Source organism: Variovorax sp. GW821-FHT09D07 (genome assembly GCF_059416345.1).
Map to the genome: position 1 here is coordinate 1 of NZ_JBWKOY010000018.1, position 43,831 is coordinate 43,831.

The 43,831-nt window shown below is 70.2% G+C and carries 40 protein-coding genes and 1 pseudogene; 24 read left to right on the forward strand and 17 right to left on the reverse strand.

The genetic code is table 11. The features are described 5' to 3' along the window. Positions 1-97: 97 nt before the first annotated feature. From AC07OX_RS31320 to AC07OX_RS31335, 4 genes are all read right to left on the reverse strand, one after another. The gene (locus AC07OX_RS31320; protein WP_369632401.1) at positions 98-679 is read right to left on the reverse strand and encodes a glutathione S-transferase family protein; all 582 of its coding nucleotides are present in this window, start codon (positions 677-679) and stop codon (positions 98-100) included. Positions 680-713: 34 nt separating this feature from the next. Beyond that, entirely contained in the window at positions 714-1,352 is a 639-nt protein-coding gene (locus AC07OX_RS31325) for a CDP-alcohol phosphatidyltransferase family protein (protein ID WP_062475593.1), read from the reverse strand. An 88-nt stretch (positions 1,353-1,440) separates the two neighbouring features. Further along, complete coding sequence (locus tag AC07OX_RS31330; RefSeq protein WP_495261808.1) at positions 1,441-2,187, reverse strand: glutamine amidotransferase; 747 nt, start codon at positions 2,185-2,187, stop codon at positions 1,441-1,443. A 34-nt stretch (positions 2,188-2,221) separates the two neighbouring features. Continuing rightward, positions 2,222-3,124 carry a LysR family transcriptional regulator gene (locus tag AC07OX_RS31335; RefSeq protein WP_495261807.1) on the reverse strand — a complete coding sequence of 301 codons (903 nt, stop codon included), beginning with the start codon at positions 3,122-3,124 and terminating at the stop codon, positions 2,222-2,224. A 143-nt stretch (positions 3,125-3,267) separates the two neighbouring features. On the opposite strand from AC07OX_RS31335, the gene AC07OX_RS31340 reads away from it, so the two are divergent. The 4 genes from AC07OX_RS31340 to AC07OX_RS31355 all read left to right on the forward strand — a co-directional run bounded on the left by AC07OX_RS31340 (position 3,268) and on the right by AC07OX_RS31355 (position 8,083). Next, a complete protein-coding gene (locus AC07OX_RS31340) occupies positions 3,268-4,422 on the forward strand; it encodes a CaiB/BaiF CoA transferase family protein (protein ID WP_447743487.1) in 1,155 nt (384 codons plus the stop codon). Between the two features lie 52 nt (positions 4,423-4,474). Then, positions 4,475-5,443 (forward strand): Bug family tripartite tricarboxylate transporter substrate binding protein, encoded by a 969-nt coding sequence (locus tag AC07OX_RS31345; protein ID WP_307693966.1) that lies wholly within the window; start codon positions 4,475-4,477, stop codon positions 5,441-5,443. Between the two features lie 8 nt (positions 5,444-5,451). Beyond that, the gene (locus AC07OX_RS31350) at positions 5,452-7,260 is read left to right on the forward strand and encodes an acyclic terpene utilization AtuA family protein (RefSeq protein ID WP_495261806.1); all 1,809 of its coding nucleotides are present in this window, start codon (positions 5,452-5,454) and stop codon (positions 7,258-7,260) included. A gap of 199 nt (positions 7,261-7,459) precedes the next feature. Next, positions 7,460-8,083, forward strand: coding sequence for a hypothetical protein (locus tag AC07OX_RS31355; RefSeq protein ID WP_495261805.1), 624 nt, complete (start codon positions 7,460-7,462; stop codon positions 8,081-8,083). Between the two features lie 16 nt (positions 8,084-8,099). Here AC07OX_RS31355 and AC07OX_RS31360 read toward each other — a convergent pair whose 3' ends face one another. Together AC07OX_RS31360 and AC07OX_RS31365 are read right to left on the reverse strand one after the other, a co-directional pair. Beyond that, positions 8,100-8,645, reverse strand: a complete 546-nt coding sequence (locus AC07OX_RS31360; RefSeq protein ID WP_495261804.1) for an SRPBCC family protein — start codon at positions 8,643-8,645, stop codon at positions 8,100-8,102. A 40-nt stretch (positions 8,646-8,685) separates the two neighbouring features. Beyond that, positions 8,686-9,045, reverse strand: coding sequence for an ArsR/SmtB family transcription factor (locus AC07OX_RS31365; protein ID WP_159272202.1), 360 nt, complete (start codon positions 9,043-9,045; stop codon positions 8,686-8,688). Between the two features lie 176 nt (positions 9,046-9,221). Here AC07OX_RS31365 and bla point away from each other — a divergent pair, with 176 nt between their 5' ends. The 5 genes from bla (at position 9,222) to AC07OX_RS31390 (ending at position 15,157) form a co-directional block, all read left to right on the forward strand. After that, entirely contained in the window at positions 9,222-10,109 is an 888-nt protein-coding gene (gene bla / locus AC07OX_RS31370; RefSeq protein ID WP_495261803.1) for a class A beta-lactamase, read from the forward strand. Positions 10,110-10,156: 47 nt separating this feature from the next. After that, positions 10,157-11,152 carry a LysR family transcriptional regulator gene (locus AC07OX_RS31375; protein ID WP_495261802.1) on the forward strand — a complete coding sequence of 332 codons (996 nt, stop codon included), beginning with the start codon at positions 10,157-10,159 and terminating at the stop codon, positions 11,150-11,152. 141 nt (positions 11,153-11,293) lie between these two features. Further along, positions 11,294-12,865: an AMP-binding protein gene (locus tag AC07OX_RS31380; RefSeq protein ID WP_495261801.1), complete on the forward strand. Its 1,572-nt coding sequence runs from the start codon at positions 11,294-11,296 to the stop codon at positions 12,863-12,865. Positions 12,866-12,885: 20 nt separating this feature from the next. Further along, positions 12,886-14,124: an acyl-CoA dehydrogenase family protein gene (locus AC07OX_RS31385; protein ID WP_495261800.1), complete on the forward strand. Its 1,239-nt coding sequence runs from the start codon at positions 12,886-12,888 to the stop codon at positions 14,122-14,124. Positions 14,125-14,158: 34 nt separating this feature from the next. Next, complete coding sequence (locus tag AC07OX_RS31390; RefSeq protein ID WP_307693958.1) at positions 14,159-15,157, forward strand: tripartite tricarboxylate transporter substrate binding protein; 999 nt, start codon at positions 14,159-14,161, stop codon at positions 15,155-15,157. Positions 15,158-15,167: 10 nt separating this feature from the next. On the opposite strand, the gene trhA is transcribed toward AC07OX_RS31390, so the two are convergent. Continuing rightward, positions 15,168-15,791: a PAQR family membrane homeostasis protein TrhA gene (gene trhA, locus AC07OX_RS31395; RefSeq protein ID WP_354347693.1), complete on the reverse strand. Its 624-nt coding sequence runs from the start codon at positions 15,789-15,791 to the stop codon at positions 15,168-15,170. Positions 15,792-15,984: 193 nt separating this feature from the next. Here trhA and AC07OX_RS31400 point away from each other — a divergent pair, with 193 nt between their 5' ends. After that, on the forward strand, positions 15,985-16,980 hold the full coding sequence (locus AC07OX_RS31400; protein WP_492678398.1) for a sialic acid TRAP transporter substrate-binding protein SiaP: 996 nt from the start codon (positions 15,985-15,987) through the stop codon (positions 16,978-16,980). Here the strand turns inward: AC07OX_RS31400 and AC07OX_RS31405 are convergent. Then, positions 16,977-17,996: an AraC family transcriptional regulator gene (locus tag AC07OX_RS31405; RefSeq protein ID WP_062475623.1), complete on the reverse strand. Its 1,020-nt coding sequence runs from the start codon at positions 17,994-17,996 to the stop codon at positions 16,977-16,979. The two genes, AC07OX_RS31400 and AC07OX_RS31405, sit on opposite strands and share 4 nt — an antisense overlap. A gap of 140 nt (positions 17,997-18,136) precedes the next feature. On the opposite strand from AC07OX_RS31405, the gene AC07OX_RS31410 reads away from it, so the two are divergent. After that, the gene (locus AC07OX_RS31410) at positions 18,137-18,928 is read left to right on the forward strand and encodes a crotonase/enoyl-CoA hydratase family protein (protein WP_255221122.1); all 792 of its coding nucleotides are present in this window, start codon (positions 18,137-18,139) and stop codon (positions 18,926-18,928) included. A gap of 9 nt (positions 18,929-18,937) precedes the next feature. Here the strand turns inward: AC07OX_RS31410 and AC07OX_RS31415 are convergent, their stop codons facing one another. Both AC07OX_RS31415 and AC07OX_RS31420 read right to left on the reverse strand, forming a co-directional pair. Beyond that, complete coding sequence (locus AC07OX_RS31415; protein WP_495261799.1) at positions 18,938-20,356, reverse strand: GTPase/DUF3482 domain-containing protein; 1,419 nt, start codon at positions 20,354-20,356, stop codon at positions 18,938-18,940. After that, positions 20,353-21,738, reverse strand: coding sequence for a DUF2868 domain-containing protein (locus tag AC07OX_RS31420; RefSeq protein WP_495261798.1), 1,386 nt, complete (start codon positions 21,736-21,738; stop codon positions 20,353-20,355). Before AC07OX_RS31420 ends, AC07OX_RS31415 begins: the two co-directional genes overlap by 4 nt. Before the next feature lie 450 nt (positions 21,739-22,188). Here AC07OX_RS31420 and tssE point away from each other — a divergent pair, with 450 nt between their 5' ends. Further along, on the forward strand, positions 22,189-22,779 hold the full coding sequence (gene tssE, locus AC07OX_RS31425; RefSeq protein ID WP_495261797.1) for a type VI secretion system baseplate subunit TssE: 591 nt from the start codon (positions 22,189-22,191) through the stop codon (positions 22,777-22,779). A 58-nt stretch (positions 22,780-22,837) separates the two neighbouring features. Next, positions 22,838-24,717: pseudogene (tssF, locus tag AC07OX_RS31430) on the forward strand (type VI secretion system baseplate subunit TssF). Here the strand turns inward: tssF and AC07OX_RS31435 are convergent. Beyond that, positions 24,714-25,307, reverse strand: a complete 594-nt coding sequence (locus AC07OX_RS31435; protein WP_495261796.1) for a TetR/AcrR family transcriptional regulator — start codon at positions 25,305-25,307, stop codon at positions 24,714-24,716. The pseudogene tssF and the gene AC07OX_RS31435 sit on opposite strands and share 4 nt — an antisense overlap. A gap of 85 nt (positions 25,308-25,392) precedes the next feature. On the opposite strand from AC07OX_RS31435, the gene AC07OX_RS31440 reads away from it, so the two are divergent. Beyond that, the gene (locus AC07OX_RS31440) at positions 25,393-25,821 is read left to right on the forward strand and encodes a VOC family protein (protein ID WP_495261795.1); all 429 of its coding nucleotides are present in this window, start codon (positions 25,393-25,395) and stop codon (positions 25,819-25,821) included. Positions 25,822-25,930: 109 nt separating this feature from the next. Here AC07OX_RS31440 and AC07OX_RS31445 read toward each other — a convergent pair whose 3' ends face one another. Then, the gene (locus AC07OX_RS31445; RefSeq protein WP_495261794.1) at positions 25,931-27,832 is read right to left on the reverse strand and encodes an ABC transporter ATP-binding protein; all 1,902 of its coding nucleotides are present in this window, start codon (positions 27,830-27,832) and stop codon (positions 25,931-25,933) included. 38 nt (positions 27,833-27,870) lie between these two features. Further along, a complete protein-coding gene (locus tag AC07OX_RS31450) occupies positions 27,871-28,827 on the reverse strand; it encodes a LysR family transcriptional regulator (protein WP_495261793.1) in 957 nt (318 codons plus the stop codon). 100 nt (positions 28,828-28,927) lie between these two features. On the opposite strand from AC07OX_RS31450, the gene AC07OX_RS31455 reads away from it, so the two are divergent. Then, positions 28,928-29,755 (forward strand): DODA-type extradiol aromatic ring-opening family dioxygenase, encoded by an 828-nt coding sequence (locus tag AC07OX_RS31455; protein WP_495261792.1) that lies wholly within the window; start codon positions 28,928-28,930, stop codon positions 29,753-29,755. 31 nt (positions 29,756-29,786) lie between these two features. Beyond that, on the forward strand, positions 29,787-30,665 hold the full coding sequence (locus AC07OX_RS31460; RefSeq protein ID WP_495261791.1) for an alpha/beta fold hydrolase: 879 nt from the start codon (positions 29,787-29,789) through the stop codon (positions 30,663-30,665). Positions 30,666-30,681: 16 nt separating this feature from the next. Here the strand turns inward: AC07OX_RS31460 and AC07OX_RS31465 are convergent, their stop codons facing one another. Beyond that, positions 30,682-31,680 (reverse strand): Bug family tripartite tricarboxylate transporter substrate binding protein, encoded by a 999-nt coding sequence (locus tag AC07OX_RS31465; protein ID WP_495261790.1) that lies wholly within the window; start codon positions 31,678-31,680, stop codon positions 30,682-30,684. After that, entirely contained in the window at positions 31,677-32,672 is a 996-nt protein-coding gene (locus AC07OX_RS31470; protein WP_493192584.1) for a Bug family tripartite tricarboxylate transporter substrate binding protein, read from the reverse strand. The genes AC07OX_RS31465 and AC07OX_RS31470 overlap by 4 nt, the downstream gene beginning before the upstream one ends. A gap of 166 nt (positions 32,673-32,838) precedes the next feature. Here AC07OX_RS31470 and AC07OX_RS31475 point away from each other — a divergent pair, with 166 nt between their 5' ends. The 7 genes from AC07OX_RS31475 (at position 32,839) to AC07OX_RS31505 (ending at position 40,958) form a co-directional block, all read left to right on the forward strand. Then, positions 32,839-34,293: an FAD-dependent oxidoreductase gene (locus AC07OX_RS31475; RefSeq protein ID WP_495261789.1), complete on the forward strand. Its 1,455-nt coding sequence runs from the start codon at positions 32,839-32,841 to the stop codon at positions 34,291-34,293. Positions 34,294-34,382: 89 nt separating this feature from the next. Continuing rightward, positions 34,383-35,225 (forward strand): IclR family transcriptional regulator, encoded by an 843-nt coding sequence (locus AC07OX_RS31480; protein ID WP_495261788.1) that lies wholly within the window; start codon positions 34,383-34,385, stop codon positions 35,223-35,225. Positions 35,226-35,278: 53 nt separating this feature from the next. Beyond that, positions 35,279-36,574 carry an aconitase X gene (locus AC07OX_RS31485; RefSeq protein ID WP_495261787.1) on the forward strand — a complete coding sequence of 432 codons (1,296 nt, stop codon included), beginning with the start codon at positions 35,279-35,281 and terminating at the stop codon, positions 36,572-36,574. After that, positions 36,571-37,032, forward strand: coding sequence for an aconitase X swivel domain-containing protein (locus AC07OX_RS31490; RefSeq protein ID WP_495261786.1), 462 nt, complete (start codon positions 36,571-36,573; stop codon positions 37,030-37,032). The genes AC07OX_RS31485 and AC07OX_RS31490 overlap by 4 nt, the downstream gene beginning before the upstream one ends. After that, positions 37,029-38,729, forward strand: a complete 1,701-nt coding sequence (gene ilvD / locus AC07OX_RS31495) for a dihydroxy-acid dehydratase (protein ID WP_495261785.1) — start codon at positions 37,029-37,031, stop codon at positions 38,727-38,729. Before AC07OX_RS31490 ends, ilvD begins: the two co-directional genes overlap by 4 nt. A 114-nt stretch (positions 38,730-38,843) precedes the next feature. Further along, positions 38,844-39,971, forward strand: coding sequence for a porin (locus AC07OX_RS31500; protein ID WP_495261784.1), 1,128 nt, complete (start codon positions 38,844-38,846; stop codon positions 39,969-39,971). 24 nt (positions 39,972-39,995) lie between these two features. After that, positions 39,996-40,958 (forward strand): Bug family tripartite tricarboxylate transporter substrate binding protein, encoded by a 963-nt coding sequence (locus AC07OX_RS31505; RefSeq protein WP_495261783.1) that lies wholly within the window; start codon positions 39,996-39,998, stop codon positions 40,956-40,958. Here the strand turns inward: AC07OX_RS31505 and AC07OX_RS31510 are convergent. Together AC07OX_RS31510 and AC07OX_RS31515 are read right to left on the reverse strand one after the other, a co-directional pair. Next, positions 40,945-41,772, reverse strand: a complete 828-nt coding sequence (locus AC07OX_RS31510) for an aldo/keto reductase (RefSeq protein ID WP_495261782.1) — start codon at positions 41,770-41,772, stop codon at positions 40,945-40,947. The genes AC07OX_RS31505 and AC07OX_RS31510 overlap by 14 nt on opposite strands. A gap of 170 nt (positions 41,773-41,942) precedes the next feature. Then, positions 41,943-43,070 (reverse strand): ABC transporter substrate-binding protein, encoded by a 1,128-nt coding sequence (locus tag AC07OX_RS31515; RefSeq protein WP_354347668.1) that lies wholly within the window; start codon positions 43,068-43,070, stop codon positions 41,943-41,945. Positions 43,071-43,181: 111 nt separating this feature from the next. On the opposite strand from AC07OX_RS31515, the gene imuA reads away from it, so the two are divergent. Then, on the forward strand, positions 43,182-43,831 hold a 650-nt coding region (gene imuA, locus AC07OX_RS31520), incomplete at its 3' end, for a translesion DNA synthesis-associated protein ImuA (protein WP_492753580.1).

Sequence of the window (43,831 nt, forward strand, 5' to 3'; positions counted from 1 at the left end):
CGCTTGCAAGGCTTCAGCCTTGCTGCGCACGGGCGCCTTGCAGCCAGCCCCTTTGCCAGCCAACGCGACGCCAGAAATAGGGTGAACAGGCCCTACCTCAACCGAACTTCATGCCTTTGGGCCGTGCCTGCAGCCGGTGGATGTACGCATCGAGCTTCGGGCGGTTGGTGCGCCCGCCGAAGGCGCGGTGCCAGATGAGCATCGAGCCGATCATCACGTCGGCGGCCGTGAACTGGGCGCCGAACAGGTAGGGACCGTCGCCGAGCTCGCGTTCGACGGCGTCCTTGGCCTGCTCGAAATCGGTCCAGCCGCGCGCGCTGTTGTTGCTCTTGATCTTCAGCAGGCTGTCGCCCATCGAGGGCTCGAGCTGCGCGGTCGAATAGACCATGAGCGACAGGTAGCGCCCGCGCTCGGGCGTGCCCACGGCCGGCGCCAGGCGCTTGCCGGGGTACTTCTCGGCGATGTACATGCAGATGGCCGCGTTCTCGAAGATGCGCGTGCGGCCGTCGACCAGCGCGGGCAGCTTGCCGGCCGGGTTGATCTTCAGGAACTCGGGGCGCTTGTGGGCGCCCTCCCGGATGAGGGTGGGCACGATCTCGTAGTCGACCTCGGCCTCGTCGAGCATCCACTTGGCGACCTGCGCACGGCTGCGCGGGTCGAAATACAGCTTCATCGTCATGCGGGATCTCCTTGGTGAGTGGGGAGAAGAGCGGTCAGAACTTGGGGATGCGCAGGGTCTTGCTGATCATCAGCGTGCCCGAGAGCGCGAACAGCAGCACCAGCGGGTGCAGCTGCCAGGGGCCGAGCGTCCAGGCGCCGCCCCACACGTTGGCGCCGAGGGCGCCCTTCGAGGCCGCGTAGGCCAGCACGCCCACCAGCACCACGCTGGTCGGGATCGGCGTGCCTTCGAAGTACTTCACCTTGTCGGCACCGGCCGAGAGCGCCTCGGCCGTCACGTTGTAGCGTGCGAGCCGGCTCACGCCGCAGCCGACGAAGTAGATGAGCACGGCGCAGTCCCAGCCGCCGTCCAGGCCGGCGGCGAAGCCGAGCGCGGCGGGGAGCACACCGAAGGAGATCACGTCGGCCAGCGAGTCGAGTTCGCGCCCGAGCGCCGACTGGGTCTGGCGCCAGCGTGCGATGCGGCCGTCGAGCACGTCGAAGATGAAGGCGGCCGGGGCGAGCGCCGCGGCCCAGTAGAAGTGGGCGAGTGACTGGCTGCGCATGAAGGCCATCGCGAAGAACACGGCCCCGACGCCGCAGGCCGCGTTGCCGAGCGTGAACACATCGGCCAGGTGAAAGCCGCGGATCATCGAGAAGTGCTTGCGGGCCGGCGGGGACGAAGGCGTGGTCATGAGGCGGGGAAAGCTGCGAAAGGAACCGCACCTTAACCCAAGCGCGGCCCGCTTTTTGTAGTCGCGCGCCGACGCCCCGTCGGCGCGCTCAGACGGCTGGCTGCGCCTTGGCCTCGACGATCCGCGCGAAGCGCCCGAGCAGGCCCGCCGCCGCGTCGGTGGGGCGCACGCCTTCGCGCAGCGCCGCGGCGTCGAGCCCGTCGGCGGCGAGGTCGCGGGCCAGCAGCTCGATGTAGCCGCCCATGGTCGTGGCGTCGAACTCGGGATGGAACTGCAGGCCCCAGGCCTGCGCGCCCACGCGGAAGGCGTGCACGGGCTCGTGCGCGCTGTGGGCCAGCTTCACCGCGCCCTCGGGCAGGCGCAGCGCGCTCTGCCAGTGGATCGCCTGTGCCGGGAACTGCGCGGGCAGGTCGCCCAGCAGCGCGTCGCCGGCGGCGGCCGCGTCGAGCGTGACGGTGACCGTGCCGACCTCGGGCCCTTGCGGGTGGTGGCCGGCCTCGCCGCCGAGCGCGTGCGCGAGCAGCTGGTGGCCGTAGCAGATGCCGAGCACGGGCGTGTCGCGCGCGACCAGTTCGGCGAGCCAGGCGGCGGTGGTTTCGCTCCAGGGTTCGCGGTGCGACACCATCGCGTGCGAGCCGGTGACGACCACGCCCGCGACCTGGCCGGGCGCGGGCAGCGTGTCGCCGCGGCGCGGGTCGACCACCACGAGGGGCAGGGTCTGCGTGCCGAGGCCGTCGGCGATCCAGTGCTCGAAGTCGCCGCGGCCTTCGCGCAGCGCGTCATGGGTGTCACCGACCTTGACGATGACCAGGGGATACGGGGGCGTGCTGTGCATGGCGTCGATCATGCCGCAGCGCAACGTGCGCCGGTCAGCGCCGGGACGATTCCCGACGGTGCAGCAGGTCCATGAAGGCACGGCCCACGGGCGAGGGCGAGCGCCCCGCGCGCGTGACCAGCCCGATGGGCCGCGACATCAGCGGGCGCTGCAGCGGCACGGTGGCCAGCTCGTCGTTCTGCGACAGCTGCAGCGCGAGCCGGGGCAGGGCGGTGAGCCCCAGCCCGGCCGCCACCAGCGCGCCCGCCACGGCCACGCTCGGGTATTCGAGCGCGGGCTGCACCTGCAGGCCGCGCTGCAGGAAGGCGGCGTCGGTGATCGGCCGGATGCTGCTCTGGAAGCTGCTCGCAATGAAGGGGCGCGTCGCGAACACCGACCACGACACCGAGGCCCGCGCGGCCAGCGGGTCGTCGCGCCGGCACAGCAGCACGAAGGGGTCGTCGCGCAGGTGGCGGTACAGCAGGGGCTCGTGCGCGCCGGGGCGCACGCTGAGGCCGAAGTCGGCGCGGCCTTCGTCCACCGCGGCGCGCACCGCATCGGCCGGCCCTTCGATCAACGAGAACTGCACCTGCGGATGCTGCTGGCGGAACTCGGCAATGGCGCCGGGCAGCAGCGCCACGCCGGTCGAGGGCAGCGCCGCGATGGTGAGGTGGCCGCTGCGGCCTTCGAGGAATTGCGACAGCTCGCTGAACGAGCTGTTGAAGTTCTCCAGGATGCGCAGCGCGATCGGCAGCAGCTCGCGCCCCGCCGGCGTGAGCTCGACGTGCCGCGTGTCGCGGTCGAACAGGCGCGTGCCCACCAGGTCTTCGACGATGCGCACCGTGCGACTGAGCGCCGGCTGCGACACATGCAGGGCCTGCGCGGCGGCGCGGAAGTTGGTGGTCTTCGCGACTTCGACGAAGGCCTCGAGCTGCTGGAGCGTGATGTCGACTCGCACGGACGCGGCTTCCCCGGAGTGGCTGTGGATTGATCCATCCAAGTTATCACAGATATAGGAATATTGTTCTTCACAGATCAATGCGCGACGCCGAGACTGGCGCATTCGATACACGGAGACAAGGGGCCCCGCGCCCCCGTGACATGGACACCAAAATTCTGGAAGGCATCCGGGTGCTCGAGCTCGGACAGGTGCTGGCGGGGCCCTTCGCGGGCGCGATCCTGGCGGACCTCGGCGCCGACGTCGTGAAGCTCGAGCGCATCGAGGGCGGCGACGACGCGCGCCACATGGGCCCGGCCTTTCGCCACGGCGACGCGCTCAACTTCCACGTCTTCAACCGCGGCAAGCGCTCGGTCGCCATCGACCTGAAGAGCGAAGAGGGCATGGCCGCCTTCGAGACCCTGGCGGCCGGCGCCGACATCCTCATCCACAACCTGCGCCCGGGCGTCACGCAGTCGATGGGCATCGACGGCCCCTCGCTGTGCGCGCGCCATCCGCGGCTCATCTACTGCGAGATCTCGGCCTTCGGCCACACCGGCCCGCTGCGCATGCAGCCGGGCTACGAGCCGCTGATCCAGGCCTTCAGCGGGCTGTCGAGCATCAACGGCGGACCCGACGATCCGCCGATGCGCACCGGCGCCTCGGTCTGCGACCAGGGCACCGGCATGTGGGCCGTGATCGGCGCGCTGGCGCTGCTGCAGCGGCGCCACCTCACGGGGCGGGGCGGCGTGGTGAGCACCTCGCTGCTGGAGACCGCGCTGGTCTGGACGGGCCAGAAGGCCGACGCCTACGTCAACGAAGGCCGGCTGCCCGAGCGCCACCGCTCGGGCCATCCGGGCTTCGTGCCTTACGAGTCTTTCGACACCGCTGATGCGCCGCTGCTGATCTGCTGCGGCAACGACCGGCTCTTCGCCAAGTTCGCGCACGAACTCGGACGCGACGACTGGACCACCGACGCGCGCTTCGCCGGCAACCGCCAGCGGCTGCAGCACAAGGCGGCGCTGTTCGACGAGATCGGCCCGCTGCTGCGTGCGCGCACCCGCGCCGACTGGATGGCGCGCTTCACCGCCGCCGGCGTGCCCTGCGCGCCGGTGCACACCGTGCCCGAGGCGGTTGCGCATCCGCAGGTCGAGGCGCTGGGCATGCTGCAGCCCGTGCCGGGCGAAGACTTTCGCCTCACGGCGCTGCCGATGTCCATCGACGGCGTGCGGCCCGCGCACCGCGCGGTCGCGCCCCGGCTGGGCGAGCACAACGCGGCCCTCGGCGCGCCGCCGGTGCCGCCGCGCGACGGCGCCTGAGCGGCCGCACCTTTTCCCTTCTTAAAACTACATCCCACCGGAGACATCACCCATGCGCACTTCCATCTTCCGCCTCGGCGCGGTCCTGGCCTTCGCGGTCGCGGCGGCGGCACCTGCCCACGCGCAGGACTACCCCGCCAAGCCCCTCACCGTCGTCGTGCCCTTCGCGGCCGGCAGCGGCACCGACCAGCAGGCGCGCAGCTTCGCGCAGGCCCTGACCACCGAGTACAAGGTGCCGGTGATCGTGGAGAACCGCGCGGGCGCCAGCGGCTTCTTGGCTGCGCAGTACGTCGCCAAGGCCGCGCCCGACGGCTACACGTTGCTGATGACCACCAACACCACGCACGCCGCCAACGAGCACCTGTACAAGAAGCTGCCCTACGACCCGGTGAAAGACTTCACGCCGGTCGGGCTGCTGTCCAAGGGCCACATGCTGCTGCTGGTGGGGGCCGATTCGCCGATCAAGTCGGTGGCCGACCTCGTGGCGGCGGCGAAGAAGTCGCCGGGCAAGCTCAACTTCGGCAGCGGCAGTTCGTCCAGCCGCGTGGCGAGCGAGTTGCTCAAGCAGATGGCGGGCATCGACATGGTGAACGTGCCCTACAAGAGCAACCCGATGGCCATCACCGACCTGCTGGGCGGGCAGGTCGACTTCATGTTCGCCGACGCGCCCACGGCGCTGCCGCACGTCAAGAGCGGCAAGCTGCGCGCGCTGGCCGTGAGCGGCGACAAGCGCCTGGCCGCCGTGCCCGCGCTGCCGACCGTGGCCGAGGCGGGCGTGAAGGGCTACGACATGTCGTACTGGACGGCCGTCTACCTGCCGCCGGGCGCGCCAGCGGCCGTCACGCGCAAGCTCAACGAGATGCTGGTGAAGGTGTCGGCCTCGCCGGCCATCGTCGCCTACCAGGCCATCTCCAGCGGCGAGGCGGCCACCGGCACGCCCGAGGCGCTCGCGAAGTTCCAGGCCGCCGAGTCGCAGAAGTGGGGCCGCGTGATCCGCGCGGCCGGCATCGAACCCGAATGAGCCGCGCGATGAACACGCCCCACACGCAGCAGAAGACCGTGCGCATCGGCGGCGCCTCGGGCTTCTGGGGCGACAGCAGCACGGGCGCGCCGCAGCTCGTGGCGCACGGCGGCATCGACTACCTCGTGTTCGACTACCTCGCCGAACTCACGATGTCGCTGCTGGCCGGCGCGAAGCTGAAGAACCCCGACGCCGGCTACGCCACCGACTTCGTCACCACCGCCATGGCCGCCGTGCTGCCCGACGTGATGCGCCAGGGCATCCGCGTGATCGCCAACGCCGGCGGCGTGAACCCGCGCGCCTGCGCCGCCGCGCTCACGCAACTGGCGGCCGGCATGGGGCTCGCGCCGCGCATCGCCGTGATCACCGGCGACGACGCGCTGCCGCATGCCGAGGCGCTGCGTGCGCAGGGCATCGGCCACATGGGCACGGGCGCGCCGCTGCCCGAACGCCTCGTGAGCGCCAACGCCTACCTGGGCGCCGTGCCGATCGCGCGGGCGCTCGATGCCGGCGCGCAGATCGTCATCACGGGCCGCTGCGTCGACAGCGCCGTCACGCTCGGCGCGCTGATGCACGAATTCGGCTGGGTCGACGACGACTGGGATCGCCTCGCGGGCGGCAGCCTGGCCGGCCACATCATCGAATGCGGCGCGCAGGCCACCGGCGGCCTGCACACCGACTGGGAGCAGGTGCCCGACTGGGCCCACATCGGCTACCCGGTGGTCGAATGCGCGGCCGACGGCAGCTTCGTCGTCGGCAAGCCGCCCGGCACCGGCGGGCTGGTGAGCCGCGCCACCGTGGGCGAACAGCTGCTGTACGAGATCGGCGACCCCGCGGCCTACCTGCTGCCCGACGTGACCTGCGACTTTCGCACCGTGCAGATCGAGGCCGTGGGCGCGAACCGGGTGCGCGTTTCGGGCGCGAGAGGACGTGCGCCCTCGGGTCGCTACAAGGTCACGGCCACCTACGCCGCGGGCTACCGCTGCAACGCCGAGCTGCTGATCGTCGGCTTCGACGCCGCCGCCAAGGCGCGGCGCAGCGGCGAGGCGATGCTGCGCCGCACGGGCGACCTGTTCGCGCAGCGCGGCTGGGCCGACTTCTCGGCCACCCACATCGACGTGCTGGGCGCCGAGCAGTGCTACGGCCCGCACGCCACCGCCCAGCCGCCGCGCCAGGCGGTGCTGCGCGTGGCCGTCACGCACGCGGACAAGGCACCGCTCGAACTCTTCGCGCGCGAGATCTCGGCGGCCGGCACCTCGTGGGCGCCCGGCACCACCGGCCTGGGCGGCGGGCGGCCGTCGGTGGCGCTGTCGATCCGGCAGTTTCCGCTGCTGGTGGACAAGGCGCTGTTCACGCCCGTGGTCGAGATGGCGGGCGAGTCGTGGCCCGTGGCCGTGAGGGCGCAGGCGGCGCAGGTCGCCATGGCCGATGAGGTGGCGCCGCAGGCGGACGCCACCGACCCGGACGCGGACGACGAATGGCTCGAAGTGCCGCTGATCCGCCTGGCCTATGGCCGCAGCGGCGACAAGGGCGACGTCTCGAACATCGGCATCCTCGCGCGCGAGCCGCGCTTCCTGCCCGTGCTGCGCGAGCAGCTCAGCGCGCAGGCCGTGCGCGCCTACATGTCGCACCTGGTCGAAGGCGAGGTGACGCGCTACGAACTGCCCGGCATCGGCGCCTTCAACTTCGTCTGCGAAGCGGCGCTGGGCGGCGGCGGCATGGCCTCGCTGCGCACCGACCCGCTGGGCAAGAGCATGGCGCAGATCCTGTTGTCGATGCCGGTGCGCATCGCGGCCCGCCGGCTGCGCGCGGCCTGAGCCGACGCGCCGCCGGGCCCGCGTTTTCAGCGCGGGCCCACGCCATCGCGCACTGCTTTCGGATTCGTCCGATGGCCTGCCGCGGTGGTTTTTCCTAGAGTGCTTCGTTCCCTGGGCGCTGGCCGTTTTCCGGCCGGCCCGCTCTTCCTTTTCTTCGTCAGATGGCTGCCTTTTTTTGTGAAGGCGCTCGAAGCACGCCATGTCCTTGTCCAGATTCCTCTCCTTCCATCCCCGCCTGCGCGCGGGCCGCTGGGTGCTTGCCGCCTCCACGCTGGTCGCGGGCTGCGGCCCCGTCGCGGTCACGTCGTACGTGCCGCTGCCGCCGATGCCGCCGCCCTCCGAACCGATGAACATGGCCGTGCCTGTCGCGGTGTCGGCCACGACCGCGCGCAAGGGGGCCGTGTACCGGCCCGCGCCCGCGGTGGTGCCCGAGCTGGCGCAGGTCGTGTTCTTCCGCCGCGCCACGTCCACGCCCAGCACGGGCGCGGCGCATGTGTATGTCGACGGCGAGTTCCACGCCGCGCTGATGCCCAACGGCTTCACGCGCCTGTGCGTGGCGCCGGGCGCGCATTCGCTGGAGGCCTACATCGACGGTGCGCCGCTGTACGCGGGCAAGTCGCAACCGAAGACGCAGGCCGTGCTCGAAGGCGGGCAGACGGTGTTCGTGGCCGTGTCGGAAATGGGCGAGGGCGCGCCGGTGCCCCACGGCAGGGTCGCGGCCGAGCGCCTGCTCAAGAGCGCGCGCGAGCAACGGCAGGTGATCAGCCGCGCGGTCCGCGTGCAGCCCTGCCGCGAGCCGTCGCGGCCCGCCCGCCGGGCCTGACGCGGCCCGACGGCCTTCAGCGGATGTGCGTCGCGTAGGCCGCCTCGGCGGCCTCCAGCTGGGTCCAGAAGCCTTGCGGCGCGCGCCCGTGCAGCACCTCGTCGAGCACGCCCAGGTGCGCGTGCCAGCCGCTGGCCACGCTCAGCGTTTCCTTGCGGTCGGGCAGGCGGCGGTGCGTGAGCACCAGGTGCGTGGCGTGCGCGCCCTGCGGCGACAGTTCGAAGCTGACTTCGGACGCGTCCTCGCGCTCGCTGCCCCAGCTGATGACCAGCAGGGTCGGCGGCTCGATGCGCAGCACGCGCGAGTGCTGCACATGGGTCTCGCGGTAGGCCGCGAAGCGCTCGGGCGCGACTTCGCCCGACAGCCCGGTGTGCTGGAAGCGCAGCTCGAACACCGCGCCGGGCGCCTGCGCCATGGTGCCGCCGGCCAGCCAGCTGCGGCGCTTATCGGGGTCGACGAGGTAGGTCCACACGCGGTCGATGGGCGCGGGCAGGGTGCGCTCGATGCGCAGGGTGCCGGGCTCGGTCTGCGTGCCCAGGCTGTGCTTCAAGGTCGTGGTCATGGGTCGGTGCTCCTTGGGTGAATGAGGGGAGAGACGTTGTTCACGCGCGGCTGCGGCCGTCGTCGTGGGCATCGCGCCGCAGCGCATCCGCCAGGGCGTCCAGGCGGTGGTTCCAGAAGACTTCGTACGCGCGCAGCCAGGCATCGGCCGTGGCGAGCGCCGCCGGTTCCAGCCGACACACGTGCGCGCGGCCCTGCACGGTGCGCGACACCAGCCCCGCACGCTCCAGTGTCTTGACATGTTTGGAGGCGCCCGCGAAGGACATGCGAAACGGCGCGCCCAGCTCGCCCACGCTGCATTCGCCCTGCGCGAGCAGCTGCAGCATGGTGCGCCGCGTGCTGTCGGCCAGGGCGTGGAACACGGCGTCGAGCCGTTCGTCTTCGATTTCAAGTTCAACCATGAAGTTGAATATAGATTGGTCCCGAAGAAAATTCAACCAGAAGGTTGAATGAGGTGAATGGCGTTACACCTGATACACCCGGGACGCCGTGCGCGCCCCGGGCGCTGGAAGCGCGGCAGCGGCGCTCCTACGATGCCTTTCATTCCATCCACTCGCGAAAAGAAAGACGCACGCACATGAACCCTCTGATCCAGCGCCGCACCCTGTTGCTCGCCGCCGCCGTGACCCCGCTCGCCGGCGCCTGCAGCGCATGGCCGAAGAAGGGCGCGCAGTCGGACGCCGAAACGCAGCTCGCCGAACTCGAGCGCGCCTGCGGCGGGCGCCTGGGCGTGTCGGGCTTCCACACCGGCAGCGGCGCGCGCCTGCAGCACCGCGCGCATGAGCGCTTTCCGCTGTGCAGCACCTTCAAGCTGGTGCTCGCCGCGGCGGTGCTCGAACGCAGCGCGACCGACGCCAGCCTGCTCGGGCGTCGCGTCAGTGTCGGCAAGGGCGACCTGGTGTCGCACTCGCCGGTCGCCGAGAAACACCTCGCCACCGGCATGACCGTGAACGAGATGTGCGCCGCCACCATGCAGTACAGCGACAACGCCGCCGCCAACCTGCTGCTGAAGGTGCTGGGCGGGCCGGCCGCCGTCACCGCGTTCGCGCGGCGCATCGGAGACACCACCTTCCGCCTCGACCGCACCGAGCCCGAGCTGAACACCTCCATTCCCGGCGATCCGCGCGACACGACCACGCCTGCGGCCATGTCCGACACGGTGCAGCGGCTGGCGCTCGGCGATGCGCTCGGCGCGCCGCAGCGCGAGCAGATGCGCGAATGGCTGCTCGGCAACACCACCAGCACCGAACGCTTCCTGGCCGGCGTGCCCAAAGGCTGGCGTGTGGGCGACAAGACCGGCGCGGGTTCTTACGGCAGTACCAACGACGTCGGCGTGCTGTGGCCGCCGTCGGGCGCGCCGCTGGTGCTGTCGGTCTACCTGACCTTCCCCGACAAGGACGCGAAGGGCCGCAACGACGTGGTTGCCTCGGCCACGCGCATCGCCGTCAAGGCCCTCGCAGGCTGAGTCAGCGGCGGGGCCACAATGGGCGCCCCATCTTTCCCCGTCGCCCCATGGACCTGAGGTCTCTTCGCTATTTCATCGCGGTGCTCGAAGCCGGCAGCCTGTCGCGCGCGGCCGCGTCGCTGTACGTGGCGCAACCCGCGCTGACCGCGCAGATCAAGAAGCTCGAGGCCGAACTCGGCACGCAGCTGTTCGACCGCTCGCACGTGGGCGTCACGCCCACGGCCGCGGGGCTGCAGCTGTACCAGGACGCGCGGCGCCTGCTGTCGGATGCCGCGGCGATGCGCGAGCGGCTGCAGCGCGCGCCCGACGGGCCCGAGGGCTCGGTCACGGTGGCGGTGCCGTTCCTGCTGGCCTCGCTGCTGCTCGGGCCGGTGCTGGCGCGGCTGAAGCAGTCGCACCCGCGCATCCGCGTGTTCGTGATCGACGACCTGAGCCTGATGGTGCGCAAGGCCATGGTCGATCGCCGCGCCGACATCGGCCTGCTGGTCGACACCCCCAGCGTTGAAGGGCTGGACGTGCGTCCCTTCGTGCGCGAAGGCATGTTCCTCTGCGGCTTCGATGCCAAAGGAGAGGTGGCGGCACTGCTCGGAAAAAGCGCGAAGGGTGGGCGCGCGAAGAAGGGCGCACCGGTGCGTCCCACGGTGCCTTTCGCGCGCGCCGCGAACTTGCCACTGGTGCTGCAGTCGCGCCGCTTCAGCATCCGCCAGCGCGTCGAGGCGGCGGCCGAAGCGGTGGGCGTGGAACTCAACGTGGTGCACGAGCACGACTCGGCGCGCGTGCTGCGCTCGCTCTACCTGGCGGGCGCGGGCTTCACGGTCACGCCCGCCTGCGCGCTCGCGGACGGGCCGGGCGATCAGCCGAACTGGTTGATCGCACGCATCGTCGAGCCCGAGCTGGCGCGCACCTACCACCTGGCCACGCCGGCCGGCAAGGCGCCCGATGCGGCCACGCAGCTCGTGAGGCAGGCGCTGGCCGACGAGGCGCGCTCGATGATCGCCTCGGGCCGTTGGGACGCGCAGTTCCTGGGCGACGGCAAGGCGTAGCCATCGCGCACGGCGGTGCCGTGCGCCGGGGTCATCATCTTTTGTGATGGCCGCGCATCAGCAATCGGTATTTGTTGTGCGGCGGCGTTGTTTGCGAAAGTTCTCCCCACGGTGCACAGGCACCGGCCTCAAGGAGACAACTTGCCCTCACTTTCGCCCGAGGTCGCCAACGTCGGCGAACTCGCATCCCGCGCCGCCCGCCTGCATGCGCGGCAGATCGCCGTGACCAGCCCGCAGCGCGCCTGCACCTACGAACAGCTCGACCGGCGCGCCAACCGCCTGGCCAATGCCCTGCGCGGGCTCGGCCTGCAGCGCGGCGACCGCGTGGGCGTGTACCTGCCCAACTGCGTCGAGATCGTCGAGCTGGAGCTGGCCTGCTACAAGGCCGCGCTGGTGAAGGCGCCGATGAACGCGCGGCTCGCACCGGTCGAGGTGGCCGAGGTCATCGAGAACAGCGACGCCGCGCTGATCGTCACCACCGCCGCGCGCGCCGAGACTTTCCTGCCGCTGCTGAAGGGCGCGGCCCCGAAGCTGTTGCTGCTCGACGCGGCCGAAGGCGCGCCCGCTTCCTACGAAGGCCAGCTGGCACGCGCGAGCGACGCCTTCACCTGCGAGCGCGTGCGCGCCGACGAGCTGGCCGTGCTGCACTACACCTCGGGTTCCAGCGGCGTGCTCAAGGCCGCGATGCAGACCTTCGGCAACCGGCTGGCCCAGCTGCGCAAGTTCCTCTCGCGCAGCGAAGGCCTGCGCCCCGGCGACCTGTTGGGGCTGGTGGGGCCGATCACGCACGCCTCGGGCATGCAGATCGTGCCGGCGCTGTGCAGCGGCGCGACCATCCGTCTGTTCACCGGCTTCGAGCCCGCGCGCTTCCTGGACGACATGAAGAAGGAGCGCGTGACCCACACCTTCATGGTGCCCACCATGATCAACATGCTGCTGGCCGAGCTGCAGGGCCGCTACCGGCCGCTGCCCGACCTGCAGCGCCTGGGCTACGGCGCCGCGCCGATGGCGCCCGCGCGGATCATGCAGGCGATGGACGTGTTCGGCCCCGTGCTGTCGCAGGGCTACGGCGCGGGCGAAACCACCTCGGGCGTGTGCGGCCTCTCGGTGGAAGACCACCTGTTCGCGCGTGCCGCCATGCCCGAGCGGCTGGCCTCGTGCGGCCGGCCCTTCCTCGAATCGCTGGTGGAGATCGTCGACGACGAAGGCCGGCCGGTGGCGCCCGGCGAGGTGGGCGAGATCGTGGTGAGCGGCGAGGACATCTTCGCCGGCTACTGGCGTGCGCCCGAGCTCACGGCCGAGGTGCTCAAGCAGGGCCGCTACCACACGGGCGACCTCGCGCGCGCCGACGACGAGGGCTACATCTACATCGTCGATCGCAAGAAGGACATGGTCATCAGCGGCGGCTTCAACGTGTACCCCTCGGAGGTCGAGGCCGTGCTGTACCAGCACGCGGCGGTGGCCGAGGCCTGCGTGTTCAGCGTGCCCGACGACAAGTGGGGCGAGGCGGTGGCCGCGCACATCGTGCTGAAACCGGGCGCCTCGCCCGACACGGCCGGGCTCGACGATTTCTGCGCCGCGCGGCTCGCGGGCTTCAAACGGCCGCGCCGCATCGAGTTCGTCGAGTCGCTGCTGAAGAACGCCAACGGCAAGGTCGCGCGCAAGGCGATCCAGACGCCGTACTGGGCCGGCCACGCGCGGCGCGTCAATTGAACAAGAGCGAAGAGAACGACATGGACACCACGCTGACTCCTTCCGCCGCACCCACCGAGGCTTCGGCCATTCGCGCGCCGCTGTTCGACGGCCCCTTCGAGGGCTCGCCGCGCGCGGCCGAGCTGATCGCCCGCATCGGCGATTTCCTGAACGGCGAACTGGCCGACCTGGTGCGCGAGAAGGGCATCGACCACGAGCACGGCCCCGACAGGGAGACGCTGCGCCACGTCTGGCGCCGCTCGCACGCGATGGGCTTCTACGGCATGACGCTGCCGCCGGCGATGGGCGGCCTGGGCCTGTCGCTGCTCGATCATGTGCTGGTGAAGGAATCGATCTACGCCAGCGGCTCGCCGCTCGCGCCGCATGTGTTCGGAGAACTCAGCGGGCCGCCGCGCGTCGGCGCATTGGCCAAGTTCGCGACGCCGGAGCAGATGGCGCAGTTCATCCGTCCCGTGGCGCAGGCCGAGAAGGCGATCTGCTTCGCGCTCACCGAGGCCGAGGCCGGCTCCGATGCCGGCGCGGTGCAGACGCAGGCGCGGCGCGAGGGCGACGTGTATGTGCTCAATGGGCGCAAGCGCTTCATCTCGGGCTCGCCCTTTGCCGATCTCGCGGTGCTCATGGCGTCGACTTCGGACGATCCGGCGCGCCGCGAGGTGACGGCGTTCTTCGTCGACCTGACGCAGCCGGGCGTCGAGGTGCAGGCGGGCTACAAGACCATGGCGGGCCAGTCGACCACGGGCGACATCGTGCTCACCGATTGCCGCGTGCCGGCCGCGAACCTCATCGGCGAACCCGGCAAGGGGCTGGCGCTGGCGCTGGGGCGCATCACGGTCAACCGGCTGCTGCACTGCCCGGGCATGGTGGGGCTGGCGACCGTGGCGCTGAAGGACGCGCGCGACTACGCACGCACGCGCCGCCAGTTCGGCCGCGCCATCGCGCAGTTCCAGGCGATCCAGCATTCGCTGGCCGACATGGCGACGCAGCTGTGCGCGGCGCGCGCGCTGATGCTGTCGACCGCGCGGCAGATCGACGCCGGCGGCGACCCGCGCGCCGAGGCCTCGATGGCCAAGCTGTTCTGCTCGGAGGCCGCGTTCCGCGTGGCCGACGCGGCGGTGCAGATCCACGGCGGCGAAGGCATCGTGCAGGGGCGGCGCGTGGAGTTTTTGTTCCGCATGCTGCGCATGTACCGCGTGCTCACGGGCACGAGCGAGATCCAGAAGAACATCATCGCGCGCGAGCTGATCGGCGACGTGGCCTGAGGCCGAACCAGACAATCAGGAGACAAGACAAGCCATGACTCTCATCAATGCCCATCGCCGCGCGCTGTGCGGCGCGATCGCGGCCTCGGCGCTGCTGCCGGCCGTTGCTCGCGCAGCGGGCGCGAACGCCTCCGCCTGGCGGCCGACCCGCCCGGTCAAGTGGGTCGTGCCGTACCTGGCCGGCACCGGCCCGGACAACGGCGCGCGCATCCTCGCGGAAGCGCTCGGGCCCTTGCTGGGGCAGCCGGTCGTCATCGAGAACCGGGGCGGCGCGGCCGGCAACATCGGCGCGCGCCAGGTCGCGCGCGCCGCGCCCGACGGCTACACCTGGATCTACTCGAGCGCGCCCATGGCCGCCAACATGCGCATGCAGCAGAACCCGGGCTACGACGCGCTCAAGGACTTCCGCCACATCATGCGGCTGACCACCTCCGACGTGCTGCTGGTGGTGAATGCGGGCTCGGGCATCCAGACCCTGCAGGAACTCGTGGCGCGTGCGCGCGCCAACCCCGGCAAGCTCGACTACGCCTCGGGCGGCGTCGGCACACCCTCGCACCTGGGCGTGGAGCTGTTCCTGCAGGCGGCGGGCGTGCAGGCCACGCACGTGCCGTACAAGGGCGCGTCGGAAATCGTCAACGCGGTGCTGGGCAACCAGGTGAACTTCGGCATGCCGATCTTCTCGGTGGCGCTGCCGCACGTGCAGGGCGGCAAGCTGCGCGCCCTCGGTGTGGCCGGCGCCAAGCGCAACGCGGCCTTGCCGCAGGTGCCGACGCTGGCTGAGCTGGGGCTGCGCGGGGTCGAGCTCACGTCGTGGGGCGGCGTCTCGGTGCCGGCGGGCACGCCCGACGCGATCGCTGCGCGCATCTACGAGGTGTTCGGCCAGGCGCTGAAGCAGCCATCGGTGATCGCTGCGCTGACGGAGCTGGGCAGCGAGGTGAGCCCGTCGACGACCGAGGCCTACGTGCAGGGCTTCGCGAGCGAGATGGAACTGACCGAGCGGATGATGAAGACCGCGAAGCTGCAGCCGTTGTAAGAACCAGGCTTCAGAGCACGAACCAGCCGACAGCCACGTAGTGGCTCGTGGTGCCGGCCAGCACGAACAGGTGCCAGGCGCCGTGCGCGTGGCGCAGCCCCCGCCGGTTGCGATAGAACACCGTGCCCACCGTGTAGAGCACGCCGCCCGCGACCAGCCAGGCCAGGCCGGTGGCGTGCAGCTTGGCCGCCAGCGGCGCGGCGGCCAGCACGCCGAGCCAGCCCATGCCGATGTACAGCGGCAGCGAAGGCTTCTTCGCCGTGCCGGTCTCGGCGGGCTTCAGCTCGCGCCAGATGCCGAAGCACGCGGCGCTCCAGATCGCGGCGAGCAGCAGCCAGCCCCAGGGGCCTTGCAGCGTGACGAGCGCGAAGGGCGTGTAGGTGCCTGCGATGAGCAGAAAGATCGCGCAGTGGTCGGCGCGCTCCCACAGGCGCTTGCTGCGACCGCGCGTGCTGTGAAAGAGCGTGGAGGCCGCGTACAGCGCCACGGCCGAGAGCGAGAACACCAGCCCGCCCGCGATGCGCGCCGGGTCGCCCGTGGGCAGCGTCTTGGCGAGCAGCAGCGCGGCCGCCGGCAGTGCGAGCAGCAGGCCGAACAGGTGGCTGTAGCCGTTGAGTCGTTCGCCGGGGTACATGGGATGGAATGGAGTGGGTGCGTCGGGCGCCCGCGATCCTAGGCAACCCCCATGACTGCCCCGTGACCGGGCAAACCCTGTCTGGATTCTGGTTGCAAATGTTTACATTCAGCGGCCGGGATGCGTTCCCGACACCCGCCGCGTGCTTTGGCGCACCCGCGCCGGCGGGCCTTCTCACCGCGAGGGACTGCCGATGAAAAAAAGTTTGATGTCGTGGCGCCGGGCTGCTGTCCTGTGCGTCGCCATGGGGAGCGCCGCTGTCGCTTGTGCGCAAGTGCAGCAGTTCAAGTGGGGCCACATCTACGAGCCCGCGAGCATCTTTCACCAGCAGGCCGAACTGGCGGCGCGCAAGATCGCCGAGCAGTCCGAGGGCAAGATCAAGATCGAGGTGGTGCCCGCCTCGAAGCTGGGGCAGGAGCGCGACTACGCGCTGATGCTCGCCAACGATTCCATGCAGATCGCCTACGTCGGGCAGGCCACGCTGGCCGAGGGCTATCCGCCGCTGGGCCTGGGCAGCTACCCCTTCGCCTTCAAGGACCTGGACCACGTGCGCAAGTACCTCGCGAGCCCGCTGCTCGCGGACCTGATGAAGGGCTACAACGAACGCAGCGGCAACCGCATGGTCGCGTCGGTCTACTACGGCGCGCGGCAGGTGACCTCGGGCAAACCGCTGCAGCGCCCCGAGGACTTTCGCGACCTGCGCCTGTACGTGCCCGACGCCGCGGCCTACCAGCTCTTCGCCACCGCGCTCGACGCCAAGCCCGTGTCGCTGCCGTTCAACAGCCTGTACGGCGCGCTCAAGAAGAACGAGGTCGAGGCGCAAGAGCATCCGCTGGGCACGGTGCGCGCCAAGCAGCTGTACGAGGTGCAGAAATACGTGCAGCTCACGGGCCACATCTACGACACGCTGGGCATCGTCATCGGCAAGGCCGCCTGGGCCCGGCTCACGCCGGCGCAGCAGGCGATGGTGGAGAAGACGCTGGCCGACACGGCCAAGTGGACCAACGTCGGCGTGATCGCCAGCGAACTCGAAGACGAGCAGTTCCTGCGCGGCAAGGGCATGACGGTGCAGCCGGTCAACCGCCTGCCGCTGCTGGAGCGCGTGACGAAGCGCTCCACGCCCGAGCAGATGGGCGCGCGGCCGGGCGACTTCGCCAAGCTGCAGGCGCTCGCCGGCGCCGCGAACTAGCCCGCGCGCTGCCGGTAACCGCGCGGCGTGCTGCCGGTCCACGTGCGAAAGGCGCGGTGGAAGGCCGGCGTGTTGTCGAAGCCGACCGAGGCGGCGATGCGGTCGATGGGCTCGCGCGTCTTCACGAGGCGCTGGATCGCGAGGTCGCGCCGCACCTCTTCCTTCAGTGCACGAAAGCTGGTGCCCTCGGCCGCGAGCTGGCGCGACAGCGCGCGTTCCGACATGTGCACCGCGCGCGCCGCCGCGCCCAGCGTGGCGTCCGACGCGAGGTGCGCGGCGACGAACTCGCGCACCGTGGCGCTGGTGGTGTCGTGGTCGAAGGTGACGAAGATCCAGTCGTCGGGCGCGCGGCGCACGAAGTCGAGCAGTTCGGCGCGCGTGCGCTGGAAGGTCTGGCGCAGCACGGGTTCGGCAAAGCGCACCGAAGACGTGTCCTGCTCGAACTGCAGCGGGCCCGGGAACAGGTTGGCGTACTCGTCGAAGCGCGCCGGGCGCGGGAACGCAAAGCCGACGCCCAGCACCGGCAGCTGCCGCCCCATGAGCCACGAGGCCACGCCGTGGATCAGCTTGACCATCAGCGCATGGCCGAAGGGCGTGGTGGGCCGCGCGGCGGCTTCGGGGTGCGGCGCGATGGCGATCGTGGCCACGCCGTGGGCGCGGGTCATGCGCAGGCGATGGTCGTCCAGCAGCAGGTTCCAGAAGCGCGTGAAGCGGTACATGGCGACCATGAGCGAGGGCGCGTCGAGCAGGCTGAGCCCGAGGTACTTGAGCGCGCCCGCGCGGATCGGGCGCGACCACAGGCCCAGCATCTCGTCGCCCATGAACAGCGACACGCACTCGTACATGCGAACGAACTGCTCGCGCGTGACGCGCGCGCCGTCCTGGCGCAGCAGCTGCGGCGAGAGGCCGGCCTGCGCGGCCAGCAGGTCGATGTCGCGCGGGCTCAGCTGGCGGCGCGCGCCACTCAGCAGGTGCTGCAGGAAGCTGACGGCGACGGTGGCGCGCTCTGGCGGCATGACGGGTTCAAAAGACGGTTGGCGGAATCTGCAAATGAATGGGCGCGATCTGCAAGCAATGGCGCAGCGCCCAGGGCTATCGTAGCCCTGAAGCGCCCCATTCTGGTGGCGGAACCCGCAACAACCCAAGGAGCCCTGCCGTGATCGAACGGAACGTCACCCTGCACATGGACGAAGAGGTCGCCGTCGTGACCCTGAACCGTCCCGCCAAGCGCAACGCCATCGACGAGGCCACGCTGGCCGCGCTGGACGCCGTGTTCTCCGCACTGCCGCGCGAGGCCAAGGCCGTGGTGCTGACCGGCGCGGGGCCGCATTTCTGTGCCGGGCTCGACCTCAAGGAGCACCACGACAAGGAACGCACGGCGGTCGACTTCATGCGCGTGTGCCAGCGCTGGCACAGCACCTTCGACAAGATCCAGTACGGCGGCATCCCGGTGGTCGCGGCGCTGCACGGCGCGGTGGTCGGCGGCGGGCTGGAACTGGCGGCGGCCACGCATGTGCGCGTGGCCGACCCGTCGACCTACTTCGCGCTGCCCGAGGGGCAGAAGGGCATCTTCACGGGCGGCGGCGCGACGGTGCGCGTGGCGCGCATCATCACGCCGGGCCGCATGGTCGAGATGATGCTCACCGGCCGCGTGCTCGACGCCCGCGCCGGCAAGACGCTGGGCCTGGCGCACGAGATCGCCGCACCCGGCGAGAGCCTGCGCGCCGCGATGGTGCTGGCCAAGCGCGTGGCGAAGAACGCGGCGCTGTCGAACTACGCGATGGTGACGTCGATCAGCCGCATCGCCGACATGTCGGCCACCGACGGCATGTTCGCCGAGTCGCTGATGGCGGCGGTGGTGCAGACCGGCGGGGAAGTGCAGACGCGGCTGGGGGCGTTCGTCGACAAGTCGCTCGCCAAGGTCACGCCCGAACAGGTCGCGGGCTGAGGCGAGGCCTCAGGCGTCGAAGGCGCGCCGCAGTTCGCTCGATAGCGTGCCCGCCAGCGCCTCGCGCTGCGGCGCGGGGCGCCAGAAGCTGCGCGTGAGGGCGCCGGTCGATTCCCATTCGGGATGGCTGCGCGCCGGCTGCACGGCGCGCACGGCGCCGGCGGCGGCACGCATCAGCGTGTCGTCTTCGTCTGCCGACGGGGCCTCGGCCCGGATGCGCTCCACGGCCGCATGGCCGCGCCGCTCCAGCGCCTGCGCCAGCTGCAGCTGCCATGCCGCGAGCGTGAACAGCACGCTGTCTTCCACCGTGAGCTCGTGCATGTCGCGCAGCTTGTTGGCCAGCTTGCGCCCGAGCGGGCCCCAGCCCTGCGACACCGCACCGCCGATGGCGCCGCCCAATGCCGCGCCCGCGCCCAGCGACAGGCCCGCCACCGCGAGGTCGGCCACCACGCCCACGGCCGCGCCGATGACCGCGCCCTTGCCCAGGCGCAGGCCCGCGTCCTTCATCGCCTCGGGGTTGAAGAAGTCGAGCGTCCAGCGGCCTTCGATGATCGGCAGCGGCGCTTCGTCGGCATCGCCCTGGCGAAAGCCGTAGAGCGCGAGCAGGTCGTCGGTGCAGCGCTGGGCCTTGTCGAACACGTCCTTCTGCACGCCGGCGACCAGCGCCTGGCGGCGCGTGGCATCGGCGAACTCGGCGGCCGGCACGGTGCGGCGGATGGACGCGGCATCGACCAGCAGGTCCGCGATGCGCGTGCAGGCCGACTGGCGGCGCGCATCGGCCTCGGCGTCGAGCGCGTCGACCACGCCGCGCAATGCGTCGCGGCGGTCGCGCAGCAGGGTGGCCAGGTCGTTGTAGAGGTCGTGCTCGGCGCCCACGAAAGGCGCCGCCGCATCGAAGCGCACCTGCACGTGCAGGCCGTAGGCGGAGAGCAGTTCCTTCCAGGCCGGCTCGCGGCTGGCGGCGTCGCGCACGAAGTTGAGCACCGGCAGCACTGGACGCGCGCAGGAGTTCAGCAGTTCGATCTCGTCGCGGAACTTGGGCAGCACCGGTTCGCGCACGTCGATCACGAGAAAGGCAGCGTCGATGTCGAGCATCGCGCGCAGCACCTTGGCCTCCTGCTCGAACACGCCCTGCGCCTCGGGGCCCTGCAGAAAGCGGCGGATGCGCTCGGGCGGCGTGGCCTGCTGCGCGGCGTCGAGGCCGGCCAGGTGCTCGCGCAATGCGACCGCGTCTTCGAGGCCCGGCGTGTCGAGGAAGCGCACGGCCGGCTGGCCGTTCACCTCGAGATCGACCGACTCGACATGGCGCGTGGTGCCCGGGCGCTGCGACACCTCGCCGAAGTTCACGCGCCGCGTGAGCGTGCGCAGCAGCGAGGTCTTGCCCGCGTTGGTGTGGCCGACGACGGCGATGCGGATCGGGGTGGTCATGCGGTGGCGGTGCCTTCCGTGAAGACGGCATCGAGCCGGTCGCTCGCGACCACGTGGGCCAGCCCTGCGTCGCGCAGCCAGTCGCGCCAGCGCTGCGTGGCGGTGGTGTTGGGCGCGTCGGCCAGCCAGAGGCGGCATTCGCCGCAATGCGCCAGCACCTCGCGCAGGAAGCGCTCGGTGCCGCGGTCGGGGCTCGAGGCCGCGTGGCAGACCAGCAGCACGGTGCGCGGGTGGACCTGCGCGAGCTGGTCGAGCAGCGCGCGGCGCGCCGGGGCGCTGCCGTCGATGCGAACCGCCGATGCCGGCAGGCCGGCGGGCGGCCAGGGCAGGTCGGGCGGCAGTTCGAAGCCGACGACGAACAGGCCGTCGTGCTGCTCGGAGGCCGGCAGGCCCGTGGGCGCGGCGGGGTGCGCGCGGCCCGGGTCGGCATCGACGATGGCAGGCGGCGCCAGCGCGGCGAAGCGTGCCAGCAGCTTGCGGTAGTAGGGCGCCTGCCAGTCGGGTTGCAGGGCCGGGCGACGGTGGCGGCAGACGGCGGCGCTCAGCAGCACCAGCGCCAGGCGCGGCAGCAGGCCGTACACCGCGATGCAGCCGGTGAGCCAAAGCGCCCAGGTGCGCTGGGCCGCAGCGACTGGCGCCGCCGATTGCACGGTGGCCGCATCGGGCACCGGAAAGCCGAACTGTGCCGGCAGCCAGCCCAGTGCCTGCACCACGCGCACGAAGAAGGCGGGCTCGAGGATGGTGGTTTCCCAGCTCAGCGTGTAGCTGCGAAAGGCGAGGGCGAACAGCATCGCGGCCAGCACCACGGCGAACGACAGCGCCCAGATGCCGTGGCTCACGAGCCCGAAGGCCCAGGGCAGCAGGCGCGCACGCGTGAGCAGTCCCGTGGCCGCGCGCACCAGTTGCGGCGCCTGCCCGCGCTGGCCGCTCGCCACGCGCGCCGTGAGCGACAGCCACAGCCAGCCCAGCGAGGCCGTGCCGAAGGTGCCCGACGGCAGCCACAGGCCGGCCAGCCAAAAGAGCAGCGTGAGCGCATGCAGGCCCAGCAAGCTCACGAGCGCGACGATCACGTTGATGTGGCGGTCGTTGCCGCCGACCACCTGGCCCGCCAGGCCCAGCCCCGCGATCACGACCAGCGCCACCAGCGCCAGCAGCACCCACGGTGCCCATTGCCGGCCGCGCGCGAGTTCGGCCTGCAGGCCCATGCGCTCGCCGAGCTGGCGGGCACGTTCAACGATGCGGGTGGGGCCGTCGGCTGCGCGCGAGGCCGCGGTGCGAAGGGCCGACGCGTCGTCGAGCGGGCCGTTCTGTTCGGTCCATCGGACCGCCTCGGTGATCACCGCATCCGGGAAAGCAGGTTCGCGCAGTGCGGTGGTGGTCAACAGGGTCCCTTCTTCTTCGCCAATGACGCCCCGGCGCAGGAATGCAGGGGCGGGGCGCGCAAATTATGCCCGGCGCATGCAGAAGGCCTGCCCAAGAGAAACGGGGCCGCGAACGGCCCCGTGGCGCTGCGCTTGCGGATTCAGCGCAGGCCGAAGAACGACAGCACGGCGACGACGACCACGACCAGGCCGACGATGTAGATGATGGAATTCACGCGAAGGCTCCTAGTGGTTGGCGATGACCCAGCATCGGGCGCCCGCCGGCGTGCGGGTGTCGGCGAGGGACGGTGCGTGCTGTAGGACTCGCGAAGCGCGCACACGGCGACAAATGCCCGAGATGGGCGGGGACGTGGGCGTGGGCGTGCACGCCCGGCCCGCTGTGTGACCATTGTTTGCAATGAGCGGCGGGCATCCACGCAAGACTCTGCCCCTTCCAGAAAAGGCCAGGTCATGCGGCTCACCGAGCAATCCCCGTTCACAGGTTCCCACCCCGCGCACCCCGGCGCCCGCGCGCCCCGCGGGCCCGATGCACCCGCCGCGCCGCGCGTCAACGCGCAGCAGCTGCCCACGCTGTTCGACCGCCTGCGCGACGAGGCGCCCGGCCGCAGCGCCGAGCTGCCGTCCGAGTACACGGCCACGCCGGCCCGGATGCGCGAGATCATCCAGCGCGACCTGGCCCTGCTGTTCAACACCACCAACGCCGAAGACCTGATCGACCGCACGCGCCATGCCGACGCGGCGTCTTCCACCGTCAACTACGGCGTGCCGCCGCTGGCCGGCAGCTACCTGTCGGAGCGCAAATGGGCGGACATCGAACGCATCATCCGCCGCGCCATCCGCGACTACGAGCCGCGCCTCATTCCCGACAGCGTGCAGGTCGTGCCGCTCATGAAGGAAGACGGCGCGGCCGAGGCCTACAACGTGCTGCTGTTCGAGATCCGCGCGCTCATCCACCTGAAGCCGTACCCGCTGGCCTTCACGGTGCAAAGCGCGGTCGACCTCGAGACCAACCGCATGCGCATCGTCGGCGCGGCGGATTGAAGCCTGTCTGTCTTTCATTTCTCCTTTACTTCAACCACGCCAGGGAAGGCTCACCGTCATGGACCCGCAACTCCTCGAGTACTACAACCGGGAACTCGTCTACATGCGCGAGGCGGCGAGCGAGTTCGCCGCCTCGCATCCCAAGATCGCCCGCCGCCTGGGCATGCACGGCATCGAGGTGGCCGACCCGTACGTGGAGCGGCTCATCGAGTCGTTCAGCTTCATGTCGGCGCGCATGCAGATCAAGCTCGACGCCGAATTTCCGCGCTTCACGCAGCGCCTGCTCGAGGTGCTGTACCCCAACTACCTGAGCCCCACGCCGTCGATGGCCGTGGCGCAGCTGCATCCCAGCGTGAAGGAGGGCGACTTCACGCGCGGCTTCGTGGTGCCGCGCGGCACGGCCTTCCATGCACGCGTGCCCGCGGGCGAACAGACGCCGTGCGAGTTCCGCTCCAGCCAGGACGTGACGCTGTGGCCCTTCGAGATCGCCGAGGCGCGGCTCACCGGCGCACCGCCCGACATCCCGGCGCTGGAGCGCTACGTGCCGCCGCACGTGCAGGTGACAGGCGCGCTGCGCCTGCGGCTGCGCATCGTGGGCGAGATGGGCTTCTCGGCACTGTCGGGGCTCGACCGGCTGCCCATCTACCTGCGCGGCAACGAGCAGGTGGCGTCGCACCTGTTCGAGCTGCTGCACACCTCGGCGGTCGCGACCTTCGTCGGCGAGCCCGGCCAGCTGATGGACCGGCCGCACGTCGTGACCGAAGGCGCGCTGGTGCACGAAGGGCTGGGGCCGGGCGAAGGCCTGCTGCCGCTGGCGTGGAACACCTTCCACGGCCACAACCTGCTGCACGAGTACTTCGCGTGCCCCGAGCGCTTCTACTTCTTCACGCTCACGCAGCTTGCGCCGGGGCTGGCGCGCATTCCCGGCAAGGAGGTCGAGATCGTCGTGCTGCTGAGCAAGCCGCCCGGCGCGCTGGGGGCGCTGGTCGATGCGGCGCAGTTCGCGCTGTTCAGCACGCCGGTGGTCAACCTGTTCGAGCGGCGCACCGACCGCATCGAACTCGACAGCGCGCAGACCGAGTTCCACCTCGTGCCCGACCGCTCGCGGCCGATGGACTTCGAGGTGTATTCGGTGCAGCGCATCGCCGGCCAGCAGGCGCGCACCACGGCCGAGATCGACTTCCGCCCGCTCTACCAGACGCTCAACGAAGACGAAGGCAACCACGGCCGCTACTTCTCGGTGCGGCGCGAGCCGCGGCTGGTGTCCGAAACGGCGCGCAAGTACGGCACCCGCACGCCGTACATCGGCACCGAGGTGTTCCTGTCGCTGGTCGACCAGCAGGAGGCGCCGTACCCCGAGAGCCTGCGCTACCTGTCGGTGAAGGCGATGCTCACCAACCGCGACCTGCGTGCCTGGTGCCACGCAACGGGCAGGCCGACCTCGCGGTGGCCGATTCGATCCCGGTGTCAGCCGTGGGCCTCATCCGTGCGCCGAGCACGCCCAAGTCGCCGTTCGCGCAGCGTGAGATCGCGTGGCGGCTGATCCGCCAGCTGGGCTTCAACCACCTGCCGCTGGCCGACATGCCGCACCGCGAGGGCGCGCAGGCGCTGCGCGACATGCTGCGGCTGTTCGTCACCGCCGACAACGACGTGCTGCGCCGGCAGATCGATTGCCTCGTCGGCTCGCGCATCGAGCCCGTGACGCGGCGCCTGCCGGGCGCGGGGCCGTTGATCTACGGGCGCGGCGTGCAGTGCACGCTGAGCGTCGATGAAGAAGGCTTCTCGGGCACGAGCCCGTACCTGCTGGGGCTGGTGCTGGAGCACTACCTCGCGCGCCACGTGAGCATCAACGTGTTCACGCAGACCACGCTCGAATCGATGCAGCGCGGCACCGTCGCCAAGTGGCCCGTGCGCATGGGCGGTCGAGGCGCGGTCTAGTTCCTCTTGGGCGGGAGCGCCTGCTCCAGCAGCCACAGCATGGCCGCCCGCACCTTGGCGGCATCGGCGCCGGCATCGATCTCCAGGGCCGCGCGGTCGAAGGCGGCCGACAGCAGGCGGGCGAGGGCGTCGAGCGACACCTCGCCGCGGCCCATGCCGGCGCGCGCCAGCCCCTGGCGCAGCGAGTTCGCCGAGGTGGCGTCGTCCATCGACATCATTTCCGCCAGGCCCAGGACGGCCGGCCCGTCGATCAGCAGCAGCCGGGTGCGCCCCGGCACCGTCATCGCCTTCAGGTAGGCCTCGCTGCCCACGAGCAGGGCGTCGCGCGGGCCGAGCTCGTCGGGCGTGGCGGCGTCGATGTCGGCCGCGACCGCCTGCGCCTCGAGGAGCAGCACCTGGCGGAACAGGTCGCGCTTGTCGTTGAAGTGGTGGTACAGCGCCCCGCGCGTGATGCCGGCGGCCATGGCGATCTCGGGCGTGGAGGTGTCGCCGTAGCCCTTGTTGACGAAGAGCGTGCGGGCCGCCTCGGTCAGGGCGAGGCGGGTGGTTTCGGTGCGTTCGCGGTTGGTGCGTGCCGGGGTTTTGGCCATGACCCTAATTTACATGCAGTCTGTTTGTGGATTAATATTTAACTTACATGCAGTTTGTACGTTTTATCCACGAAGGAGCCACCCCATGAAAGTGACGAGCTATTACCCGGTGATCATGACCAACGACGTGGCCGGCACCGCGGCCTTCTACCAGGCGCATTTCGGGTTTGCGTCGCTGTTCACGACCAACTGGTACGTGCACCTGCAGCTGGCGGACGATGCCTCGGTGAACCTTGCCGTGCTCGACGGCAGCCATACGACCATTCCCGCCGAAGCGCGCGGGCAGGTGGCGGGCGGGTTGCTGCTGAACTTCGAGGTGGAAGACCCCGACGCGGTGCACGAGCGCCTGAAGGCGGCGGGCCTGCCGATCCTGCTGTCGCTGCGCGACGAGGCTTTCGGCCAGCGCCACTTCATCACGCGCGACCTGAACGGCGTGCTGATCGACATCATCAAGCCGATCCCGCCGTCGGGTGAGTACGTCGCGCTGTACGAGGCCGGCACGTCGCCAAGCTAGGCTCTCCCCCAGGCTTCGCGCACTTCGTGTCGCTGCGCCAACCCCCTTCCGGGGGCAACACCTGCGGCCCGGCAAAGCCGGTTCCGCGGTGTTTCACGAAGGAGCCTTGTCAGGCGCGCAGGGCTTCGTCTTCTTCCAGACCGTCGCCCAGGAAGCCGCCGCTCTGGTGCGCCCACAGCCGCGCGTACAGGCCGCCCTGGGCCATCAGCGTGCGATGGTCGCCTTCTTCGACCACACGGCCTTCGTCGAGCACGATGAGCCGGTCCATCGCGGCGATGGTCGACAGCCGGTGCGCGATGGCGATCACGGTCTTGCCTTCCATCAGCGTGTACAGGCTCTGCTGGATCGCGGCTTCGACCTCGGAGTCGAGTGCGCTCGTGGCTTCGTCGAGCAGCAGGATCGGCGCATCTTTCAGCATCACGCGCGCAATGGCCACGCGCTGGCGCTGGCCGCCCGACAGCTTCACGCCGCGCTCGCCCACGTGCGCCTCGTAGCCGCGCCGTCCGCCCGCGTCGCCCAGCGTCTGGATGAAGTCGTGCGCTTCGGCACGCTTCGCAGCCGCTTCGATCTGCGCCAGCGTGGCGTCGGGCCGGCCGTAGGCGATGTTGTCGGCCACCGAGCGGTGCATCAGAGACGTATCTTGCGTGACCATGCCGATGTGCATGCGCAGCGAATCCTGCGTGACCTTCGAGATGTCTTGCCCGTCGATGAGGATGCGGCCGCTTTCCAGGTCATGGAAGCGCAGCAGCAGGTTCACCAGCGTCGACTTGCCGGCGCCCGAACGGCCGACCAGACCGATCTTCTCGCCGGGCCTGACCACGAGGTTCAGGTCGTCGATCACGCGGCGGCCCGCGTCGCCGTAGCGGAAGGTCGCCTGCTCGAAGCGCACCTCGCCGCGCGGCACGTCGAGCACCGTGGCATCGGCCGCGTCGAGCACCGTGCGCGGGCGCGACAGCGTCTTCATGCCGTCCTGCACCGTGCCGATGTTTTCGAACAGGCTGGTCATCTCCCACATGATCCAGTGCGACATGCCCTGCAGCCGCAGCGCCATCGCCGTGGCGGCAGCCACCGCGCCCACGCCCACCGTGCCGTGCGACCACAGCCACAGCGCCATGCCCGCCATGCCGGCCGTGAGGCCCATGCTCAGCGTGTGGTTGACGATCTCGAAGGCGCTCACCAGCCGCATCTGGCCGTAGCCCGTCTTCATGAACTCGCGCATCGCGTCGCGCGCAAAGCCGGCTTCGCGCTGCGTGTGCGAGAACAGCTTGACGGTCGCGATGTTGGTGTAGGCGTCGGTCACGCGGCCGGTCATGAGCGCGCGCGCGTCGGCCTGCGCCTTGCCGACCTTGCCCAGGCGCGGCACGAAGTACACCAGCGAGGCGATGTACAGCGCCAGCCAGATGACGAAGGGCCACACCAGTTGCGCGTCGAGCACGCCCACCAGGATGATCATGGTGGCCACGTACACGCCCATGGCCACCAGCACGTCGGCCAGCACGAACACGGTCTCGCGCACGGCCAGCGCGGTCTGCATCACCTTGGCCGTGATGCGGCCCGCGAACTCGTCCTGGTAGAAGGCCATGCTCTGGCCCAGCATCAGGCGGTGGAAGTTCCAGCGCAGGCGCATCGGCAGGTTCACTGCCAGCGTCTGGTGCTTCACGATGGTCTGCAGCGCCACCACGCCGATGCTGATCACCAGGAACGCGGCCAGCCACAGCAGCGTGTCGCCGCGCTCGGCCCACAGCTTGGACGGCACCTGGCCGCCGAGCCAGTCGACGATGCGCCCGAGGATCGCGAACAGCGCGGCCTCGAAGGTCGACATCACCGCCGTGAGCACCGCCATCGCGGCGATCTTGCCGCGCACGCCATGCGTGCAGGCCCACAAAAAGGCAAAGAAGCCCTGGGGCGGCAGCGCGGGTTCGGCGGCGGGATAAGGGGTAAGGAGTTTTTCGAAAAAGCGGAACAAGGAATCGGTCTCCAGCAGAGCCTTCGAATGTAGCCCTGCATGCATGACCTTGCCCCGAAAAGGTGCGTTCGGTTTCGCTGTCTTCAGCTTCCCTTCAGCCTCGGCGCGCGGGGCTGTGCCTGGGGGGCGTCGGTGCGTGCTGCCTTTGTTTCCATGCCCCCGAGCCGCGCGCTCAGGAAGTCGATGAAAGTTCGCAGCTTGGGCGACATGTACTGCCGGCTCGTGTACACGGCGAACAGCGTGACCGGCGTGGCCTCGAACGCGGGCAGCAGCCGCACCAGCCGGCCCTGCGCCAGGTCGTCGTCGATGAGCCACACGGGCAGGTACGCAATGCCCATGTCGGCGCGCACCGCGTGCAGCGTGAGCGTGGTGTCGTCCGAGCGCATCGCGGGCGTGAGCCGCAGCGGGAACATGCGCCCGCCCGGCCCCTTGAGCGCGAGGTTGTCCAGGTTCACGTAGCTGGGCACGATCGCGCCCAGCTTCGCGAGGTCGGCCGGCACCGCGGGCAGGGCGCCGTGGCGCTTCAGGTAGGCCGGCGTGCCTGCCAGATGAAAGGGCACGCGGCACAGCGGCCGCGCGATGAGCGCGGGCGAGGGCTCCTGCGTGGCGCGCAAGGCCAGGTCGTAGCCGTCGGCCGCGAGATCGACCTTGCGGTTCTCCAGGTGCATGTCGACCAGCACCTCGGGGTACGCCGCGCGGTAGTCGGCCAGCACGCGCGCAAAGCGCGGCGTGGCGCACCACACGGGCGCGCTCACCTTGAGCTGGCCGCGCGGCGCGTCGCTGGTCTGGCCGATAGCGGCCTCGGCCGCGTCGAGCAGGTCGAGCGCGCGGCGGCTCTGCTCGTACCAGGCGGTGCCGGCCTCGGTCAGGCTCAGGTGGCGGCTGGAGCGGTGCAGCAGCCGCGCACCCAGCGATTTTTCGAGCTGCGCCACGTGTTTGCTGGCCATCGGCGCCGACAGGCCCAGGCGCTCGGCCGCCGCCACGAAACTGCCGGCCTCGACGACCTCGCGGAACACGCGCAGGCTGGTCATGCGGTCCATCGATGATTTCCTGTGAAGAAAGGATTCGATGCATCGTAGCCTGTCGATTTCCTGAAAGGAAATGTCTACAGTCGATCCAACGCCCTCAAGGAGCATCGACTTGACCCACGACAACACCACGCTTTCCCGCCTGCCCACGTACTTCATCTCGCACGGCGGCGGCCCCTGGCCCTGGATGAAGAAGGAGATGGGCGCCACCTACGACCAGCTCGCCGCCTCGCTGGCCGACATGCCGCGCCAGATCGGCCGCACGCCGAGCGCCATCCTCATGGTCTCGGCGCATTGGGAGTCGCCCGTGTTCACGGTGCAGGGCAACCCGCGCCCGCCCATGATCTACGACTACGGCGGCTTTCCGGCCCACACCTACGAGGTGCGCTACGCCTCGCCCGGTTCGCCCGAACTCGCGCAGCGCGTGCAATCGCTGATCGCCGCCGCCGGCCTGCCGGCGCAGATCGACCCCGAGCGCGGCTACGACCACGGCATGTTCTCGCCGATGGCCGCGATGTACCCGAACGCGGACGTGCCGGTGGTGCAGCTGTCGCTGCGGCGCGGGCTCGACCCGGCCGAACACCTGGCGCTGGGCCGCGCCATCGCGCCGCTGCGCGACGAGAACGTGCTCATCGTCGGCAGCGGCCTGAGCTATCACAACCTGCGCAACTTCGGCCCGCAGGCGCACGGCGTGTCCAAGGCCTTCGGCGACTGGCTCGACGAAACCGCTGTGCAGGCCACGCCGCAGGCGCGCGTGCAGCGCCTGCAGGACTGGGCCTCGGCCCCGTCGGCGCGCATGGCGCACCCGCGCGAGGAGCACCTGATTCCGCTGATGGTCGCGGTGGGCGCGGCCGAGGGCGACGTCGGCGAGCGCGTCTATCACGAGGACGCCTTCATGGGCGGGCTCGTGGTGTCGAGCTACCGCTTCGGCGCGGCCTGAAGGCGCGCGGGCCGCGCGGCAGAATGAAGCCATGCCCACGCCCGCTCTTCCCACCCCCGACGAATCCGCCGAAGCCCGGCGCCAGATCGCTCGCATCGAAGCCCTGTCCACCTCGCACGACCCGGTGCACGACGGCGTGCGCGTGCGCTGGCGCCGCTTCGGCACCGACACGACGAAGCCGCCCATCGTGCTGCTGCACGGCGGCCACGGCAGCTGGATGCACTGGCTGCGCAACGCCGAGGCGCTGTCGGCGCAGCGCACGCTGCTCCTGCCCGACATGCCCGGCTTTCACGATTCCGACGCGCTGCCGCGCGTGGCGCCCGGCGAAGACGCGCTGGTGCCGCTCCTGGCCGCGCTCGGCGGCACGCTCGATGCGCTCATCGGCGCCGGCACGCCCATCGACCTGGGCGGCTTCTCGTTCGGCGGGCTCACCGCCGCGCGCTTCGCGGTGCGGCGCGGCGCCATCCGCCGGCTGGCGCTGTTGGGCAGCGGCGGCCACGGCACCTTGCGTCGCATGACGGTCGAGATGATCAACTGGCGCGCCGCCCCCGACCGCGAGACCGAGCGCGCCGCGCTCATGCACAACCTGGGCGCGCTGATGCTGCACGCGCCCGCCGCCATCGACCCGCTGGCCTTCGAGATCCACGACCTCTCGTGCCACGGCACGCGCTTTCGCAGCAAGGAGGTGTCGCTCTCGGGCGGCCTGCAGGCCGCGATCGACGCGCTGGGCGTGCCGACGCTGCTGCTGTGGGGCGAGTTCGACGTCACCGCCGATTCGCGTCCGCTGGTGGCGCAACTGGCCAGCGAAGGCCCGGGCCGCGAAGGCGTGGTGATCGACGGCGCGGGGCACTGGGTGCAGTACGAGCGCGCCGACGAGACCAATGCGCGGCTGCTGAAGTTCTTCGGCTGAACGTCGCCGCGACCCGTTACTGCTTCGTGAGGCCGAGCTTGCGGATGGTCTCGGCCCACTGGTCGTAGGTCGTGCGTGTCAGGTCGGCCAGTTGCTGCGGGGTCGACGATTCGGCTTCGTACGCGCCCTGGCGGAAGAAGTCGCGCGTGGCCGGCATCGCCAGCACCTGCGCCAGCGCGGCATTGAGCTTGGCGACCACCGGCGCCGGCATGCGCGCCGGGCCGTAGAAGCCGAGCCAGCTCGCCATGTCGACGCCGCTCACGCCTTGCTCGCTCATCGTGGGCATGTCGGGCAGCATCGCGCTGCGTTTCGGCGCCGCCACCGCGAGCATGCGCACCTTGCCGGTGGCCGTGTTCTGGATGGCGTTGGGCGCCGCGTCGAAGTAGTACTGCACGCGGCCCGCGAGGAAGTCCTTCGCCGCATCGGCGCCGCCCTTGTAGGGCACGTGCACGACGTCGAGCCCGGCCTGTCGCGCGAAGGCCTCGCCGTAGATGTGCGACGAGGTGCCGAACGAGGCGTAGCTCATCTTCCCCGGGTTGGCCTTGATGTACGCCACCAGCTCCTGCACGTTGCGCGCCGGCACGCTCGCGTGCACCGTCAGCACCAGCGGGCCGCGGGCGCCGAGCGAGATGGGCGTCAAGTCCTTGAACGGGTCGTAGCGCACCTGCGCCAGCGTCTGCGGGTTCTGCGCGACCACGGAAGAGGGCGCGTACATGAAGGTGTAGCCGTCGGGCGCCGCGCGGATCACTTCCTCGGTCGCGAGGATGAAGCTCGCGCCCGGCCGGTTCTCCACGATGACCGGCGTCTGCAGCACCTCGCCGAGCTTGTTGGCGACGAAGCGCGCCTGCGCGTCGGAGGCACCGCCGGCCGCCAGGCCGAGCACGATGCGGATGCTGCGGCCCTTGACCGGAAAGTCCGCGGGTGAGGCGGCGAATGACGACAGCGGCAAGGCGATCGCGCCCAGCGCAAGCCATGCGGCCGCGCTGCGTCGGGTGATGAAGGAAGAAGGGCTCATTGCTTGGCCAAGCCTACCTGCTGCACCATCGCGCCCCAGCGCTCGTAGGTCGTGCGCGTGATGCCGGCGAATTCTTCCGGCGTGGTGGCACCGGCTTCGTAGCCGCCCGTGCGATAGAACTCGCGCACCTGCGGCATCGCCAGCACCTGCGTGAGCGCCGCGTTGAGCCTGGCGACCACCGGCGCCGGCATGCGCGCCGGCCCGTAGAAGCCGAGCCAGCTCGGCAGGTCGAGCCCTGCGTAGCCTTGTTCGGCGAAGGTCGGCACGTCGGGCAGCGCCGGGATGCGCGCATTCGCCGCGATGGCCAGCACCTTCACCTTGCCCGTGGCCGAGGTGATGATGGCCGACGAGGCCGAGTCGAACATGTACTGCACACGCCCGCCGATCAGGTCCTTGGCCGCGTCCGAGCCGCCCTTGTAGGGGATGTGCACCGCGTCGACGCCGGTCTTCTTCACGAAGGCCTCGCCGTAGATGTGCGACGAGGTGCCCGCGCCGAACGAGGCGTAGCTCACCTTGCCGGGGTTCGCCTTCACGTAGGCCACGAGTTCCTTCACGTTGTGGGCCGGCACCGAGGTGCTGACCGACAGCACCAGCGGCCCGCGCCCGCCCATCGAGATGGCGGTGAAGTCCTTGAACGGGTCGTAGGGCACCTGCGCGAAGGTGTGCGGGTTCTGCGCCATCGTGGACGAGGGCGCGTACAGCAGCGTGTAGCCGTCGGGCAAGGCGCGCGACACCTCGTTGGCCGCGAGCATGGTGCTCGCGCCGGGCTTGTTGTCGACGATCACGCTGGTGCCCAGCACCTCGCCGAGCTTCTGCGCCACGATCCGCGCCTGCGCGTCGGTGCCACCGCCGGCGGTGAAGCCCACGACGATGCGGATCGGCTTGTTGCGCGCCGGAAAGTCCTGCGCGAACGCGTGCGGCGCCAGGCCCAGCAAGGCCGCGGCGCCGAGCGCCGTGCCGAATGCACGGCGGGTGCCGTTGAGTTTCTTCATCGATGTCTCCGTTGGAATGTTTTCCTGATATTGATTTAGAAAATCATAAAAATCCAGATTGACTAGGGAATACCCCGAACAAACGCCTTTTCACGGCTTTTGTGTTTGACAAAATGAACATTGAAATCAAAATACGACGAAACAGCCCATCCAAGACACCCATCCCATGAAAACTGTCGTCCGCACCGACGAGCGCATCCTGTCCTCCGACATCTTCGACCGCGACAGCCGCGTCAAGCGCCCTGACCACGGCAGCTGGGCCGAGCCCGGCAAGAACATTCCGGTCTATCACCGCTGCGGCGTGCTGGTGGTCGGCGGCGGCCCGTCGGGCACCGCCGCAGCCGCTGCCGCGGCCCGCGCAGGCGCCGACGTGGCGCTGCTCGAGCGCTACAACCACCTGGGTGGCCTGTCGACCGGCGGCCTCGTGATCTGGATCGACCGCATGACCGACTGGGAAGGCAAGCTGGTGATCCGCGGCTTCGCCGAAGAGCTCTTCGACCGCCTGCCCGCCGACGCCATCGCCGGCCCGCAGCGCGCGGACTGGGGCTCGCAGGATGTGGCCAAGGCCGCGCACTGGTCGCAGCGCACGGCCGCCTACCACGGCATCGTCACCTGGTCGCCCACCATCGACCCCGAGCGCCTGAAGCTGCTCTCGCAGGAGATCGTGCTGGAGCGCAAGGTCAAGCTCATCTACCACTCGTGGGCCGCCATCCCGATCGTGCAGGACGGTGCCGTCAAGGGCGTGGTCTTCGAGAGCAAGGAAGGCCGCATGGCCATCATGGCTGACGTGGTGGTCGATGCCACCGGCGACGGCGACCTGTTCGCCCGCGCCGGTGCCGCCTACGTGAACGACATCGAAGAGGCCGACGTGCACCACTGCATGAACACCTCGTGGCTCTTCGGCGGCGTGGACATGAACCGCTGGATCGACTTCAAGGCCGGCCAGCCCGAGGCCTTCGCCGGCTTCATGGCGCGCGGACGCGAGCAGCTCGGCCTCTTCGAGCGGCCCTTCGTCTCGTGGCGCAACGACGTGGCGCTCTTCATGGGGCCGCGCCAGTCGGGCTACTCGGCACTCGACGTGGACGACCTCACGGCCGTCGAAGTGCGCTCGCACCGCGCCATGGCCGCGCACCTCGACTACTTCAAGGCGCACGCGCCCGGCTTCGAGGACGCCTACCTGATGCTGAGCGCGCCGCAGATCGGCGTGCGCCATGCGCGGCGCCTCACCGGCGTGGGCGCGGTGCTGCGCAGCCAGTGGCCCGACGGCGTGGCGCTGGCGGACGAGATCGGCGTGACGCCCGCGGTGTCGCCGAAATTCCCGAACATCTCCATCCCCTATGGCGCGCTGGTGCCGCAGCAGCTCGACGGCCTCGTGGCGTGCGGGCGCCACATCTCGTGCGACCGCAACTCGCACGGCTTCATGCGCGAGATTCCGCAGTGCTGGATCACGGGCCAGGCCGCGGGCGTGGCGGCGGCGCTGGCGTCGCAGGGCGGCATCGCGCCGCGCTTCGTCGACACCGGCGCGCTGCAGTCCGCGCTGCTGGCGCAGGGCGTGTACCTGCGGGCCGGGGGCGAAGCCGGGCAGGGCGCGGCCTCCGTCGCGGCCGAAGCCAGCGCCTGAGCCGGCCCCTTTTTGCCATGAACCCGGCCGACCTCCTTTCGCGAGCCTCTACATTGCAGAGTCTTGCAAAGCGTTCAAAGGGTCCTTCCATGTCCACCGATAAAAACGACAGCTCTCTTTCCGCGGCCGATGCGTCCGAGTCGCGCGGCGAACGTTCCGACACCGTGAGCGCGCTGGAGCGCGGCATCTCGGTGCTGCGCTGCTTCAGCGAAGAGCGCCCGGTGCTCGGCCACGCCGACGTCGCGCGCATCACCGGCATTCCGCGCCCCACGGTCAACCGGCTGGTCGCGACGCTGCTCTCCCTGGGCATGCTCAAGCCCGCGCAGGCGCCCGACCGCTTCATGCTCGGGCCGGGCGTGGTGTCGCTCTCGCGCGTGTTCCTCGGCAGCCTCGATGTGCGCGCCGCCGCGCGGCCCAGCATGCAGGCGATGGCGGAGGAGGTGGGCGCATCCGTCTACCTCGCGGTGCGCGACGGCATGGAGATGGTGCTGATCGAGGCCTGCCGCCCGCGCTCCTCGATGCTCTCGGCGCGGCTGGACGTGGGCTCTCGCGCGCCGCTGCCGAACTCGGCACTCGGCCGCGCGTACCTCTCGGCGCTGCCCGATGCGCAGCGCAACCAGCTGGTCGATTCGATGCGCCTCCTGCGCGGCCCCGAGTGGGACGGCATCGCCGCGCCCATGACGCGCGCCATCGGCGAAGCTAGGCGGCTGGGCTACTGCCTCTCGCTCGGCGAATTCCACCGCGAGATCAACTCGGTGTCGGTGCCGCTCATCGGTCCCGACGGCGAGGTGATGGCGCTCAACGGCGGCGGCGCCGCCTTCGTGTTCACCGAAGACAGATTGCGCAACGAACTCGCACCGCGCCTGCACGACATCGCGCTCACCATCGCGCGCGACATCGGCGGGCACGTGCCTTCACCCTCGCCGGGTTAGCAACCCGGCCGGGGACCCTTCCCCATGACGACAGAAGAACGGAGACACAGGTCATGCACCTGAGCGATGAAGAAAAAGCCATGTACGACGGCCGCGACGGACCGGCCGTGCAGAAGGCGATGGACCTGCTGATGCGCTACGGCGAAGCCCTCGGCGCCGAGCGACTGGTCGAGACGCGCAACGTCTGCGCCACCATCACCTCGACCACGCCTTTCCAGCGCGACTTCGCGCTCGCCAAGGGTGGCGGCATGGACGCGGTGTTCTCCGAATTCAGCCTCGACAGCCAGGAGACGGTCGAGATCCCGAAGTTCAAGGTCTTCACGAGCCACCTGCAACTGGGCTTCGACCCGGGCCAGCCCGAGCGCATGGGCGTGAGCGAGGAGATCGTCCAGTTCTACAACAAGAGCGAGCGCCATGCGGCCGGCCTCGGCGCGCAGATCATGAACACCTGCACGCCCTACCAGGTGGGCAACATCCCGACGCTCGGCGAGCACTGCGCGTGGATGGAATCGTCGGCGGTGGTGTATTGCAACTCGGTGCTCGGCGCGCGCACCAACACCGAAGGCCGCGAGAGCACGGGCGCGGCGATGCTCACCGGCCGCATTCCCTACTGGGGCTACCACCTCGAAGAGAACCGCCGCGCGACGCATGTGATCGAGCTCGACATCGAGGTCGAGTCGGTGCAGGACTGGGGCCTGCTCGGCTACTACATCGGCGAGCACGTGCAGGAGCGCGTGCCGGTGGTGCACAGCAAGCGCGGCATCGGCCGCGTGCCGAACTTGCCGCGGCTCAAGCACTTCGGGGCTGCTGCGTCGTCGTCGGGCGGCGTGGAGATGTACCACATCGCCAGCGTCACGCCCGAGGCGCTGACGTTGGAGCAGGCGCTCGGCGGCAAGGCGCCCATCGAGGTGCTGCGCTACGGCGAGGCCGAGCGCCGCGCCACCTACGAAAAGATCAACGTCACCGGCAAGGACAGCGAAGTCCAGTACGTGATGCTCGGCTGCCCGCACTACACCATCGAGCAGATCTGGGAGGCCGCGCAGCTCATCGAAGGGCGCAAGGTCCACCCCGATTGCGAGCTGTGGATCTTCACGCCGCGCGCCATCAAGTCGCTGGCCGACCGCAACGGCTACACGAAGATCATCGAAGACGCGGGCGGCATCCTCATGACCGACAGTTGCTCGGCCATGAGCCGCGCCGTGCCCAAGGGCACGAAGACCGTGGCGCTCGATTCCGCCAAGCAGGCGCACTACCTGCCCGCCATCCTCGGTGTGCAGGCGTGGTTCGGCAGCACGGTCGAATGCATCGATGCGGCTTGCACGGGTCGCTGGAACGGGAGCTACGCATGAGCGATGCAGTCATCACAGAACAAACCATCGTCATTCGCGGCCGCAAGGTCGTGGGCGGCGTTGTGGAAGGCGAGGCGCTGGTCACGCGCGACCGCATCTCGGGCTGGGGCGGCATCGACCCGCGCACCGGCACCGTCATCGAGACGCGGCACGAACTGCGCGGCCAGAGCTTCGCGGGCAAGGTGCTGGTGTTCCCGGGCGCCAAGGGCTCGTCGGGCTGGTCGGCCATGTTCCACATGACGCGGCTCATGAACTCCGCGCCTGCGGCGTTCCTGTTCAACGAGATGACGACCAAGATGGCGCTCGGCGCCGTGGTGACCCACTCGCCCTCGATGACCGACTTCGAGCGCGACCCGCTCGCATGCATCGAGACCGGCGACTGGGTGCGCGTGGACGCCGACCGCGGCGTGATCGAGATCACCAGGAAGAACAACGACAAGACCGGAGACCGTTCATGACCCGTCCCCTGCGCAGCAACTTCCCGCGCGGCTCCTACCTCTGGTCGGTGCGCAATGCGCACTGGCGCGCGCTCGGCATCCCCGAGGAGGATTGCGAGAAGCCCAAGATCGCCATCGTCAACAGCTCCTCGGAGCTGGCCGCGTGCTTCAGCCACCTCGACAAGGTGGCGGTGGAAATCAAGGCGGCGATCCGTGCGGCGGGCGGCGTGCCGTTCGAGATCCGCACCGCCGCGCCCAGCGACTTCATCACCGGCGCGGGCGCGCGCGGCGCCTACATGCTCGGCGCGCGCGACCTCGTGACCAACGACATCGAGGTCGCGGTCGAAGGCGCGCAGCTCGACGGCATGGTCTGCCTCACCTCGTGCGACAAGACCGTGCCGGGGCAGCTCATGGCGGCCGCGCGGCTCAACATCCCGACCTTGCTCGTGCCCTGCGGCTACCAGCCGAGCGGCGAGTACCGCGGCAAGCACATGGACATCGAGGAGGTGTTCATCGGCGCGATGCACGCGGTCACCGGCCACCTGCCCGTGGAAGAACTCGTGGGCATGAGCCGCGAGGCGATCCGCGGGCCGGGCGTGTGCTCGGGCCTGGGCACGGCGAACTCGATGCACATCGTCTGCGAAGCGCTCGGCATGGCCTTGCCGGGCAGCGCGCCGGTCGCCGCGCTGAGCCCGAAGATGATGGACGACGTGCGCGCGGCCGGCACGCGCATCGTGCAGATGGTGCTGGACGACCTGAAGCCGCGCGACATCCTCTCGGCCGGCGCCTTCGCCAACGCGGTGCGCGCGGTGCTCTCCGTCGGCGGCTCGCTCAACACGGCCAAGCACCTGCAGGCGATATCGACCGAAGGCGAGTGCGGCGTCGACGTGTACGGCCTCTTCGAAAGCCTCGGTCCGACGACACCGGTGCTGGCCGGCGTGCGGCCCATCGGCGCGCATTCGATTGAGGCCTTCGAGGCGGCGGGCGGTTGCCGCGCGCTGATGAAGCAGCTCGCGCCCTTGCTCGACACGGGCGCGCGCACGGTGACCGGCGGCACGGTCGCCGACAACCTGCGCCGCGCCGAAGTAATGGACGCCGAGGTGATCCGCCCCATCGACCGTCCGGTCGCGCCGCTGCCGGCCATCGTGCTCTTGCGCGGCAACCTCGCGCCCGAGTCGGGCCTCATCAAGACCGGCATCGCCGAGCGCAAGGTGCGGCGCTTCACCGGACCGGCCGTGTGCTTCTGGACCTCGGACGCCGCCATCGCCGCAATCAAGAACCACGAGATCGTCCCCGGCCAGGTGGTCGTGATGCGCGGTGCCGGTGCGTGCGGCGGGCCGGCCATGGGCGGCGGCGCATCGCGCGTGGTCTTCGCGGTCGATGGCGCGGGGCTCGGCGACCAGGTCGCGCTGCTGACCGACGGACATCTCTCGGGCCTCGTCTGCAAGGGGCTCGTGGTGGCCGAGGTGTCGCCCGAAGCCGCGCTCGGCGGGCCGCTTGGCCTCGTGCGTGACGGCGATGTGATCACCATCGACCTCGACGAACGCCGCCTCGACATCGCATTGACCGACGCCGAACTCGCCGCGCGCCGCTCCGACTGGCAGGCGCCGCCGCCGGCCTTCGACACCGGCTGGCTGCAGCAGTACCGACGCAACGTGAGTCCGCTGTCCAAGGGGGCCGTGCTCGTGCGCACCGAGCGCCCGCAGCCCGCCAGCTAGACCTTTTTCACCCCGGCCTTCGCCAACCGGTGCGCACCCCCGTGCGCACCCGGTGGCGCAGCCCTGCGCGCGATCCAAGTTTTCAACCAAGAAAAGAGCAGGAGACAAGAAACCATGAAGAGACTTTTGATGTGCTCGGCCATTGGCCTGGCCAGCAGCGGTGCGGCGCACGCGCAATCCAGCGTCACCGTGTTCGGCGTGATGGACCTCGGCGTCCAGTACACGAAAGGCGAGGGCGGCGGCTCGATCAAGGCGCTGTCGAACGGCGGTCTCTCGACCAGCCGCATCGGCTTTCGCGGCACCGAAGACCTGGGCGGCGGCCTGCGCGCAGGCTTCTGGCTCGAAGGCAGCCTGAACCCCGACCTGGGCACCGGCCGGCCGAGCAACACCAACAACCAGACGAGCGGCGCGGGCCCGGCGGGGCCGATCACCTTCGACCGCATGTCCTTCGTGAGCCTGTCACACGATTCGCTGGGCGAGGTGCGGCTGGGCCACGACTTCATTCCCACGCACTACAACAGCATCTACTTCGACCCCTTCAACGCCAACGGCGTGGCGCGCGCGGGCAACCTCACCTTCGCGGGCGCGGGCACCGGGCCGCTGCCCACGGCCATCACCGGCAGCAACACGGTGAGCTACTGGCTGCCGGCCAAGCTGGGCGGCTTCTACGGCATGGCGATGGTCGGCACCGGCGAGAACAACTCCACGGCGCCGAACCGCGACGACGGCAACTTCGGCGGCGCGCGCTTCGGTTTCGCCTCGGGCGCGTTCGACATCGCGGCGGCCGTGACGCGCTCGCACTTCAACGCCACCTCCACCATCGGCAACTACACGCACGCCAACATCGGCGGCTCGTGGGACGCGGGCTTCGCGAAGTTCTTCGCGCTCTACAACAAGGTGACGGTGAAGCTCGCGGCCGGCACGGTGCGCAAGAACACGGTCGAGATCGGCGCGCACATCCCGGCCTTCGAGGTCGGGCGCATCCGCGTGAGCTACGCCTACCTGGACGACCGCAGCGACGAAAGCCTGCGCAACGCCAACGGCATGCCGCGCAACCGCGACGACGCGCGCCAGTTCGGCATCGGCTACGTGCACAACCTCTCCCGCCGCACCGCGCTGTATGGCACCTACGCGCGGCTGATGAACAGCGGGCAGGCGCGCTACGTGGTGAGCGGCGGCAGCGCGCCGGCGGGCGGTATGCGCTCGTCGGGCTGGGAGTTCGGTGTGCGGCACCTCTTCTGATCACTCTTGAACAAGGAGGCTTTCATGCGACGCAGAACCTTGACTCTCGCGGCCCTCGCCGCCACGGCGCTGCCCGGCGCGGCGGCTTGGAGCGCCGACGCGTACCCGAACAAGCCGCTGAAGCTGATCGTCGGCTTCGCCGCGGGCGGCGGTGCCGATTCGCTCACGCGGATCATCGCGGAGGGGCTGTCGAAGCAGCTCGGCCAGCAGGTGATCGTGGAGAACCGACCCGGCGCCGACGGCGTGCTCGCGGCGCAGGCCACCTCGTCGGCCAGGCCCGACGGCTACACGCTGCTGATGGGCACCAACACCGCGATGGTCGCCGCGCCCACGCTGCGGCCGACCTCGCCCTACGACCCGTTCAAGGCCTTCACGCCGATCAGCTCGGCGGGGCAGTTCTCGATGTTCCTCGTGGTGCCGGCCAGCCTGCCGGTGAAGAGCGTGAACGAGCTGCTGGCGCTCGTGGCGTCGAAGCCCGGGGCGCTCAACTCGGCATCGAGCAACAGCGCCTCGGAGCTCGCGATGCTGCAGTTGCTCGGCGAGCGCAAGGTGGTCAACGCGCGCTACAAGGGCGACATGCAGGCCATGACCGACCTGCTGGGCGGGCAGATCCAGATGATGTTCACCACCGGCACGCTGGCGCCGGGCTTCGTGAAGGAAGGGCGCATCCGCGCGCTGGTCACGCTGCTGCCGCAGCGCAGCGGCTTGCTGCCCGATGTGCCGACGGGTGGCGAGCTGGGGCTGGGCAAGCTCACGATCACGCCCTGGGCCGGCTTCTTCGGGCCGCCGGGGCTGCCGAAGGAGATCACCGACAGGCTCTCGCAGGAACTGCAGAACACGCTCAAGCGGCCCGACGTGCATGCGCAACTGGTGCAGCAGGGCTTCGAGGGCTACGGCATGAGCCCCGCGAAGTTCGCCGAGTTCTTCCGCACGCAGTACGACGCCTTCGGCGCGACGGTGCGGGAGCACAACGTCAAGTTCGAATAGAAGAGGCCTCGCGGCGCCAGAAGGCGGCATCGGGGAAGGTGCCGGCGCCGGCCGCGGCGTTGTCCGTCATGTGCTCCGCACGGCCCGTGCCCGGGATCGTGCAGGTCACGGCCGGGTGGCTCAGCACGAACTTCAGCAGCACCTGCGCCCAGCTCGTGCAGCCGATCTCGCCGGCCCAGGCGGGCAGCGGCTTGTCGCGCAGGCGCCGCAAGAGGCCACCGCCGCCGAAGGGCATGTTGACGATCACCGCCACGCCGCGCTCGGCCGCGAGCGGCAGCAGGCGCTGTTCGGCATCGCGCGCATCGAGCGAGTAGTTGATCTGCACAAAGTCGAGCGTCTCTGCGCGCAGCACCGCCTCGACCTCGTCGTAGGCCGAGGCGGTGTAGTGGGTGATGCCGATGTGGCGCACGCGGCCTTTCTCTTTCCAGCCGCGCAGCGTGGCGAGGTGGGTGCGCCAGTCGACGAGGTTGTGCACCTGCATCAGGTCGATCTGCTGCGTGCGAAGCCGAGTGAACGACTGTTCCATCTGCGCGATGCCGGCTTCGCGGCCCGAGGTCCAGACCTTGGTCGCGAGGAAGGGCCTGGCGCCTGGCTTCGCGGCGGCCAGCAGTTCGCCGGTGGTTTCCTCGGAGCGGCCGTACATCGGCGAGCTGTCGATCACCGTGCCGCCGGCCGCGAAGAGCGCATCGAGCACGCCGGGCAGGCGCCTGTATTCGTCGGTGCCGGGGCGCTGGTCGAAGCCGATCCAGGTGCCGCAGCCGACGACCGGCAGGGCTTCCTTCGTGGAGGGAATGGGGCGGGTGGTCATCTGCATCGCGGGCCTGCGGGGTGGCTGCTGGGCGAAGGAGGGGAGCGCGGCACCTGCGCACAGGGCTGCGCCCAGTCGGAGCAACCGGGCGCGCGTGAGGGCGTAAGGGTGTGCGTTCGTGAGGGGCGTCGTCACGAACGAAATTCTGCGCCCGCGAGGCCGGCGGGCGGAAGGGCTCAGCGCAGGTAGCGCCCGTCGGCCTTGAGCATCGACAGCTCGGAGAAGGTCAGCCCGCGGTGCTCGCCGGGCCGGTACGACACGGCGATGCCGCCGAGGTCCAGCGTCTTGAACGACTCCAGGCCCTTCTGCAGCGACTCGGGCGTGGGGTTGGCGCCCGCGCGCTTCAGGCCTTCGACCATGACCTTGGCCGTGACGTAGCCCTCCAGGCTGGCGTAGCTGAACTCGGTCATGCCGATCTTCTTCATCGCCGCCTGGTACTCGGCAATCACCGGCATCGCGCTGTTCCACGGGTAGGGCACGACCTGCGAGATGACCACGCCGGCCGCGTCCTTCCGGATGTCCTGGAAGAGCTTCTGGCCGTTCAGGAAGGAGAACGAATAGAAGGCCGTCTCGCCGCCGGTCGCGCGGTAGGCCGCGATGAACTTCGCCGCCACGTCGTTGGTGGCCGACAGCACCACGGCCTTGGGCTTGAGCTTGGCCAGCTCGGCGGCGCGCTCGGCCGCGTCGGAGCCGTCGTTCTTGATGGCCACGCTGCCGACCATCTTGTCGCCGCGTTCGGCAATGAACTTCTGCGTGCTCTCCATCGCCGAGCGCGCGCCGGGGTTGTCGTTGTGCGCGAAGGCGATGCGCGACAGGCCGATGGTGAACAGGTGGTTCACGATGCGGCTGTATTCCTCGTCGAAGCTGATGCGCACCGGAAAACCGAACTCGCTGAACTTCACCACCGGGCCCGCGCCCGTGTACGGGCCGACGACGGGAATCTTCAGCTCGTTGGCCGCCTTCAGCGCGCCGACCGCCGACGAGGTGCCGATGGGCATCAGCACGCCCACGGCGCCGTCGCGCGCGAAGGTCTTGACGTTCTCGGCGCCCTTGGCGGGGTCGTAGGCGTCGTCGAGCTGGCGCAGCTCGACCGGTCGGCCGTTGACGCCGCCGCTCGCGTTCAGCGCGGTGAACATGGCACGGATGCCCACCAGCGGTTCGGTCGACAGCGACGCGAGCGGGCCGGTCTGCACGTAGGTCTGGCCGATCAGGAGCGGCTTGGCGGGCTGGGCCGAGGCGGGCACCCCTGCGAAGACGAGCGCGGCGAAGGCCAGAAGCCGCAGGTGAATCTTTTTGTGTCTCATAGTCACTAATTGTTAATAAACCGATCTTAAGGCGCGGGCCTTCGCAGGTAAATCGATCGCTGGTTGCGACCCGGGGAATACTGTATAAAAATACAGTTAACAACTGCAATCATGGGCCTCCCTTTCCTCGACTCCTTTTCCACCGCCGCGGGCCGCGGCGTCTGGCACGCCGACGAACTCGGCTTGGCCGACGCGCAGGTCGTGGCCACCGGGCATGCCGCGCTCGACGCCGAGCTGCCCGGCGGCGGCTGGCCCGTGGGCGCGATGACGGAGCTGCTGCAGGCCACGCCCGAGGCCCATGTCTGGCGCCTGCTGCTGCCTGCGCTGGCGCAGGCCGTGGAAGCGCGCGGCGGGCCGGTGGTGCTGGTCGGCGCGCCTTACGAACCCTGCGGCACCGCGCTGGCGGCGCAGGGGCTGCCGGTGGAGGCGCTGATGTGCGTGCGCAGCGACGCCCCGGCCGCGCGGCTGTGGGCCTGCGAGCAGGCGCTGCGCTGCGCCGAGATCGCCGCCGTCGTCGCCTGGCTGCCGCAGGCCCGCGTGGGCGAACTGCGGCGGCTGCAGCTGGCGGCCGCGCAGCACGAGGTGCTGCTGTTCGTGTGCCGGCCCGAGTCGGTGGCGCTGTCGGCCTCGCCCGCGCGCCTGCGCCTGCGCGCCGAGCGCTGCCCGGACGACCCGGCGCAGATCGCGCTGCACCTGCTCAAGCGCCGGGGGCCGCCGCTGGCCGCGCCGGTGCGGGTGCCGGCGCGCAACGCCCGCATGAG

Coding starts and splice junctions, on each gene's coding strand:
- AC07OX_RS31385 (WP_495261800.1), top strand. CDS start 12,886: ATGGACACCACGCTGACTCCTTCCGCCGCACCCACCGAGGCTTCGGCC.
- ilvD (WP_495261785.1), top strand. CDS start 37,029: ATGACCCGTCCCCTGCGCAGCAACTTCCCGCGCGGCTCCTACCTCTGG.
- AC07OX_RS31355 (WP_495261805.1), top strand. CDS start 7,460: ATGTCCTTGTCCAGATTCCTCTCCTTCCATCCCCGCCTGCGCGCGGGC.
- AC07OX_RS31405 (WP_062475623.1), bottom strand. CDS start 17,996: ATGCCGCCAGAGCGCGCCACCGTCGCCGTCAGCTTCCTGCAGCACCTG.
- AC07OX_RS31325 (WP_062475593.1), bottom strand. CDS start 1,352: ATGACCACGCCTTCGTCCCCGCCGGCCCGCAAGCACTTCTCGATGATC.
- bla (WP_495261803.1), top strand. CDS start 9,222: ATGAACCCTCTGATCCAGCGCCGCACCCTGTTGCTCGCCGCCGCCGTG.
- AC07OX_RS31460 (WP_495261791.1), top strand. CDS start 29,787: ATGCCCACGCCCGCTCTTCCCACCCCCGACGAATCCGCCGAAGCCCGG.
- AC07OX_RS31470 (WP_493192584.1), bottom strand. CDS start 32,672: ATGAAGAAACTCAACGGCACCCGCCGTGCATTCGGCACGGCGCTCGGC.
- AC07OX_RS31415 (WP_495261799.1), bottom strand. CDS start 20,356: ATGACCACCCCGATCCGCATCGCCGTCGTCGGCCACACCAACGCGGGC.
- AC07OX_RS31390 (WP_307693958.1), top strand. CDS start 14,159: ATGACTCTCATCAATGCCCATCGCCGCGCGCTGTGCGGCGCGATCGCG.
- AC07OX_RS31375 (WP_495261802.1), top strand. CDS start 10,157: ATGGACCTGAGGTCTCTTCGCTATTTCATCGCGGTGCTCGAAGCCGGC.
- AC07OX_RS31345 (WP_307693966.1), top strand. CDS start 4,475: ATGCGCACTTCCATCTTCCGCCTCGGCGCGGTCCTGGCCTTCGCGGTC.
- AC07OX_RS31400 (WP_492678398.1), top strand. CDS start 15,985: ATGAAAAAAAGTTTGATGTCGTGGCGCCGGGCTGCTGTCCTGTGCGTC.
- AC07OX_RS31475 (WP_495261789.1), top strand. CDS start 32,839: ATGAAAACTGTCGTCCGCACCGACGAGCGCATCCTGTCCTCCGACATC.
- AC07OX_RS31510 (WP_495261782.1), bottom strand. CDS start 41,772: ATGCAGATGACCACCCGCCCCATTCCCTCCACGAAGGAAGCCCTGCCG.
- AC07OX_RS31435 (WP_495261796.1), bottom strand. CDS start 25,307: ATGGCCAAAACCCCGGCACGCACCAACCGCGAACGCACCGAAACCACC.
- AC07OX_RS31350 (WP_495261806.1), top strand. CDS start 5,452: ATGAACACGCCCCACACGCAGCAGAAGACCGTGCGCATCGGCGGCGCC.
- AC07OX_RS31505 (WP_495261783.1), top strand. CDS start 39,996: ATGCGACGCAGAACCTTGACTCTCGCGGCCCTCGCCGCCACGGCGCTG.
- AC07OX_RS31445 (WP_495261794.1), bottom strand. CDS start 27,832: ATGCATGCAGGGCTACATTCGAAGGCTCTGCTGGAGACCGATTCCTTG.
- AC07OX_RS31515 (WP_354347668.1), bottom strand. CDS start 43,070: ATGAGACACAAAAAGATTCACCTGCGGCTTCTGGCCTTCGCCGCGCTC.
- AC07OX_RS31485 (WP_495261787.1), top strand. CDS start 35,279: ATGCACCTGAGCGATGAAGAAAAAGCCATGTACGACGGCCGCGACGGA.
- AC07OX_RS31330 (WP_495261808.1), bottom strand. CDS start 2,187: ATGCACAGCACGCCCCCGTATCCCCTGGTCATCGTCAAGGTCGGTGAC.
- tssE (WP_495261797.1), top strand. CDS start 22,189: ATGCGGCTCACCGAGCAATCCCCGTTCACAGGTTCCCACCCCGCGCAC.
- AC07OX_RS31440 (WP_495261795.1), top strand. CDS start 25,393: ATGAAAGTGACGAGCTATTACCCGGTGATCATGACCAACGACGTGGCC.
- AC07OX_RS31320 (WP_369632401.1), bottom strand. CDS start 679: ATGACGATGAAGCTGTATTTCGACCCGCGCAGCCGTGCGCAGGTCGCC.
- AC07OX_RS31500 (WP_495261784.1), top strand. CDS start 38,844: ATGAAGAGACTTTTGATGTGCTCGGCCATTGGCCTGGCCAGCAGCGGT.
- AC07OX_RS31365 (WP_159272202.1), bottom strand. CDS start 9,045: ATGGTTGAACTTGAAATCGAAGACGAACGGCTCGACGCCGTGTTCCAC.
- AC07OX_RS31490 (WP_495261786.1), top strand. CDS start 36,571: ATGAGCGATGCAGTCATCACAGAACAAACCATCGTCATTCGCGGCCGC.
- trhA (WP_354347693.1), bottom strand. CDS start 15,791: ATGTACCCCGGCGAACGACTCAACGGCTACAGCCACCTGTTCGGCCTG.
- AC07OX_RS31340 (WP_447743487.1), top strand. CDS start 3,268: ATGGACACCAAAATTCTGGAAGGCATCCGGGTGCTCGAGCTCGGACAG.
- AC07OX_RS31450 (WP_495261793.1), bottom strand. CDS start 28,827: ATGGACCGCATGACCAGCCTGCGCGTGTTCCGCGAGGTCGTCGAGGCC.
- AC07OX_RS31480 (WP_495261788.1), top strand. CDS start 34,383: ATGTCCACCGATAAAAACGACAGCTCTCTTTCCGCGGCCGATGCGTCC.
- AC07OX_RS31360 (WP_495261804.1), bottom strand. CDS start 8,645: ATGACCACGACCTTGAAGCACAGCCTGGGCACGCAGACCGAGCCCGGC.
- AC07OX_RS31465 (WP_495261790.1), bottom strand. CDS start 31,680: ATGAGCCCTTCTTCCTTCATCACCCGACGCAGCGCGGCCGCATGGCTT.